General features: G+C 39.0%; 61 protein-coding genes and 1 tRNA gene (1 of these 62 running past the window's edge). 52 read left to right on the forward strand and 10 right to left on the reverse strand.

The genetic code is table 11. From position 1 onward, the window contains the following. Nucleotides 1-94: 94 nt before the first annotated feature. The 14 genes from NFR51_RS06715 to NFR51_RS10850 all read left to right on the forward strand — a co-directional run bounded on the left by NFR51_RS06715 (nucleotide 95) and on the right by NFR51_RS10850 (nucleotide 10,264). Nucleotides 95-355, forward strand: a complete 261-nt coding sequence (locus tag NFR51_RS06715) for a hypothetical protein (RefSeq protein ID WP_251712957.1) — start codon at nucleotides 95-97, stop codon at nucleotides 353-355. 2 nt (nucleotides 356-357) lie between these two features. Further along, on the forward strand, nucleotides 358-1,005 hold the full coding sequence (locus NFR51_RS06720; protein WP_251712958.1) for a hypothetical protein: 648 nt from the start codon (nucleotides 358-360) through the stop codon (nucleotides 1,003-1,005). Between the two features lie 60 nt (nucleotides 1,006-1,065). After that, a complete protein-coding gene (locus NFR51_RS06725) occupies nucleotides 1,066-1,740 on the forward strand; it encodes a DUF443 family protein (RefSeq protein WP_251712959.1) in 675 nt (224 codons plus the stop codon). A gap of 60 nt (nucleotides 1,741-1,800) precedes the next feature. After that, the gene (locus tag NFR51_RS06730) at nucleotides 1,801-2,154 is read left to right on the forward strand and encodes a DUF4176 domain-containing protein (RefSeq protein ID WP_251712960.1); all 354 of its coding nucleotides are present in this window, start codon (nucleotides 1,801-1,803) and stop codon (nucleotides 2,152-2,154) included. Between the two features lie 104 nt (nucleotides 2,155-2,258). Beyond that, entirely contained in the window at nucleotides 2,259-2,444 is a 186-nt protein-coding gene (locus NFR51_RS06735; protein ID WP_251712961.1) for a hypothetical protein, read from the forward strand. A gap of 225 nt (nucleotides 2,445-2,669) precedes the next feature. Further along, nucleotides 2,670-3,011 carry a hypothetical protein gene (locus NFR51_RS06740; RefSeq protein WP_251712962.1) on the forward strand — a complete coding sequence of 114 codons (342 nt, stop codon included), beginning with the start codon at nucleotides 2,670-2,672 and terminating at the stop codon, nucleotides 3,009-3,011. After that, complete coding sequence (locus NFR51_RS06745; RefSeq protein ID WP_251712963.1) at nucleotides 3,002-3,604, forward strand: hypothetical protein; 603 nt, start codon at nucleotides 3,002-3,004, stop codon at nucleotides 3,602-3,604. Before NFR51_RS06740 ends, NFR51_RS06745 begins: the two co-directional genes overlap by 10 nt. Before the next feature lie 183 nt (nucleotides 3,605-3,787). Continuing rightward, nucleotides 3,788-4,192 carry a hypothetical protein gene (locus NFR51_RS06750; protein WP_251712964.1) on the forward strand — a complete coding sequence of 135 codons (405 nt, stop codon included), beginning with the start codon at nucleotides 3,788-3,790 and terminating at the stop codon, nucleotides 4,190-4,192. 75 nt (nucleotides 4,193-4,267) lie between these two features. Continuing rightward, nucleotides 4,268-5,248, forward strand: a complete 981-nt coding sequence (locus NFR51_RS06755; RefSeq protein ID WP_251712965.1) for a TNT domain-containing protein — start codon at nucleotides 4,268-4,270, stop codon at nucleotides 5,246-5,248. Continuing rightward, nucleotides 5,245-5,574, forward strand: a complete 330-nt coding sequence (locus NFR51_RS06760; protein ID WP_251712966.1) for an Imm59 family immunity protein — start codon at nucleotides 5,245-5,247, stop codon at nucleotides 5,572-5,574. Before NFR51_RS06755 ends, NFR51_RS06760 begins: the two co-directional genes overlap by 4 nt. A gap of 514 nt (nucleotides 5,575-6,088) precedes the next feature. Beyond that, a complete protein-coding gene (locus NFR51_RS06765; protein ID WP_251712967.1) occupies nucleotides 6,089-6,304 on the forward strand; it encodes a hypothetical protein in 216 nt (71 codons plus the stop codon). Further along, the gene (locus NFR51_RS06770; protein ID WP_251712968.1) at nucleotides 6,301-6,612 is read left to right on the forward strand and encodes a hypothetical protein; all 312 of its coding nucleotides are present in this window, start codon (nucleotides 6,301-6,303) and stop codon (nucleotides 6,610-6,612) included. Before NFR51_RS06765 ends, NFR51_RS06770 begins: the two co-directional genes overlap by 4 nt. A gap of 140 nt (nucleotides 6,613-6,752) precedes the next feature. Beyond that, on the forward strand, nucleotides 6,753-9,719 hold the full coding sequence (esaA, locus tag NFR51_RS06775; RefSeq protein WP_251712969.1) for a type VII secretion protein EsaA: 2,967 nt from the start codon (nucleotides 6,753-6,755) through the stop codon (nucleotides 9,717-9,719). A gap of 236 nt (nucleotides 9,720-9,955) precedes the next feature. Next, complete coding sequence (locus NFR51_RS10850; protein WP_369127878.1) at nucleotides 9,956-10,264, forward strand: transposase; 309 nt, start codon at nucleotides 9,956-9,958, stop codon at nucleotides 10,262-10,264. A gap of 68 nt (nucleotides 10,265-10,332) precedes the next feature. On the opposite strand, the gene NFR51_RS06780 is transcribed toward NFR51_RS10850, so the two are convergent. Next, entirely contained in the window at nucleotides 10,333-11,211 is an 879-nt protein-coding gene (locus NFR51_RS06780) for an Rgg family transcriptional regulator (protein ID WP_251712970.1), read from the reverse strand. Between the two features lie 1,782 nt (nucleotides 11,212-12,993). Between NFR51_RS06780 and NFR51_RS06785 the strand changes: the two genes are divergently transcribed. Next, nucleotides 12,994-13,098, forward strand: a complete 105-nt coding sequence (locus NFR51_RS06785) for a type I toxin-antitoxin system Fst family toxin (RefSeq protein WP_251712971.1) — start codon at nucleotides 12,994-12,996, stop codon at nucleotides 13,096-13,098. 416 nt (nucleotides 13,099-13,514) lie between these two features. Here the strand turns inward: NFR51_RS06785 and rpmG are convergent, their stop codons facing one another. Together rpmG and rpmF are read right to left on the reverse strand one after the other, a co-directional pair. Next, nucleotides 13,515-13,664, reverse strand: coding sequence for a 50S ribosomal protein L33 (gene rpmG, locus NFR51_RS06790; protein ID WP_003135293.1), 150 nt, complete (start codon nucleotides 13,662-13,664; stop codon nucleotides 13,515-13,517). Between the two features lie 30 nt (nucleotides 13,665-13,694). Next, a complete protein-coding gene (gene rpmF / locus NFR51_RS06795; RefSeq protein WP_202230060.1) occupies nucleotides 13,695-13,868 on the reverse strand; it encodes a 50S ribosomal protein L32 in 174 nt (57 codons plus the stop codon). 372 nt (nucleotides 13,869-14,240) lie between these two features. Between rpmF and NFR51_RS06800 the strand changes: the two genes are divergently transcribed. Then, nucleotides 14,241-16,034, forward strand: a complete 1,794-nt coding sequence (locus tag NFR51_RS06800; RefSeq protein WP_251712972.1) for a heavy metal translocating P-type ATPase — start codon at nucleotides 14,241-14,243, stop codon at nucleotides 16,032-16,034. A 19-nt stretch (nucleotides 16,035-16,053) separates the two neighbouring features. On the opposite strand, the gene NFR51_RS06805 is transcribed toward NFR51_RS06800, so the two are convergent. Both NFR51_RS06805 and NFR51_RS06810 read right to left on the reverse strand, forming a co-directional pair. Then, nucleotides 16,054-17,316: a replication-associated recombination protein A gene (locus NFR51_RS06805; RefSeq protein WP_251712973.1), complete on the reverse strand. Its 1,263-nt coding sequence runs from the start codon at nucleotides 17,314-17,316 to the stop codon at nucleotides 16,054-16,056. A gap of 23 nt (nucleotides 17,317-17,339) precedes the next feature. After that, nucleotides 17,340-17,813, reverse strand: a complete 474-nt coding sequence (locus NFR51_RS06810) for a GNAT family N-acetyltransferase (RefSeq protein ID WP_251712974.1) — start codon at nucleotides 17,811-17,813, stop codon at nucleotides 17,340-17,342. A 164-nt stretch (nucleotides 17,814-17,977) separates the two neighbouring features. On the opposite strand from NFR51_RS06810, the gene NFR51_RS06815 reads away from it, so the two are divergent. From NFR51_RS06815 to ptsP, 11 genes are all read left to right on the forward strand, one after another. After that, nucleotides 17,978-18,442, forward strand: a complete 465-nt coding sequence (locus NFR51_RS06815; RefSeq protein ID WP_251712975.1) for a DUF3013 family protein — start codon at nucleotides 17,978-17,980, stop codon at nucleotides 18,440-18,442. Between the two features lie 30 nt (nucleotides 18,443-18,472). Further along, nucleotides 18,473-19,426, forward strand: a complete 954-nt coding sequence (prmA, locus tag NFR51_RS06820) for a 50S ribosomal protein L11 methyltransferase (RefSeq protein ID WP_251712976.1) — start codon at nucleotides 18,473-18,475, stop codon at nucleotides 19,424-19,426. 3 nt (nucleotides 19,427-19,429) lie between these two features. After that, nucleotides 19,430-20,185: a 16S rRNA (uracil(1498)-N(3))-methyltransferase gene (locus tag NFR51_RS06825; RefSeq protein ID WP_251712977.1), complete on the forward strand. Its 756-nt coding sequence runs from the start codon at nucleotides 19,430-19,432 to the stop codon at nucleotides 20,183-20,185. 124 nt (nucleotides 20,186-20,309) lie between these two features. Beyond that, a complete protein-coding gene (locus NFR51_RS06830; RefSeq protein WP_251712978.1) occupies nucleotides 20,310-22,535 on the forward strand; it encodes a RelA/SpoT family protein in 2,226 nt (741 codons plus the stop codon). A gap of 61 nt (nucleotides 22,536-22,596) precedes the next feature. After that, nucleotides 22,597-23,046: a D-aminoacyl-tRNA deacylase gene (dtd, locus tag NFR51_RS06835; RefSeq protein ID WP_251712979.1), complete on the forward strand. Its 450-nt coding sequence runs from the start codon at nucleotides 22,597-22,599 to the stop codon at nucleotides 23,044-23,046. A gap of 14 nt (nucleotides 23,047-23,060) precedes the next feature. Further along, nucleotides 23,061-23,675, forward strand: a complete 615-nt coding sequence (locus NFR51_RS06840; RefSeq protein ID WP_251712980.1) for an HAD family hydrolase — start codon at nucleotides 23,061-23,063, stop codon at nucleotides 23,673-23,675. Nucleotides 23,676-23,798: 123 nt separating this feature from the next. Then, nucleotides 23,799-24,419, forward strand: a complete 621-nt coding sequence (locus NFR51_RS06845; RefSeq protein WP_251712981.1) for a lysophospholipid acyltransferase family protein — start codon at nucleotides 23,799-23,801, stop codon at nucleotides 24,417-24,419. Between the two features lie 97 nt (nucleotides 24,420-24,516). Further along, nucleotides 24,517-27,093 carry a preprotein translocase subunit SecA gene (gene secA, locus NFR51_RS06850; RefSeq protein ID WP_251712982.1) on the forward strand — a complete coding sequence of 859 codons (2,577 nt, stop codon included), beginning with the start codon at nucleotides 24,517-24,519 and terminating at the stop codon, nucleotides 27,091-27,093. A gap of 96 nt (nucleotides 27,094-27,189) precedes the next feature. Further along, entirely contained in the window at nucleotides 27,190-28,227 is a 1,038-nt protein-coding gene (locus NFR51_RS06855) for a 3-deoxy-7-phosphoheptulonate synthase (RefSeq protein ID WP_251712983.1), read from the forward strand. A gap of 147 nt (nucleotides 28,228-28,374) precedes the next feature. Then, the gene (locus NFR51_RS06860; protein ID WP_202231267.1) at nucleotides 28,375-28,641 is read left to right on the forward strand and encodes a phosphocarrier protein HPr; all 267 of its coding nucleotides are present in this window, start codon (nucleotides 28,375-28,377) and stop codon (nucleotides 28,639-28,641) included. Next, the gene (gene ptsP / locus NFR51_RS06865) at nucleotides 28,641-30,368 is read left to right on the forward strand and encodes a phosphoenolpyruvate--protein phosphotransferase (protein WP_251712984.1); all 1,728 of its coding nucleotides are present in this window, start codon (nucleotides 28,641-28,643) and stop codon (nucleotides 30,366-30,368) included. Before NFR51_RS06860 ends, ptsP begins: the two co-directional genes overlap by 1 nt. A 163-nt stretch (nucleotides 30,369-30,531) precedes the next feature. Here ptsP and NFR51_RS06870 read toward each other — a convergent pair whose 3' ends face one another. From NFR51_RS06870 to NFR51_RS06880, 3 genes are all read right to left on the reverse strand, one after another. Beyond that, on the reverse strand, nucleotides 30,532-30,831 hold the full coding sequence (locus tag NFR51_RS06870; protein ID WP_251712985.1) for a YbaB/EbfC family nucleoid-associated protein: 300 nt from the start codon (nucleotides 30,829-30,831) through the stop codon (nucleotides 30,532-30,534). A gap of 171 nt (nucleotides 30,832-31,002) precedes the next feature. After that, nucleotides 31,003-31,088 (reverse strand) — tRNA-Leu (locus NFR51_RS06875). A 208-nt stretch (nucleotides 31,089-31,296) separates the two neighbouring features. Then, nucleotides 31,297-32,235 (reverse strand): alpha/beta hydrolase, encoded by a 939-nt coding sequence (locus NFR51_RS06880; RefSeq protein ID WP_251712986.1) that lies wholly within the window; start codon nucleotides 32,233-32,235, stop codon nucleotides 31,297-31,299. Between the two features lie 393 nt (nucleotides 32,236-32,628). On the opposite strand from NFR51_RS06880, the gene rnpA reads away from it, so the two are divergent. The 13 genes from rnpA (at nucleotide 32,629) to gatB (ending at nucleotide 43,578) form a co-directional block, all read left to right on the forward strand. After that, a complete protein-coding gene (gene rnpA, locus NFR51_RS06885; protein ID WP_251712987.1) occupies nucleotides 32,629-32,982 on the forward strand; it encodes a ribonuclease P protein component in 354 nt (117 codons plus the stop codon). Next, the gene (locus tag NFR51_RS06890) at nucleotides 32,979-33,794 is read left to right on the forward strand and encodes a YidC/Oxa1 family membrane protein insertase (RefSeq protein WP_251712988.1); all 816 of its coding nucleotides are present in this window, start codon (nucleotides 32,979-32,981) and stop codon (nucleotides 33,792-33,794) included. The genes rnpA and NFR51_RS06890 overlap by 4 nt, the downstream gene beginning before the upstream one ends. A gap of 25 nt (nucleotides 33,795-33,819) precedes the next feature. Beyond that, complete coding sequence (jag, locus tag NFR51_RS06895) at nucleotides 33,820-34,731, forward strand: RNA-binding cell elongation regulator Jag/EloR (protein ID WP_251712989.1); 912 nt, start codon at nucleotides 33,820-33,822, stop codon at nucleotides 34,729-34,731. Nucleotides 34,732-34,851: 120 nt separating this feature from the next. Then, complete coding sequence (gene rpmH / locus NFR51_RS06900) at nucleotides 34,852-34,986, forward strand: 50S ribosomal protein L34 (RefSeq protein ID WP_003135255.1); 135 nt, start codon at nucleotides 34,852-34,854, stop codon at nucleotides 34,984-34,986. Between the two features lie 302 nt (nucleotides 34,987-35,288). Next, a complete protein-coding gene (locus NFR51_RS06905) occupies nucleotides 35,289-36,200 on the forward strand; it encodes an aldo/keto reductase (protein WP_251712990.1) in 912 nt (303 codons plus the stop codon). A gap of 200 nt (nucleotides 36,201-36,400) precedes the next feature. Continuing rightward, nucleotides 36,401-36,667 carry an IreB family regulatory phosphoprotein gene (locus NFR51_RS06910; protein WP_003133629.1) on the forward strand — a complete coding sequence of 89 codons (267 nt, stop codon included), beginning with the start codon at nucleotides 36,401-36,403 and terminating at the stop codon, nucleotides 36,665-36,667. Continuing rightward, nucleotides 36,667-37,095, forward strand: a complete 429-nt coding sequence (ruvX, locus tag NFR51_RS06915; protein WP_251712991.1) for a Holliday junction resolvase RuvX — start codon at nucleotides 36,667-36,669, stop codon at nucleotides 37,093-37,095. Before NFR51_RS06910 ends, ruvX begins: the two co-directional genes overlap by 1 nt. A 15-nt stretch (nucleotides 37,096-37,110) precedes the next feature. Beyond that, nucleotides 37,111-37,434, forward strand: a complete 324-nt coding sequence (locus NFR51_RS06920) for a DUF1292 domain-containing protein (protein WP_251712992.1) — start codon at nucleotides 37,111-37,113, stop codon at nucleotides 37,432-37,434. Between the two features lie 188 nt (nucleotides 37,435-37,622). Beyond that, nucleotides 37,623-39,170 carry a glycosyltransferase family protein gene (locus NFR51_RS06925; protein ID WP_439108858.1) on the forward strand — a complete coding sequence of 516 codons (1,548 nt, stop codon included), beginning with the start codon at nucleotides 37,623-37,625 and terminating at the stop codon, nucleotides 39,168-39,170. A gap of 135 nt (nucleotides 39,171-39,305) precedes the next feature. Beyond that, a complete protein-coding gene (gene codY / locus NFR51_RS06930; protein WP_251712994.1) occupies nucleotides 39,306-40,097 on the forward strand; it encodes a GTP-sensing pleiotropic transcriptional regulator CodY in 792 nt (263 codons plus the stop codon). A gap of 268 nt (nucleotides 40,098-40,365) precedes the next feature. Continuing rightward, on the forward strand, nucleotides 40,366-40,671 hold the full coding sequence (gene gatC / locus NFR51_RS06935; RefSeq protein WP_251712995.1) for an Asp-tRNA(Asn)/Glu-tRNA(Gln) amidotransferase subunit GatC: 306 nt from the start codon (nucleotides 40,366-40,368) through the stop codon (nucleotides 40,669-40,671). Continuing rightward, nucleotides 40,671-42,143 carry an Asp-tRNA(Asn)/Glu-tRNA(Gln) amidotransferase subunit GatA gene (gene gatA, locus NFR51_RS06940; protein ID WP_251712996.1) on the forward strand — a complete coding sequence of 491 codons (1,473 nt, stop codon included), beginning with the start codon at nucleotides 40,671-40,673 and terminating at the stop codon, nucleotides 42,141-42,143. Before gatC ends, gatA begins: the two co-directional genes overlap by 1 nt. Before the next feature lies 1 nt (nucleotide 42,144). Then, the gene (gene gatB, locus NFR51_RS06945) at nucleotides 42,145-43,578 is read left to right on the forward strand and encodes an Asp-tRNA(Asn)/Glu-tRNA(Gln) amidotransferase subunit GatB (RefSeq protein WP_251712997.1); all 1,434 of its coding nucleotides are present in this window, start codon (nucleotides 42,145-42,147) and stop codon (nucleotides 43,576-43,578) included. A gap of 29 nt (nucleotides 43,579-43,607) precedes the next feature. On the opposite strand, the gene NFR51_RS06950 is transcribed toward gatB, so the two are convergent. Continuing rightward, the gene (locus tag NFR51_RS06950) at nucleotides 43,608-44,945 is read right to left on the reverse strand and encodes an MATE family efflux transporter (RefSeq protein WP_251712998.1); all 1,338 of its coding nucleotides are present in this window, start codon (nucleotides 44,943-44,945) and stop codon (nucleotides 43,608-43,610) included. Nucleotides 44,946-45,073: 128 nt separating this feature from the next. Next, nucleotides 45,074-45,271, reverse strand: coding sequence for a cold-shock protein (locus tag NFR51_RS06955; protein WP_003135240.1), 198 nt, complete (start codon nucleotides 45,269-45,271; stop codon nucleotides 45,074-45,076). Nucleotides 45,272-45,382: 111 nt separating this feature from the next. Here NFR51_RS06955 and NFR51_RS06960 point away from each other — a divergent pair, with 111 nt between their 5' ends. From NFR51_RS06960 to NFR51_RS07015, 12 genes are all read left to right on the forward strand, one after another. Beyond that, the gene (locus NFR51_RS06960; protein ID WP_251712999.1) at nucleotides 45,383-45,901 is read left to right on the forward strand and encodes a 5-formyltetrahydrofolate cyclo-ligase; all 519 of its coding nucleotides are present in this window, start codon (nucleotides 45,383-45,385) and stop codon (nucleotides 45,899-45,901) included. Beyond that, complete coding sequence (locus NFR51_RS06965) at nucleotides 45,891-46,583, forward strand: rhomboid family intramembrane serine protease (protein ID WP_251713000.1); 693 nt, start codon at nucleotides 45,891-45,893, stop codon at nucleotides 46,581-46,583. The genes NFR51_RS06960 and NFR51_RS06965 overlap by 11 nt, the downstream gene beginning before the upstream one ends. Before the next feature lie 35 nt (nucleotides 46,584-46,618). Beyond that, nucleotides 46,619-47,071, forward strand: a complete 453-nt coding sequence (locus tag NFR51_RS06970) for a dUTP diphosphatase (RefSeq protein WP_251713001.1) — start codon at nucleotides 46,619-46,621, stop codon at nucleotides 47,069-47,071. Between the two features lie 414 nt (nucleotides 47,072-47,485). Next, nucleotides 47,486-48,094, forward strand: coding sequence for a YutD family protein (locus NFR51_RS06975; RefSeq protein ID WP_251713002.1), 609 nt, complete (start codon nucleotides 47,486-47,488; stop codon nucleotides 48,092-48,094). A gap of 90 nt (nucleotides 48,095-48,184) precedes the next feature. Beyond that, on the forward strand, nucleotides 48,185-49,255 hold the full coding sequence (gene rlmN, locus NFR51_RS06980) for a dual-specificity RNA methyltransferase RlmN (RefSeq protein ID WP_251713003.1): 1,071 nt from the start codon (nucleotides 48,185-48,187) through the stop codon (nucleotides 49,253-49,255). A 212-nt stretch (nucleotides 49,256-49,467) separates the two neighbouring features. Next, nucleotides 49,468-50,697: an arginine deiminase gene (gene arcA / locus NFR51_RS06985; protein ID WP_202229624.1), complete on the forward strand. Its 1,230-nt coding sequence runs from the start codon at nucleotides 49,468-49,470 to the stop codon at nucleotides 50,695-50,697. Nucleotides 50,698-50,837: 140 nt separating this feature from the next. Continuing rightward, nucleotides 50,838-51,881 (forward strand): ornithine carbamoyltransferase, encoded by a 1,044-nt coding sequence (gene argF, locus NFR51_RS06990; protein ID WP_251713004.1) that lies wholly within the window; start codon nucleotides 50,838-50,840, stop codon nucleotides 51,879-51,881. A gap of 201 nt (nucleotides 51,882-52,082) precedes the next feature. Then, the gene (locus NFR51_RS06995; RefSeq protein ID WP_251713005.1) at nucleotides 52,083-53,546 is read left to right on the forward strand and encodes a basic amino acid/polyamine antiporter; all 1,464 of its coding nucleotides are present in this window, start codon (nucleotides 52,083-52,085) and stop codon (nucleotides 53,544-53,546) included. 97 nt (nucleotides 53,547-53,643) lie between these two features. Then, nucleotides 53,644-54,594, forward strand: coding sequence for a carbamate kinase (gene arcC / locus NFR51_RS07000; protein ID WP_251713006.1), 951 nt, complete (start codon nucleotides 53,644-53,646; stop codon nucleotides 54,592-54,594). Nucleotides 54,595-54,646: 52 nt separating this feature from the next. Continuing rightward, nucleotides 54,647-55,138 carry a prolyl-tRNA synthetase associated domain-containing protein gene (locus NFR51_RS07005; RefSeq protein WP_251713007.1) on the forward strand — a complete coding sequence of 164 codons (492 nt, stop codon included), beginning with the start codon at nucleotides 54,647-54,649 and terminating at the stop codon, nucleotides 55,136-55,138. A gap of 18 nt (nucleotides 55,139-55,156) precedes the next feature. After that, entirely contained in the window at nucleotides 55,157-56,287 is a 1,131-nt protein-coding gene (locus NFR51_RS07010) for an aminotransferase (protein WP_251713008.1), read from the forward strand. Nucleotides 56,288-56,364: 77 nt separating this feature from the next. Then, on the forward strand, nucleotides 56,365-56,702 hold the 5' portion of the coding sequence (locus tag NFR51_RS07015; RefSeq protein WP_251713009.1) for a nitroreductase family protein. It continues 274 nt past the right edge of the window; 338 of the gene's 612 nt are visible here — the first part of the coding sequence; it begins with the start codon at nucleotides 56,365-56,367; its stop codon lies off the right edge, out of view.

The raw sequence follows: 56,702 nt of genomic DNA on the forward strand, positions 1-56,702 counted from the left end.
AAAGTCCTTTCTTTTTTGTGTCTTCTTAGACAGATTATAACACACTAATTTGTGTCTACTTTTATAGTATAGCTCCAGCCTTACAGCAGGAGGAATGGTAGCGATTGAAGTAGGATTAACAACTGCAGCTTTTTCAGGTATTGGGGGTGGTAGTACAATGTTTTTAACATCTTTCTTAGCTGCACATCCGATAGGTTGGGGTATCCTAGGAGGAGCTACCGTTGGAACTGCTGTTTCATTTGCATATGATCAAAATTGGTTCAATATTCAAGATGGTGTAGCTCAACTTGGAGAAGGATTTGAAGAACAACTTAAAAATCTTAAATCTATTTTTAGTGGGAAAGGCGGACAATAGTTATGCTTGAGATGATAACCTCCAACATTGGGAGATATAAACTATACGAAGATACTGATACTAAACAAAATTATTTGATTGATAGCAAATTTTCAAATGTATTTGGCATACTAGCTTTACCTATAGAGTGTGCTACTTTTTTAGCTGTTAGTATTAGTGAGGAAGAAAAAGAGAGGTTTACAAGTACTAGAACAGTAAAGGGACACGATAATAAAAATTATTTGTGGGTAGCTATTATCATTCAGCCTTTAGTTGCAATGATGTATAAGTTCATTGATTTTATCTTTAGTGGGGTTGCTAATAATAATGCTTTCAAAGTAATTAGTGTTCTTACTATCATAGCTCTAGTTTTAGGAAGCTATGAGAAAATATTGGGAAGAGAGGAACGTGATATGCTACAAAAGCTTGGAAGAACCCCTGTCGCTAAAACAATGGTTGTAATGCAAGAAAAAAAGACATCAATTTTAAATATAGAGAATTTGATTACCTTTTCAATTTTGTTTGGATTACTTATCTTATTTTTTAGAACAAATGATGGAGGAGCCTTTGCTATTTTGATGATATTTTCTGTACTTCTATTAGGTGTTTTACTCATAAAGAGGTATGCGACACCATCTGGTAGCGGATTAATTGAAAAGAAAGCCCTATAGCGAGTGATTTGAAGCAGGGTTAGATAATTTAAAATCAACATTTAGTGGTCAAGGTGGACAATGATGAAATTAAAAAAGACCGAAAGTCTTAGATATAGAATATGCGACATTGAAGAAAAACATTATTTAATTGATCTGGATACCGAACGCTACAGTTGGTTGTTGCCATTTCATATTTGGAATAGAACATATAGAGCAGCTGAAATAACAGACGAGCAAATTAAGAGCCTTAGTAAAAATTGGAGTAAAAAATCGAATGACAGATCACTGAAGTTTGGTTTTCCGTTTGTATCAGTAACAGGTGCGGTAGTAGGAGGGAGTTTTTACCGATTGATTGGTGGTGCTGAGGTTTTTGACTCAATTTTCTGGCTTGGTAAAGGACACACAGAGCTGCTATTGACAATATTATTACTAATCATGATTTCAATGTTCTTGATTCGATATATTTTATCAATGAAATCTAAAAAGAGTTTAGATGGAAAATATTTCTTTACCAAGAAAGTAATATTTAAAGTAAATGAATCATCTAAACAAGTATTATTTTCAAGATTTTCACTAATGCTCATTGCAATATTTATAGGTATTATAATCATGTATCTAAATGCGGTTGTTATTGTTATAACCTTGCCCATATTGACTTACATTATATACTTTTATTTGTTTGCTACAACGATTGTTGATACAACTCCGATAGGGCAACATGTTGAGGTATTTGTTGAAGAAATAATAAATTAGATACTTCTTGTAAATCACTATTAACTCATAATATAAATTTAAAGTAAAGGAAAAAATAAAATGAACAAAGAAATATTACCAATCGGCACAATTATTTATCTCAAAGAAGGTAGTCAAAAGCTTATGATATTAAATCGAGGAGCAATAACTGAGCAGAATAATAAAACAGTTACCTTTGATTACTCAGCAGCAATGTACCCAGTTGGTCTTAATCCAGAACAGATGTTTTATTTCAATCAAGAAAACATCGATCAAGTAGTTCACATGGGATATTCAGATAGTGAAGAAGAACGCTTCCAAGAGCTTTATCAAGAATGGTTAGAAAAAAATCCCAATCTTGTCAAAGGGAATGTTAATCAAGAAGAACAAATACCTAATGCTGAGGAAGAGACTTCTCAAACATTTGGTTTCTGAGGGATTAGAGTTTTTAATAATTAAGCGGAGCAAATTTACGCTTATTATCAGAGGGCAAAACGACTTTACCTTGTGCTAGTTAGCGGAAATATGGTAAGAAAATAATGGCAAAATATGAGATATTAGCAGATACTCAGAACAAGATAAGCTTATGGCAAAAGTTCAATGCTCGTACCCAAAACTTATTCCAAATCGGTGGAATTTTGGCCCAAGGTACGTTGACACAAGAAGCTTTCACGAAACATGGTAAAAGTGGTGCTAAAGCCTTTGATGCTCTGATGGGAGACTGAAGGACTTCAAAGGTATTGGAAAATATACCAAACCACTAGGAGAAGTTGTAGAGTGGTTTGGTAATCCAGGCAAGAAATTTGTTAATGCATATGGTGCTAAAGCAGTAGAAAAATTAGCGCCAAAACTGGGTAAGCAAGGTACGAAGTTAGCAGGTAAAGTCGTTTCTAAAGCTGGATGGGTCGGCGTAGTTGTTGGAGTAGGTATTGATGGTACTTTTGCTTATAATGATAAATCGAATAAAGAGACTTATCACAATGTTGGAAAATCTAGGGATCAAAACAGGTATTGGAACAGGTGGCAAATCAGATACTGGCTCATTAACACTGAATAAGACTATCGATAAATTGACAGGAAAGGCTGTCAGTCAAGTAGATAAAAAAGTTATTAAATCAAGTAAAGTAACGGATGCTTTTGCTCGGACGATAATGAGCAAAGATATCAAGAACCGAATAATGGCTAATTACGAAGAAATGGAAGCAAATGGTTACAAAATGAGTTTTGTGGATCGTGCTCAAAACGTTTGGAAGAGCTCCATTCGAGAAAGTAGCGGGGTAGTATGGAAATGAGTGAGACCACATACAAAATAGCCGACCTTCCTTTAATCCTTTTAATACTAGCTGCAATAGCAACTATTATAGTTTCAATCATTCAAGCAAAATACAGGGATAAATATTCCAGAATTCCATTTCTTGTTTTAGGCGTCCTTGGAGCGCCACTGCCCTTCGCCATTGCGGCTTTTTCAGGTGCTGTTCGTATCGCTTACGGGACATATTTGGGCGAAAAATCTTCTGCATTCGGCCTGTTTATTTTTTCACTATTCCCTATGATTTATGGCTTGGTTTTAGGCATCGTCATAACGTTTATTGTAGCCAAAAGCATATCAAAGCAATATACAACAGTATCGAAACAAAACATTGAAACTGTCTTTGTTGAGACAGGCCTAATGGGAGTCGGCATGGTTTTTGTATTGTTAGGCAGCATTGGCTTTATCGCGTTTGGGATGACAGGGTATCAATATTTTCTTTTTGGCACACCAAAAGGTCCATGGCATCTCCTGGGCTTTTCACCCATTGTACTAGGATTTATAATGATTGCAAAGTGGTATAAAATAGTTGGCAAACTTACTCTTCAATTGACTAGAGTTAAAATAAGAGAATAATTCAGAGATGTAGCGTATTAATCAGCAGTATTTAGATGATAGAATAGCTGCAGGTAGTTCATTCGAATTTACGTCTAATCCCTCAAATTTTAAAAGGGGGTCATATGGGTATATGGAAGTAGTGCATTTAATGAGCAAAGGTTTTCAATTAGTTGAAGATAATGGTGTATGGAGGATGATAAGATGACAGGGAATATGTGTAAAAGGATTGAAGAATCAATTGGTTATCAGAATATGATAGAAGGAATGAATGAAGTGTTTGGTGACAGTTACAAAATTGAAAAACTTATTTCCTCTGATGATGAAACAAGTTTTGATTTTAGTACTGTTACTAATATTGGAAGTATGAGTGGAATTGACATTGGGGTAGAGGGTAGTGGAGACAGTCACCAGTTTCAAACAGGTTTTGGAACAATAAGTGCAGGAATTCCGATAGAAGATGCTTTCTTTATACTTCCTTCTGGCAAAAAAGGGGCATCTTTATCAGAAATAATTCAAGACAAGGACATTAAATTTGGAGCCTCTGCTGATAAATTGGAACAGATTATAGAATATCTTGAGAAACTAAGAAAATATTTAAACAGGTAAGAACAGGCAGTATTAAGTTTATCATCATATTTCAATAAAGGTTTTTTCAACGGTGTACTCAAGGGAGCCGGAGCCATGGTTTCAGGTGCTTTTCAAACCAGAATTTACGACATTGGCAAAAGTGTCCACACCCTAGCGACCAACTCTCAAGCTCAATCCGCTTTTATGAGTGGCCTAGGGAACTGGTGGCAACAAATCAAAAGCGGCAACGCCGAAGTTTGGGGCGAGACAGTTTTCAATGTAGCTAGCATGTTTACGCCGACAGGTATTGCTAAGCTCAATAAAATCAATGCCAGTAAGAGTTTGTTTTCAAAAGCTGGTAAGGTGAGTCACTTTGCCAAAGGCAAGGCGACAGGCTTGGCAGGCAAAGCTGATGATTGGGCAAATGCTGGTCGCATGCCTGCATTTGCGGGTAATGGCAAGTCCATCTTCAAGGTTGAGGATAAGTTGCCTGATTTGAATGTGCAGCAGAAGCAGTTTAATAAGGTGACGGGTTCGGGTTCGAAATTTATTCCAGAAAAGGTAAGGCTTAAAAATGGAGAAATAGCTTATAAATCAGTAAATGGTGAATATGTACGTTCTCTTGAGTATCTTAAACCTGACGGGACCATAAAATGGCCAGAAGCCAATGGTTTCGTCGTAGATGCTAATGGAAAAGCGATTACATTTGATGCTAACTTGAAAGCAGGTCAGATTATTGATAGATATGGTGATCCAGGAGGACGATTTACAAGTCCTGTCACTGATGGAAATATATTCAAATATGATGAAAGAGGCTTACCGTATCCTGAAACTTCTCAAACATATCATAGGTATAAATTTATCAAAGATATTAATAAGCAAACTGTCCAAGAAGCATATAATAGTTTATCAGATTTTGATAGAAAATTATTTGATTTGGCCATGAAGGAGCATGATTTCAATTTAGAAAAAATTGCTACTCTACAAATGGGGAGTATCGCTGAAGTATTTGGGGCAGGTGGGGGAACACAAATTCAATTAGGAACTTCGATTAGTTGGTACGAAAAACTAGGTTTGCTGGAGGAAATACAATGAAGTCTGAAAATTTAGAAGATAAAAAATTAGGATTAGAAAAAGATATTCAAAGATTAGGATTTACATCTTTACGCTATTCTTTGCTGAATAAGTCCAAAGATGATAAAAATGAATGGCAACGCAGAATTGATTTTGAAGATGGGAAGTATTATGTGTATGCTTTAGCAGATAGAGAGAGCTTATTAGGTAACAAAAAAGAGTTTGAAAATTTTGATGAAGCAAAGAGAGAATTTCTATCTCGATTAAAAGGAGCAGTTGATCTGAACCGAATGTATGTTGAAGCTGGAATGTCTCCAGAATACTCTTCCCCACTTTGGGATAAATGACTTTCCTGAATTTTGTACAAACAGCTGAAAGTTTGAGCTCTCGTCTAGGTTGTCAAAAGAATTTTGTAGCAGTTCTAAGACAGAATTATGCCTAAAGAACGGTGTTCCTTACGTTTTACGTGCTCTTCCTAATAGACAGACAAAATAAATTCTTATTAAAAATCAGTAAATTATCTGAGGATACAATGGAGATTTCTAAGAAGGAAAGAAAGTATTTACTGAGATGCAAAAAAAATATTTTAAGTGCAAATATGAAATTTTCAGATTGTATCAACTCGCTAAACTTATCATTGAGCGCGCTAGATAAATTAACTCCAAAAGTACAAAAATTGAGTGAAGAGTTAATTGAAGTTTACGGTCGACCGGACTACAGAGAATTGTCAAATATTGGAAAAAAAGTATCTTATAAATTGATAGCTTTTCGATGAGTCTAGATAAAAAAATATATCATCTCGTTATCAATAAAACATCATACTGAGTCACAACTCATATGTTCTTGAAGAAAGAGTGGAAAATGAAAAATATCATACAAGAGGAAGACAGCTTAAGCGTTAAAGGAGATGCAAAGGGCTCTGTACTGACGGCCTTTGCCATAATCTGTTTGATTAGTCTGCCCTATATGTACATCGTTGGAGGAACTATGGTATTAAGTTTAACCATTGTTTTAGCAGTAATATTGTTGCTTTTAAGTGGTCTCAAGATGATTAAAGACAGAAAAAACTTTACTTGAAACTGGATAAGAAAACACTCATTGTTTATCCTTATGGAAGTGAAAAACAAAGCTATATAGTCCCTGTAGAACGCATCCTCTATCTCACCACAAAGGACTTTCGCAAGAGTACGAACAATTCAATCTTTACTCTTGTCTTGACCGCTGAAAATAAACCAGAAGTTCAATGGATTAACGAAGATTGGGTACAAACTCTGAATAAACATGAAATCAAGTTGGATTATCTCCCTGTAAAAAAGAAGGATTTTCCTCAGTTTGTTGAAATTCTAGAAAAAACTTACGCACTCTCTTATAGGAAAAATGGATAAAAATTTCCCTGACAATTTCAAAAAAATTTGAACACACTGGAAGGCGAAGATGAAAGGAAAAAACGAGTGGCTGGCAGCTATGGAACGGATACCTCTTCCCTATTCCTATATCAACGATGCAGCCCTTAGGAAGTTAAAAAATGGTTCATAAAAAAATAAATTCAGTATTTAAGCGCATAGAAATCATGAGTTTGGTCCTGTTTTCAGTTGCGCTCTTGCTCTTGACTGGACTTTTCGTTTTCATGACGGTCACAAGAGAGGAGAAGCAGGAAAACCTAGACAAACCCACTATTGCTTTGGTTAATGAAGACGAGTCAGGCAGTTTTAACAAGAGGGCTTATACTTTTGGCAAGGACTTTGTCAACCGGGTGTCACGCGATACAGCCTACAACTGGCAGGTGGTGTCACGCTCGGTAGCTGACCGAGCTTATAGTGAACATTCGGTAGATGCAGTAATCTATATCCCACAGTCCTTTTCAAAGAATATACTGACCTTGCAAGCCATGACACCAACGAAGGCGCGGATGGATTATAAGGTACAGACCGATCATTCTGCCCTCAATAGACAGACCTTGCAAAATAAAGTTTCTGAGGTTTTAGGGGATTTCAATCGCTCCATTGTCAAGATGTACTATGCCTCAGTAGCCGGAAATATTGCTGAGGCTCAGAATAATATGAATGGTGTGGTGGATCATCAAACACAAATCTTGGGCGCCTTGTCTGGAACAATACTGCCTGATTTCACGCAAACTCACCAAGGTTATGACTCGGTTTTGAGCTTTTCTAACATGCTCCAAGGTCAGAACTCCTCATGGATAAGTAGTCAAAATGCCTTTACAGAGTCAACGAAAGCCGGTCTAAAAGCGACATCTGAGGCCTTAAGCAGGCAAGAAAAACCTCTGGCTGATTATTTTGAAAGCCAAAAAGAGATTCTGTATACCAATATCTACAATGGCAATCAAGCTTTGACTCATCAAGGTGCGCAGGATAAGAAGTTTTATGATGATAACTTTGACAGTTATATCTATCAATTATCTAAGGGAGACGCCGCCACTTGGCGGGGATTCGCCGGTCTATCTTCTGTGGATGGTAATGGGGATTTGGATCAGTTTAACCACCGTGAATCAGAGTACAAAGACTTGGCAGACAAGTATAATAGGGCCATCGCAGTGACCAAGGCCGACTTTGAAACACAACTTCAAAACATGGGCGCTTCAAGAACCGAACTATTAACACTTGAAAGTAAGTTACTCCAAGAATACTTTGCCCTCCACCAAGACATCAGTCTTGAAAATTTTGATTTGCCTCATAATAGCTTTAAGAAATCAGACAGCAAATTAGCCTTGGCGAAGAAAATTGGTGAAACTTTTGACCATAATGACATTTTGAAAGATGGACCAATAAAGGATTATCAAGATAAAATTCTCTCGCTCTTGCGGCACCTTCCTCATAACCAAGAAGCAGTCACGTCTCTTTTTGACCACTTGGAGAAAAATACTGATTTTGATCGACAGGGTTACGACAATAAGCTCAAGCTTATCGCAGAATATAGCCAAGCCCTTAATCATGATGAAAATCAAGAAAATAACATTGGAGATACTCCTGATTTAGACCTTATATTTCCCGAAGAAGTGACCCAACAAACCGTGAAGAAAACACTTCGTGTCAAAGTTCCTGCGGATGCCGTTTACACAGTAAAGGCAGAGTTAAATGGCCAACCACTTGTTCCAAACGAGGACTTCCCTACTTTTAGTCCAAAACCGCTTTATACCAGTTTTAAGGCTGAGCAAGCTCCTGGGCATAAAGGGAGCTATCATATTTACAACAAGCAGGACTATAAGGGAGAAGAACCACAGATTACAGCTCCTGAAGTTGATACGAATCCTCCAATGATACCTCAACCCCGTGCCTCTGTTACATTGCCTGCGGATATTACTAAACCTGCTATTCCCGCTCTCGATACTGTTGTCAGCTTTGAATACAGCATTGACTTAGGAAAATCTGAAGAAGCACACTTTGATTTTATTGTGACAAATGATGAGGAAGAAAACAAAGTTGTTTTTGAGCAGTCAGAGCATCTGGTATTAATGCCTCGTGATGTGACACAGGAGTACATCGGTTCAAAAGGATTTGGACCTATATCCAACTACCTCAGTAAGCTGGATACGATAAGTCAGCTTTTGCTTTTCCTTTATGGGCGACCGGATGAACAGCTTGAAGAGTATGCCAAAAATCCACCGGCAAATTTTTTTGAAGAAGACACGTCAGTTTATAAGTCTTATGGCGCAATCCATCCCGCACTTATCCTCGATTATCTGGATGAAAGTGGAGAGGAAGTAGGTAATTATCATGATTTGGGTAGAAATAATATCACAAGTATTATCACTCAAATCAAAGCCATATCAGCTGTCATGTACAACATTCAAAAAGACCATGAACGCTTGAATCAGGTTAATGTACCCGTAGATTATTTCAGTCAAAGCAAGGAGGAATTAAATAATTGGTACAGTCAAGCCATGATGCTTATTGATGGTTCAACGGACATCTGGCAATCCAAGCAATCAGACCTTGTTCAGCTCAAAGCCGAAAAATGGGCAGGTCAAGCGCAAGGAAAGGCAGAACTTTATGGCGATGAAGCGGCCAATGCAAACCTGTATGCATCAATTTCTCGTCTGATTAAAAGTTCGAGTGAGACAGCGGATAAAACTTTTGAAAGTGCGCAGACTATTAAGGATAACAAGCAAGACTTTGAGGAGCTGATGGCGCAAGTAGACAAGACCAAACACGATGCGGAGAAGACCATGGCTGATACAGATCAGACCATTAAAGTTGGATCCAGTGCGCTTGCCTCAAGCCAAGCTTATAAGGAGCAGTTTGGGACTGTGTTCAAGAACACACGTACCGAAGGCAATGATAAAGAAGGGATATTTGACTTCTTTGCACAACCTATCCAAGCTGAGGATACTACACCACAAGTCTCTGCCATGACTGTAAGTTACTTTGACTGGCGCTGGGTCATAGTTTTTGGAGGAGGTTTGATATCTGGCTTGATAAGTATGCTTGTTTTCAATCTGAGACGTAGAAAAAAAGGGGATAATAGAGTTTAGGAGTAAGCTGAGGGTTATGAGTAGACCGACTGCTGTTGAGAGTATGTGGCACATCTAGACTCCTGACAAAAAACTCTGATCTAAGCAAGTACTCATCAATTTTATTTACAGATATTGTGAGATGATTTTAGAAAATTGATTACATCAGAAACAGCACAAAACGTGAAAGTTATCAAGCTAGATAAGTATATTGAAAAGAGTTTTCTTTTTTCGCGGTTAATGGCGGACAGAAGAACATTGATTATCTTTTGGCTTATAGTCAGCAGCCTCAAGAGGCTTATGAGGCCTATCAAAGCGCTTTGGACACCATTCAAACAAGTTTGTTTCTGGCTTTTTTCAAGTCATTAAAAGCATGCCTGAAAGTTTGTCTGAGGACTTCAAAAAGAGCTGTCGCTATCTGCTTAAACATAAGCAGACTATTTCACGAGTTCTTGTTTCCCTCTATATCCAACAGCTCACTTGAAGCTAGGAACAATCTTTGTAAACTCATTAAGCGCATTGCCTTTGGCTTTGGGCTTTTTGACCACCTCAGAAAATGCAACTAAAAAAGCTAGAGCTGGTATTTTTGTTTGAAGGGTATCTTATTCAATAGCATATCGAAACATTCAATTATTTAATCAAGAGAATTTTTTAAAGCTTTAATCTCCACCATAAGAATTTTAGCGGTATCGAATGCTTCACTGAATTCAAAAATTTGCTGGCATTGTTGCATTTTTTCTAAAGCAGCAGTTTTATCACCAAATGCAAACTCAAAATGAGCTTTTTGATAGATAAATCGAATTTTTTCGTGCAGATCGTACTCAGAGATGCCACTATTTTCCAAATGGGTAATTAGGCCAAGTGCAAGATTTTCTTGCTTTTGGCTGATAAACAAATCAAGTATGTTTAAGCTGGCTTTGTAGGTCATTTTACACACCGATGGGTTATTTAATCCTCTTTGCTTAGGGGCTATCATTTTATAAGTGAGTTGAGAAAGGGTACCTAAATCTAATGCTTTCCCACTATGTCCAAGGAGACGTATTTCAAACTCTCCCCATTCCCTAGTATTTGAAAGATGATTTTTTATAAATTGAATATCATTTTTTGAAACATTATAATCTTCATCAATTAAACTGAGTAACGCTTCAACGCTAATTTTTTCAAGCAAAAGATTTTTTTTATTGGGAATATCCTCGCTGATTTTTTTATTATATTGGTCAATTAAATTTTTAAGTTGAACAGGATTTTGTGACAGAAAGGCCTGTTGTTTCGTAGAAAGATAATCCTTGTTTTCACGTACTGTAAGGTGATACACATATTGAAATTCAGATAAGGAGACAAAAATATTATCAAGCAAGGCTAGAAAAATATCTGTTGTCACCATGCTTTTGTTAAGCTCGAAGTTAGAAAGTTGAGTGATAGAAAGTGTATTAGAGGCTGCCTCTTTTTGAGTGAAGCCTTTTGCAATTCTGAAATCATGATAAATTTTTCCAAGAGGTGAATTTTTAGGCATTGGCTCTCCTTTGTTTCAACTATATTTGAAGTGAGATAATTTCTTAATTATTGCACGGAAGCCACATATAGCAGAATTTCATAAGACTTTACTGTAAAAAAATAAATGCAAATATATTTTAGAAAATAGCTAAGGTTCAAGAAATCGCATACGTAGAATGAATTGTATAATATCACTATAGCAAAATAAAAAAATTCAGATAATAGAGGAGGTAATTATGATGATTATATACATTTTGCGTTAGTGGTCTGCATTTTCTGTTTGATTGATGTTATCAAATCAGTGAAATTTAGCGAAAGGCAGTGTTCCAATGTATAACCCCCCCTGAATTGCTAGTTAAAAATTAGCCATGACTTGATATCCGATTGAACCGCACATTTCAAAGACAAAGAGTAGGCTAAAATCAACTGGCAATGTGGGTAAGTTTAAGTTCTTTAAATCTATGTTAGTATAAAACTATAGAAAATAAAATTTAATGATTTGGTGAAAGTCATTCTCTGATTTAGCAAATCATTATTGCTCGAAAGGGCTAGAAATAGAGAATGAGTATGAATAAAACTTTAAAAAAAGTAACTATTAGTTCCGTTGTGTCTCTCGCACCATTTTCAGCAGCTTCAGCGATTTATGCCATGGGCAATTTTCGTCTTTTCTATTAATCAGGCTTATGAATAAAAACGTACAAACTTATATTTATAGTTGTCTAATCTTTCTTGGGACTAGCTTCCTGATATTCATCTCAAAGCCTGTCAATTTCAAAGATTTTGGTAGTCTTTTAGGTCTCCTTGCAGTGATTCAGGTAAGTTTTATTTTGAGTAGTATCGGTATATTCCTTTTTCAAAACATAGCATTTATGAAAAAAGAAGAAGAGATTAACTTTTACAAAAAGAAGCTACCTAAACTTCAAATGATCTCCTATTTGATTGCTTTGATATTTTTCGCTATCGCTTCACCCGTGAATTTAACAGTAGTAGTGTCTACTGTATTATTAATACTGGTTAATTGTGCACTTTTGTCTTATCTTACTAGTGTTCGCATGATGAAGCTTATGGATATAAAGAGACAGCTGTACCACTATTTTTCTAGTAGTATTCTGGCAATATCTTTTGTTTTACTTACGATTATCTTTAATCCACTGACGGTAACATTTTTTGTAGTAATGCTCTTGAGTCAGACGATTTGGAATTGCAAGATGATTATATCTCATAACTCTAAGAGGATTAAACGAAAATAGTCGAATAGAACGTTGAGAACAGAAAATAATAAAAAGAATAAAAAATTTCTATAGAAGCTGGAGGTGAACAACAGGCTTTCTCGCTTTTCTTAGCGGATGTTGTAAGTTTATCAGGTGATGATCGTGCTTTTCCTGATGTTGCAAGTCGTGCACCTTCAAACAATCACTTCTGGTGGCTCCGTACTCCTGGAGGCCCCGGAACAGGTTGGAATTCACGTCATGGTGAACATGGACACGTTGCAGGAGATTTGTTTGGTACTGGAATGGCAAATTCTTTCTCCGCTTATAGAGGTATCCGCCCCGCCCTCATCATCCACCAGTAAAACTCTGATGAAAAGCAAGATAAAAACTCAGTATAGATAATTTTAAAAACAAGAAAACACAGATTTTTATAATAAGCTGTGTTTTCATTTTATAAGTTGTATTCATCCGCCATTGGGTAAACTTGGGGGAAATGCGGGTGTTTCTACCTAACCTTATCTTCCACGGTCATTGATTATGCGATAATAATTGAGGCGCACCTAACCAATGCAGAAATGCCTAAGGGGGAAATGCTTCTGCAAATCTTTGGAACAATAGCCGCACCTATAGTGGTGGGTGTAGTCTTTGAGCTGTTCAAGGACTGGTTGAAAGACCGGTCGAACAAGCGCCACTAATTTCACGCTTCAAGACGTCAGACTTACTCAATCTGACGGTTTTTTCATATAAAAAATGAGCCACAGCTCCCTGTGCCCCATAAATAGCTGTGAGAAACCCCTCCCACAAATCTTCGTTAATTTCATTATAGCATCAGTGCCAAGTTTGTCAAATTATACAGTTGGAAGAAAACAAGAGTATTTGAGTAAGTATTAAGTCTATTTTGATAGAGATTTAATGCTTAATTTTTTCCGCACGATAAGAAAAACCAGCACTAATACAGCGCTGGTCTTGATTACCCATTTGTTTTTATTTCTCAAAGGTAGAGAAAAAGGTAGAGTTTCAAGTGATTTATAACGCAATATACTGAAATTCAAAATTTCAACAATCCCATTAAACCAAGGTTTCGGACCTCTATTGAGGTGTATTGAAACCCTTACTTAACTTCCTTAAAAATAACGTGTTTACGAAGTTTTGGAGAGTATTTTTTCAATTCTAAACGGTCTGGGTTGTTACGTTTGTTCTTTTGAGTAAGGTAAAGACGTTCACCAGATTCTTTGTGTTCAAGTGTAATATTTACGCGCATAACTGTTCCTTTCTGACTTTTTTACTGTTTTTATTTAGCGTCTCTTACTTGGCGGCCTTTGTAGTAGCCTTTAAGTGAAACACGGTGTGAGTGACGATAGTCACCAGTAGTTTCGTCAAAAGTAACAGTCGGAGCTGTCATTTTGTAATGTGTACGACGTTTGTTTTTCTTAGATTTAGAAGTGCGACGTGCAGGTACTGCCATGGTTTGATTCCTCCGTAAATTTTTTCGTTTTGGATGCTCCCAAAAACGTACCTTACCATAATACACTAATCTTTTTCAAAAAGCAAGCTTTGTAAAGTATTTTTACTTGACATTTTTTCGTTGACGTTGTGAAAAAATTAGAGAAGCTTAAGGATGACAAATATGTTTGACAGTCATGAGGTTAGAATTATAGACCGTTTTTTGTTAGTATATAGTCAAGGATGTTGTAACTTATAAAATGAAAGCTCAGTTCTTCGGAATCAAAGTGCGACAAAGATTATTTTTCTATCCCGGGCAAATCAGTGTTCGATGAAAATTCTTCGGAGTCAAACAGGGCAAAGTTTCAGAAAATTTATTTTATAAGGAGAAAACATGAAAAACTGGCAAAAACTTGTTTTAGTATTTTTCATAGCTGCTGCGTCTCTTTTGGCTCAGTTTGCCTTTAATGCACCTCAGATTGCGCGTTTTATTATCACTATCGCAGGGGGCATTTTGGCCTTGTCGATGTTCATTGAGATGATAAAAACCTTGCGTAAAGGGAATTATGGTGTGGATTTATTGGCGATTACAGCCATCATTGCGACACTTTTAGTTGGTGAGTATTGGGCCTCATTAATTATCATTTTGATGTTAGTTGGAGGCGAGACACTAGAGGACTATGCGGCTGGTCGCGCTAACCGAGAGCTCTCAGCTTTGCTGAAAAAAACACCTGAGATAGCCCATGTCGTGCGAGAGGGTAAAGTTATCGACATGGAATTGGATGATGTAGAGATTGGAGCGCACCTCTTAATTAAGCCGATGGAAGTAATCCCCATTGATGGTGTACTTTTATCAGAAGCTGCTCTTCTGGATGAATCCTCTATTACTGGTGAAGCTAAACCGATGGAGCTTCAAAAAGGAGATGAAGTTCTTTCAGGAGCAATCAATGGCAGTTCAAGCATTGAAATCCAGACAAGCGTAGCCGCAAGCGAATCGCAATTTCAAAAAATTGTTGCCTTGGTTCGTGAAGCAGCGGAAACACCGGCTAATTTTGTGCGTTTAGCTGACCGCTATGCAGTGCCTTTTACGATCATGGCTTATATCATTGCGGCTGTTGCTTACTTCGTTTCAGGAGATCCTGTGCGTATTGCGGAGGTTCTTGTTGTAGCCAGCCCTTGTCCACTTATTTTAGCTGCACCAATTGCGTTTGTATCAGGGATGAGCCGTTCATCAAAAAATGGTTTTCTTATTAAAAATGGAACAATCATTGAAAAGTTAGCGACTGCTAAAGCCATTTTCTTTGATAAGACGGGGACCATTACCGATGGTAAAATAGAGGTGGATGAAGTTGTACCTGTGGAAGGTGTTTCTCGTGAAGAATTACTCGAAATTGTCTACACGATAGAAAGGTCTTCTAATCATATTTTGGCCAAAGCAGTATCAAGCTATGCAGAGTCGCATGGTGTTCATGCGCTAGAGTTGGAAAGCCTGAATGAAGTTGCGGGATTAGGTGTTACCGGACAAATAAAAGACCAGCTCATCAAAATTGGTCGGGCAAACTTCGTCGGAGCACCAGAGGGTTTAGATTTTGAGACAGCCTTTTATGTCTCGCGTGCGGGTCAATATATCGGGGCAATAACCTTTTCGGATAGCTTACGCAAAAATGCACCAGCAGTTATCAAAGACTTGCGTCAGGCTGGCTTTGATCATATTACCATGCTCACGGGTGACAATGCACGTGTAGCAAATAAAATCGCAGCACAGGTTGGAATTACCGAAGTCTATAGCAGCATGTTACCAGAAGAAAAGTTGGCAAAAATAGAGGCATCAAGTGTCCATCCAACCATTATGGTCGGTGATGGGGTGAACGATGCTCCAGCTTTGACACTCTCTGACGTTGGTATCTCTATCGGTACAGGAAATAATACCGTGGCAAGTGAGGCAGCGGATATTGTACTTTTAAAAAATGACTTATCCTCAGTAGTCAAGGCCGTGCATATCAGCCGTGATACCCTAAAAATTGCGAAACAATCTGTCTTGATTGGGATTATTATATGTGTCATCTTGATGCTTATTGCCGCAACAGGGCTTATACCAGCGATTGTTGGTGCACTTTTCCAGGAACTTATCGATGTAGTTTCGATTCTTTATGCTTTGAGAGCTTTGAAAGGATTTAAAAATAAATAATATAAAAAAATCGTTATTTCTAGCGATTTTTCTTTTGCTCTTCAATCCATTTTTTTCGCTCATTGAGCGCCCATTCATATTTTCCCATTGCATCCGGTTGAAAATAATCCGCGTTACGTAGCTTATCAGGAAGGTAATCCTGAGCTACCCAGTGTTCTGGGAAGTTATGAGGGTACTTGTATCCTTCGCTTCTTCCCAAGTCTTTAGCACCGGCATAATGTCCATCTTGTAAATGTGAGGGGACAGGTAGATTACCGTATTTTCCTAAGTCTTCTATGGCAGTATCAAGAGCTACATAAGCGGCGTTAGACTTGGGAGAAAGCGCCAAATCAATAACGATATTTGCTAGAGGAATTCTTGCCTCGGGGAAACCTAATTTTTCTGCAGCTTGTAAGCCAAGCATAGTGTGTACCGCAGCATCAGGATTGGCTAGACCAATATCCTCATAGGCTATAACAGTTAAACGACGTGCTAGACTTTGCAAATCTCCACCCTCAATTAGACGGGCAGCATAGTGTAAACTTGCGTTTACATCAGAGCCACGGATTGACTTTTGCAAAGCGCTGAGTAAATCATAGTGGACGTCTCCGTCTTTGTCAAAACTAAGCGCTTTACGCTGTAAAGAGTTTTCCATATCGTCTAAAGTAACGTGATGGTCTTCAGAGGATAAAACAGCCAGCTCTAAAGCGTTGTAAACGGCGCGTAAATCTCCATTCGTTGCGTGGACGAGGAAATAGAGCGCATCGTCATCCAAAGTGACTTGGAAATCAAAGCCCCGTTTTTTATCTTCAAGGGCAAGGTTTACAGCATTCTGTAAATCATCACTTTCCAAAGGCTTTAGCTCAAAAATCTGAACGCGGCTTCGAATTGCGGGAACAACACTAAAGTAAGGGTTTTCCGTGGTCGCACCAATAAGAATAATCTGTCCATTCTCAAGTAAAGGAAGGAGAAAATCTTGTTTGGGCTTGTCAAGACGGTGGATTTCATCAAGGAGCAGGACCAGTTGACCAGAAAATTCAGCTTCTGCTGCTATTTCCTGTAACTTTTTCTTACTGTCAGTTGTTGCATTAAAACTCCGAAAGGCGGTGTTCATTGTCCCTGCAATTGCTGAAGCGATTGAGGTTTTACCGATTCCTGGCGGTCCGTAAAGAATCATTGAGGTTAAAAGTTTTGTTTCCACCATTCGGCGAATAATTTTTTTAGGACCAACAAGGTGGGATTGACCAATGATTTCGTCAATATTTCGTGGTCGCATCCGTCGTGCTAGGTTTTGATGAGTCATAATAAATAGCTTCTCCTTAAGGATTAGAGATAGTAGGCGTAAATCAAACTGTCAACGTAGGTGCCATCGATGTAATATTCTTTTCTCAGTTGCCCTTCAAGTACAAAGCCAAGACGTTCATAGAGATGCAAGGCTTTGGGATTGCTTGACATCGCATTGATTGTGATTTTTTCATAATTCTCGGTACATGCCTCATGTATGAGGTGCTGGATAAGCTGAGTCGCAATGCCTTTTCCACGGGCTTCCTGAACAGTCATGACGCCAAAAGTGAGGACATGTGCACCAAACTCCGACTTGTTGCGTGGGCCGTAATCCAAGACACCTAAAATTTTTCCGTTTTCTTCAGCAAGGAGATAACGCGTACCTTTTAAGATTTTTTTCATAATTTTTTCTGCTGAACTGTTAATAATCAGCGGTGTGGATTTTAAAGTCCAGTTTTGATTTTCAAGACGTGCCACGGTAGCGAAATCATGGGGTTCGATAGGTCTGATTTTCATAAGGTTCTCTCTAGAGATAATTTTTATTTCTGGTATAATTATAACAGAAAAGTATTCCAAAGTTGTAAGAAACTCAGATAATTCCTAGGAAAGTTGTTGTCTCTCATGCGTAGCTTTAGTCGCAAAGGGAAGAGTAAACTATAACAGAAAAAAGAGGTGAAAAAATGGCAAAATATGGTTTTTTAGATGTTTTAGACGAAGAGATGAGCAAAAACTTTAGTTATGATTTTGAGATAAATTGGGACAAACGTAATTTTGCAGTAGAAGTTAGTTTTTTGTTGGAAGCTGCTAATCCAGAAGGTGTAGTTCTTTTGGATGCAGATGGTGTGGAGTCAGAAGAAAATGTTCTTTATGAAGACACAGTTATTTTTTATCATCCAAAAAAATCCAAGTTTTCAGAAGAAGACTATTTGGCAGGTGTGGCTTATTCAGATAAAGGCTTGTCACGTGAATATATTGCTTACTTTGTTGCGTTTTTACAAGAAACAGCAGATACAGGACTTGATGCCTTGATGGATTTCTTAAGCTCAGAAGAAGAAGAGTTTATGCTTGAGTTCAATCAAGAAAAATTTGAACAAGGCTTAGAGACTCTTGCTGAAACTACTTTTTTCAAGTACCCGCGTTATTAGTATAGAAATTCAAGAGCAGAGGAAAGTAAAATGAACAATTGGAACAGCATCACTGTGAGTATCGTCCGTGCAGCAGAGGAAGCTATCAGTAATATTTTGGTTGAGGCAGGCTCAGCAGGCGTTGAAATCAATGATAGCGCCGACTACCTTAATCACAAAAATCTTTTTGGTGAAGTACTCCCTGAAGTAGAGCAGTCAGAAATGATAGAAGTTACGGCTTACTACCCAGAAAACTTGCCCATCACAGAGTTGAAGTCAGATATTGAACAAAAGATAAAGGCTTTATCTGGAAGTTTTGATGTGACGAATGTGAAAGTGAAAACCAATAATCTTGCGGAGCAAGATTGGGCGGATGCATGGAAAAAATATTTTGAACCCGCGCGCATCACCCATGATTTGACGATTGTTCCAAGTTGGACAGATTATACCCCTCATTCATCAGCAGAGAAGTTGATTCGTCTTGATCCAGGCATGGCTTTCGGTACGGGGACACACCCTACAACAAAAATGAGTCTCTATGCCTTGGAGCAAATTATTAGAGGTGGGGAAACGGTATTGGATGTGGGTACAGGGTCTGGCGTACTCTCTGTTGCCAGTGCTTATCTGGGAGCGGATGACATTTATGCTTACGATATTGATGAGATTGCAGTCCGCGTGGCACGTGAAAATATCGCACTTAATCCCAATACGGAGAAGATTTCTGTTTCGGCTAACAACCTGTTGGAAGGGGTTAATCACCAAGCAGATATTATTGTGGCTAACATCTTGGCTGATATTCTTGTCTTGATGATTGAAGATGCGTTTCACTTAGTTAAAGACGAAGGTTATCTAGTTATGAGTGGCATTATTGCGGATAAAGCAGATAAAGTTATTCAATTCGCAGAGAATGCTGGATTCTTCCTTGAAACACGTATGAGTCAAGGGGAGTGGAACTGTGTGATTTTCAAGAAAACAGAAAACCGTGAAGGGGTGATTGGCGGTTAAATCATGGCAAATCAGTATTTTATATTTAAAAAACAGCCAGAAATAGGTACAGTATTTACCATCGAAAATAAAGCAGCTGCACACCATATTTTTACAGTTATGCGTGCCAACGCTGGGGAAAAGCTACAGCTCGTCTTTGAAGAAGGGCGGGTAGGTTTGGCCGAGGTGGTTTCGAGTGGCGAAAAAACAGTTCGCCTTTTATACATCTGTGATGTACAAACGGAACTCCCGATTCAAGTAACAGTGGCTGTGGGTTTTCCGAAAGGAGATAAGCTAGAATTTATCAGTGAAAAGGCAACAGAGCTTGGCGTAAGCAGCATTTGGGCTGCGCCCTTTAAATGGTCTGTGGCGAGATGGGATGCTAAAAAACGCTCTAAGAAAAAAGAAAAGTTGGATAAAATTGTCCTAGGAGCTGCAGAACAATCTCAGCGTCAAATTCTCCCAGAGGTCCGTTTTTTTGAAAAATTCTCTGCGCTTGTTGCAGAGTTTTCTCAATTTGATCAAGTGCTGATTGCTTATGAAGAGGCAGCTAAAGCGGGGGAACAGTCGATGTTTGCCCAAAGCGTTGCTCAGCTGCAAGCCGGACAAAAAATTCTTTTGGTTTTTGGCCCAGAAGGTGGTATTGCACCGGAAGAAATAGCTTTGTTTGAACAAGCCGGAGCAAAACGCCTTGGATTAGGACCACGTATCATGCGGGCAGAAACAGCACCATTATATGCATTAGCTGCTCTATCAACTTATTTTGAACTTTTACAATAAACCGAACAAAAGGACAAAAATTCTTGTTTTAGGAACTAAAAGGTTAATTTTCTTACCTTAAATATGGTAAAATAGTAAAAATACATTAAGGAGGAAAGTGGAGCTACTTCACAGTAAATAAAATATGCCTTCAGAACCAAATTTTACAGGAGACCAAGTGGTTAAACTTGCCTCCACATATATGAATGAAAAAGATGTATTACTGGTGCGTAAGGCTTTAAAGTGTGCTTCTATAGCGCATGCGGAGCAATATCGTGCGAGTGGAGAACCTTATATCATTCATCCGATTCAAGTCGCAGGAATTTTGGCTAAGTTACAGCTTGATGCAGCCACTGTATCGGCAGGTTTTTTGCACGATGTTGTTGAGGACACAAACTTTATACAAGCAGACTTAGAGGAGTTGTTTGGCCCAGAAATAGCGAATATTGTTGATGGTGTAACCAAGCTTGGTAAAGTTGAATACAAGTCGCATGAAGAGCAGCTTGCAGAAAACCACCGTAAAATGCTCATGGCTATGAGCAAGGATATTCGTGTCATCTTGGTTAAACTTGCAGATAGACTTCACAATATGCGTACGCTGAAAAACCTCCGTCCTGATAAGCAGAAACGTATCTCGAGTGAAACGATGGCTATCTATGCGCCGCTTGCGCATCGTTTAGGTATCGGAAGCATTAAATGGGAACTTGAAGATTTATCTTTCCGCTACCTCAATGAAACAGAATTTTATCGTATCCGTGGTTTGATGAATGAAAAACGTGCGACACGTGAAAATTTAGTTGCTGAGGTCATTGAGAAGCTAAACGAGCGCATGGAGGGAGCACATGTCGATGCCGAAATTTACGGTCGTCCGAAACACATTTATTCAATTTATCGCAAAATGCATGATAAGAAGAAACGTTTCGATGAAATTTATGACTTAATTGCTATTCGATGCTTGACAGACTCGACAAGTGATGTTTACACCACTCTTGGTTACATTCACGACTTGTGGAAGCCGATGCCAGGACGCTTCAAGGATTATATAGCAAATCCCAAAGCCAACGGTTACCAGTCGGTTCACACAACAGTTTACGGTCCCAAGGGACCAATGGAGTTCCAAATTAGAACTCATGAAATGCATCAAATAGCGGAATATGGGGTGGCTGCGCACTGGGCTTATAAACAAGGGCGCAAGGCCAAAGTTGACGTTCATGAGATTTCTGAAACGCTGAACTGGATTAATGAGTTGGTGGAATTGCAAGAACAGTCAGGAGATTCAGCGGAAGAATTTGTAAAGGCTGTCCAAGAAGATATTCTAGGAGATAAGATTTACGTCTTTACTCCGACAGGTGCTGTCCAAGAACTGCCGGCAGGGTCCGGACCTATTGATTTTGCTTATGCTATCCATACACAAGTCGGTGATCATGCAGTAGGAGCAAAGATTAATGAGCGGATGCAGCCACTCAACTATGTACTGAAAACTGGCGATAAGGTCGAGATTATCACATCGAAAGCATCATTTGGTCCGAGCCGAGATTGGATTAAGCTTGTTAAAACGAATAAAGCCCGGAATAAGATAAAACAATTTTTCAAGAGTCAAGACAAAGAGCTCTCTATTCATAAGGGACGTGAAATGCTGCAAGCAGAGCTTGCAGAAAACGGCTTTACACCTAATCAATATTTAGATAAAAAGCATCTGGATGGGGTTCTTGAAAAGTTAAGCTATCGTGACAGCGAAGCACTATTTGCAGCAGTAGGTTTTGGTGAAATATCGGCAACTTCAGTTTTCAATCGGCTGACTGAAAATGAACGGCGGAAGGTTGAAAAAGAAAAACTTAAAGCTGAGTCAGAGCAACTGATGAAGGGTGAAGTTAAGCGCGAGAACAAAAATAAAAACGTCATGAAAATCCGCCATGACGGAGGTGTGAGTGTTTCCGGCGTTGACAGTATGTTGATTCATATCAGTAAATGTTGTAACCCTGTTCCTGGTGACAAGATTGTTGGCTATATTACTAAAGGACGAGGTGTTTCTGTACATAGAGAAGACTGTAAAAATGTTCGTGGTCAAGAAGATTATGAGAAACGTCTGATTGATGTTGAGTGGGATGACTCGCAGCATTTGACTAAAGAATATGTGGCAAATATTCATGTCTATGCTTTTAATCGTCCAAATTTACTCAATGACATTGTCCAAGTATTATCCAATACAACAAAGAGTCTAATATCAATAAACGCTCATCCAACAAAGGATCGCAAAATGGCTAACATTAACCTGTCGATTGGTATAAAAAATCTGTCGGATCTCACGTTAATCGTTGATAAAATTAAAATGACACCAGATGTTTACAGCGTAAAGCGGACAAATGGTTAATGAAATATAAAAAATAAAAGAAATCTATCCTTTGGATAGTTTTTTTTGATAAAATGAAATTATGAAAATAGTAATTCAAAGAGTGAAAGAAGCTTCAGTTAAAATAGAAGGTGAAATCAAAAATCAGATTAAGCAAGGGCTCTTGCTTCTTGTGGCAGTAGAGGATGCGGATACTGAATTTGACCTTGATTACGCTGTCCGTAAGATAAGCAAAATGCGCATCTTTTCAGATGAGGCCGGTAAGATGAATTTGTCTGTCCAAGATATTCATGGTGAGGTTCTATCCATCTCGCAATTCACGCTTTATGCAGACATACGCAAAGGAACCCGTCCAAGCTTTTCGCAGGCAGGGCATCCTGCTTACGCAGAAACCATGTACCTTAAGTTTAATAAAAAGCTTAACAGTATTGTACCTACCAAGTCGGGAGAATTTGGAGCAGATATGGATATAGCTCTCGTTAATGATGGACCTGTGACGATACTTGTAGATACAAAAAATGCGCGTAGGTAAGTTAGGGGGAAGTTGTGACTTTCAAAAATATAATTTTCGACCTTGGAGGAGTACTTCTCGATCTAGATTTTAAACGGATGAACAGACAATTTTATAGTCTTGGAATTCAAGACTTCGAGGGGTATTTTACTTTAAAAAAGCAGTCAGGCTTTTTTGAAGAGCTAGAGTTGGGCTTGCTTACACCAGCTGAGTTTTATGAACGCCTGAGACAAGAAAGTCAAATAGATTTAGAGGACGGAGTAATTGAAGAGGCTTGGAACTTGCTCTTAAAGGACTTCGATAAGGAGCGTATGCGTTATCTTGAGAGGCTCTCAAAAAAATATAACATTTTCTTGTTTTCAAATACGAATAGTATACACGCTCAATGCTTTGAGCAAAAATGCTTGGACCAAACAGGAAGAAGTTTAGAATCTTATTTTGAAAAAGTTTTTTACTCGCATGGTTTACACCTTAGGAAGCCCGATAAAGAGTCTTTCTTAGAAGTTTTGCGCTTGGCTGATTTACAGGCTTCGGAAACTCTGTTTATTGATGATAATGCTTCAAATATAGCCGGTGCTCAAGAGAGCGGCCTGCAAACCATCCACCTCCAAAGTCCTCGGACAGTCTTGGACCTAGAACTTGACGTGTAAAAAAGAAAAAAGTATAACGCCAAAACCTCCAAGGAATTTTTGGTTTTTTAGACTGGCTAAATCTCGTCAAATAGTATAAAATTTATAAAAGCTAAATATTTTGCTAGGAGTATCATATCGGTTATGTTTTATACATTTTTACGCGGTTTAGTTCGCTTTTTGCTTTTTATCTTCAATGGTAAAGCTCAATATCACCATACGGAACGTCTCCCAGACAAGTCCGAGAACTACATTTTAGTTGCGCCACATCGCATGGTCTTGGATCCTGTTTATTTGGCTTTTGCAACGCGCCCAAAGCAATTTATCTTCATGGCCAAAAAAGAACTTTTTAAAAATCCTTTTTTTGCTTGGTGGATAAAAAAATGTGGTGCTTTTCCTGTGGACCGTGAAAATCCAGGACGTGAAGTTATCCAATATCCGGTGAAAATGCTGAAAAAGTCGGACAAATCTCTCATTATGTTTCCAACTGGTTCACGTCATTCCAGCGAATTAAAAGGCGGGGTGACAATCATTGCTAAGATGGCTAAAGTTCGGATTGTTCCAGCGGTTTATCAAGGGCCTTTATCAATGAAAGGAATTTTCAAACGTGAGAAAGTACAGTTGAATTTTGGTGAGCCCATTGATATTTCAGATATAAAAAAAGCAAATGCCGAAGGGATTGAAGAAGTGAATCGTCGTTTAGAAGCTGCTTTTGCAAAGCTTGATAAAGAAATTGACCCGAATTACAAATACATTGCGAAATGATACAAACAGCATTTTGAAATTTATGTATCTATTGGAAAAAACCTTTAAAAATGCTAAAATAGGGGAAATATCCCTTTAGGATAGTAACGGAGAATACATGTCAAATATTATTAAAAAATTAGTGGAGAACGACAAAAAAGAGCTGAAAAAGCTACATAAAATGGCTCAAAAAGTCGAATCATACGAAGATGAGATGGCTGCCCTTCCAGATGAGCAGTTGCAAGCAAAAACAGAAGAATTTAGAAAACGTGCGGCAGCAGGCGAAAGCCTTGATGATATGTTGTACGAGGTTTTTGCTGTCTGTCGGGAAGCAGCTAAACGTGTCCTAGGACTTTTTCCTTTCCACGTGCAAATTATGGGGGGGATTGTCCTCCACAATGGGGACGTTCCTGAGATGCGTACCGGTGAAGGTAAAACCTTAACAGCAACTATGCCTGTTTACTTAAATGCTATTTCTGGTAAAGGGGTGCACGTTGTTACAGTCAACGAATATCTGACAACACGTGATGCTACTGAAATGGGTGAACTTTATAATTGGCTCGGTTTGACAGTGGGATTGAACCTTAACTCTAAATCCCCAGAAGAAAAACGTGAAGCTTATAATTGTGACATCACTTACTCAACATCCTCAGAGCTTGGTTTCGACTATTTGCGCGATAACATGGTAACTCGCTTTGAAGATATGGTACAACGTCCGCTTAATTACGCTTTGGTCGATGAAGTTGACTCCATCTTAATCGATGAAGCACGTACGCCGTTGATTATTTCAGGACAGGCGGAGGGGTCATCTGCACTTTACTACCGTGCAGACCAGTTTGCTAAAACTTTGATTGGTCGAGAAGCCTATGAAGAGGGAGATGATTACAAGATTGATTTGCAATCTAAAACCATTTCGCTTACAGATGAAGGCATAGATAAAGCGGAGCGTTTCTTTGATATTGAAAATCTCTATGACATGGAAAACGTTGCCTTGACTCACTTTGTGGACAATGCACTTCGCGCCAATTACATCATGCTTCATGATATTGACTATATGGTTGATGATCAGCAAGAAGTATTGATTATCGACCAGTTTACGGGGCGTACGATGCCAGGACGTCGTTATTCAGATGGTCTACACCAAGCGATTGAAGCAAAAGAAGGTGTGCCTATTCAAGATGAATCTAAGACGATGGCCTCTATCACTATTCAAAACTACTTCCGTATGTACAAAAAACTGGCAGGGATGACAGGTACGGCCAAAACAGAAGAAGAAGAATTTCGTGAGATTTATAATATTCAAATTATCCCGATTCCAACCAACCGTCCGATACGTCGTGTAGACCATCCAGACTTGCTTTATCCAACGATTGAGTCAAAATTAAATGCTGTTTTGAACGATGTAAAAAAACGTCATTCTGAAGGTCAGCCTATTTTGATTGGTACAGTTGCCGTAGAAACATCAGAAGTCATCTCAAAAAAATTGGTTGAAGCCAAAATTCCTCATGAGGTTTTGAATGCGAAAAATCACTTCCGTGAAGCACAAATCATTATGAATGCTGGACAGCAAGGCGCAGTAACGATTGCGACCAATATGGCCGGTCGTGGTACTGACATTAAACTTGGTCCAGGGGTTAAGGACCATCCAGATCCAGAATATCAAGGGCTCGCAGTTATCGGTACAGAGCGCCATGAGAGCCGACGTATTGATAACCAGCTCCGCGGTCGTTCTGGGCGTCAAGGGGATGCTGGTGTCTCTCAGTTTTATCTTTCGCTCGAAGATGACTTAATGAAACGTTTTGGTTCTGAACGTGTTTCGGCTTTCCTTGACCGTATGCGTATAAGTGGAGACGATGCTGTAATTAAATCAGGTTTGATTACACGTCAAATCGAAGGTTCACAGAAACGTGTCGAAGGAAACAACTACGATTCACGTAAGCAAGTTTTGCAATATGATGACGTTATACGTGAGCAACGTGAAGTTATTTATGCACAGCGTCACGAAGTAATTGTGGCGACTGAGGACATGACTCCTGCGCTATACGGTATGTTCAAGCGCACCATTGACCGTCAAGTCGATGGTCATGCTGCAACAGCTGATCTTAAAGAAGAAGCAAATTTACTTAATCTCTATGAAACAATTGAGAATACAATGCTTTCTGCGGATGCGTTTAGTCTGTCTGACCTTCAAGGGAAGAGCGTACAAGAAATTAAAGACTTCCTCTTTGAAAAAGTCAAAGAACATTATGCTAGCCAAATGGAGCGCTTGGGAGAAGAAGGACGTCAAATCGATTTCCAACGTGCAGTTATTCTTCGTGTGGTAGATAATAACTGGTCTGAGCATATTGATCACCTTGATCAAATGCGTCAATCAGTAGGTCTTCGCGGATATGCACAAAACAATCCGATTGTCGAGTACCAAGAAGAGTCTTACAAGATGTTTAACAACATGATTGGTGCGATTGAATTTGAAGTGACACGTTTGATGATGAAAGCTCAAATTCATCCACAGACAGCAGTTCAAGAGCAAACACCACGTGTAACTGTAACTGCTTCACAAGCAAACATGACTAATGTGAATCAGGCTTCAGCAGCAGAAGAAATTGACTTTAGCAAGGTAGGACGTAACGACAAGTGTCCTTGTGGTTCAGGAAAGAAATATAAAAATTGTCACGGTCGCGTTTACACCGCTTAGTCAAAAAAGTGATAAAATAGATGAACACCCTGATTTAGGGTGTTTGTTTTTGTAGGTTTGCAACGCATAAAAGATTAATAAGTTGAAAGGAGAAAGATGTCTTTCAAAATAATAAGCCCAGAGATAAATGTTGATGCGGTCAAAATGTTGAGCCACCTTGATAACGATCAACATAGGCGAAAGGAAGCGAGAGATAGGGAATTAGAATCAATCATCAAAGGTGATGACCAAAGGCTTTTATTAATCATTGGTCCCTGCTCTTCTGACAATGAAGAGGCAGTCCTCGAATATGCGCATCGTTTGGCAAAGCTCCAAGAAAAAGTAAAAGATAAAATATTTATGGTTATGCGTGTGTATACAGCAAAGCCACGGACAAATGGAGAGGGCTATAAAGGGCTTATTCATCAGCCTAATGCTTTAGGGAAGGCAGATTTGATTAATGGCATACGTATGGTCCGAGATTTGCACTATAAAGTGATTACACAAACGGGTTTGACAACTGCAGATGAAATGCTTTATCCGGAAAACCTTCCTTTAGTAGATGACTTGGTTTCTTATTATGCAGTGGGCGCACGCTCTGTTGAAAATCAACAGCACCGGTTTGTAGCTTCGGGCATAGATGCCCCAACAGGCATGAAAAATCCAACATCTGGAAATATTAAAGTGATGCTTAATGGAATATATGCCGCACAACATGAGCAAGATTTTCTTTTTGGTCGTGCAGAGGTACAAACTCAGGGGAATCCATTAGCACATGCTATTTTACGTGGCGGACAAGATGAGTATGGTAAGAATATCCCCAATTACTATACAGATAATCTGCAAGAAGTTATCGGAAACTATGAAAAAATGGGCTTGAAACATCCGTTTATCATTGTGGATACGAATCATGATAACTCTGGAAAAAAATATATGGAGCAGATTAGGATTGTTCGGCAAACTTTAGTTAATCGTGATTGGGATGAAAAGATCCGGCGTTATGTCCGCGGCTTTATGATTGAATCTTATCTAGAAGATGGGCGTCAAGATATTCCTGAAGTATTTGGGAAGTCTATCACTGACGCTTGTCTAGGCTGGGAAAAAACAGAAAAGTTAATCCATGAAATTTATGCGGCAGAAAAGCGCGAAGTTTAGAATTAAAATGAAAAAGACCAAAGGATAAAGATAATTTAATGGAATAATCATTGCAAACCTTTTCACTTTATAGTATAATGTAGTAGTATAGATTATGCTGAACAAAGCGGCATTATCGAATAAAATTTGAAATAAGGAGATTCCAAAATGGCATCTAAAGAATTCCACATCGTTGCAGAAACTGGTATCCACGCACGTCCAGCTACACTGCTCGTTCAAACAGCTTCTAAATTCACTTCAGAAATTAACCTTGAATACAAAGGTAAATCTGTAAACCTTAAGTCAATCATGGGTGTTATGTCACTCGGTGTTGGTCAAGGTGCTGATGTAACTATCACTGCTGAAGGTGCTGATGCTGATGATGCATTGAACACAATCGCTGAAACAATGGTTAAGGAAGGTCTTGCTGAATAATGACAACTATGCTTAAAGGTATCGCTGCATCATCAGGTGTAGCCGTAGCAAAGGCATACTTGCTTGTTCAACCTGACTTGTCATTTGAGACAGTTACTGTTGAGAATATCGAAAATGAAGAAGCTCGTCTTGAAGCAGCTCTTTCTGCTGCTCAAAGCGAGCTTCAAATTATTAAAGATAAAGCAGTAGATAGCCTCGGAGAAGAAGCCGCAGCCGTATTTGATGCACACATGATGGTTCTTGCAGATCCAGATATGACAGCTCAAATCAAAGCTACTATTGAATCTAAAAAAGTTAATGCTGAAGCAGCCCTTAAAGAAATCACTGACATGTTCATTGCGATCTTTGAAGGGATGGAAGACAATGCTTACATGCAAGAACGTGCTGCCGATATTAGAGACGTTACAAAACGCGTAATGGCAAACCTTCTTGGTGTTAAATTGCCAAGCCCAGCTTTGATTAACGAAGAAGTAATCATTGTTGCGGAAGACTTGACACCATCAGATACTGCACAGCTTGACAAGAGATACGTTAAAGCCTTTGTTACAAACATTGGTGGGCGTACATCTCACTCAGCAATCATGGCCCGTACACTGGAAATCCCAGCTGTATTGGGTACAAACAACATTACTGAACTTGTTTCTGAAGGCCAACTTATGGCTGTATCAGGCTTAACAGGTGAAGTTGTTCTCGATCCTACTCCAGAACAACAAAGCGAATTCCACGCAGCTGGTGAAGCTTACGCTGCACAAAAAGCTGAATGGGCTGCACTTAAAGATGCTGAAACAGTTACAGCTGATGGCAAACACTTTGAGTTGGCTGCCAACATCGGTACACCTAAGGATGTTGAAGGTGTTAACGACAATGGCGCAGAAGCTATTGGTCTTTACCGTACAGAGTTCCTCTATATGGATGCTCAAGACTTCCCAACTGAAGAAGATCAGTACGAAGCCTACAAAGCAGTTCTTGAAGGTATGGATGGTAAACCAGTCGTTGTCCGTACAATGGACATCGGTGGCGACAAGACATTGCCATACTTTGACTTGCCAGAAGAAATGAACCCATTCTTGGGTTGGCGTGCTTTGCGTATCTCACTTTCTAATAGTGGTGATGCAATGTTCCGTACACAGCTTCGCGCACTTCTCCGTGCTTCAGTTCACGGAACACTCCGTATCATGTTCCCAATGGTGGCATTGGTTACAGAATTCCGTGCTGCTAAGAAAATCTACGATGAAGAAAAAGCTAAATTGATCGCCGAAGGTGTTCCGGTAGCTGAAAATATCGAAGTGGGTATCATGATTGAGATTCCAGCAGCAGCAATGTTGGCTGACCAATTTGCAAAAGAAGTTGATTTCTTCTCCATTGGTACAAACGATTTAATCCAATACACAATGGCAGCAGACCGCATGAATGAACAAGTTTCATACCTTTACCAACCTTATAACCCATCTATCCTTCGCCTTATCAACAATGTTGTTAAAGCAGCGCATGCAGAAGGAAAATGGGCTGGTATGTGTGGTGAAATGGCCGGCGATCAAACTGCTGTTCCACTTCTCATGGGTATCGGACTTGACGAATTCTCAATGTCAGCAACATCCGTTCTTCAAACACGTGCATTGATGAAACGTTTGGACTCGAAGAAAATGGAAGAACTTTCAAACAAAGCGCTTACTGAATGTGCAACAATGGAAGAAGTCGTAGCTTTGGTTGAAGAATATACAAAATAATAACAAGATAAAAGATAGGGCAAAAGTCAAAATCTAACTGATTTTAACCAGCTCTACGAAAAAACGCTCAAATGGCATTTTCCAGTTCCATTTTGAGCGTTTTTTGTTTTAAACTTCAACCACTATACAACATAAAATAAAAAGCCTTAAAAGGCTTTTAAAATTAGAAAGGAAGCCCTTTAGAGAACTTACCAAGCTTTTGTTCAGTTGTCTTTTCGATTTGAGTCAGGGCATCATTTACAGCATCTGTAACAAGGTCCTGTAAAGTTTCAGGGTCTTCGGGATCAATAACATCAGGTTTGATTGTTAGATTAGTCAATTTACGATCGCCAGAAAATTCAGCAATTACTAAATCTTGCGCCGATTTCCCTAAAAAAGTGGTATTAGCAATTTCTTCTTGAGCAGCCTGCATTTGCTTTTGTAACTTTTGAGCCTGCTTCATCATATTTTTCATATTCATCATGGTAGTTCTAATCTCCTTACTCCAGACATGTAGAGGTATTGTTTTCAGATGTCATTAATTATACCATTTTTATGACTGATTTTGAAGTTGAATGTGGCTGTGCTTCAAGAAATGCTAGCCTTAATTTTTTGGAGTACAAAAAAACGTCTAGACAATAGACGTTTAATGAGATGCGGAAGGCGGGACTTGAACCCGCACAGCCAAGATAGGCCACAGGATCCTTAATCCTGCGCGTCTGCCAATTCCGCCACTTCCGCGAATTGGTACTTTAATATAGTACCATTTTGCTAAAGAGAATGCAAGAATAAACTGTAATTCGTCATATTAAAGGCATGAACATCATTTTTTGAAGGAAAGTAGGTTAAGTGATTTTGCACAGTTTTAGAACGAAATAGCATGTGAGTACTCTTATAATTTTTTAAGAATTTATCGTGATAGCTTACCTTTTCCCTCCTATCGCAAAGGTTATAGATTGTTATATTTTTTTAGAAATTTTTCAATTGTTTGCCGATAAAGAGACGGGTTTGTCTCGAAAGCTTTAGCATGAGCTGCCCCCTTTATGAGGAGCATTTCCTTTGGTGTACCTGCTTTGACGGCTTTATAATTATCATAGAGCATAGACGTTGGTACATAAGTGTCAGAATCTCCGTGGATGAGGAGGATAGGACGTTTATTTTCAGAAAGAGCTTGAGTCGCGCTGGCTTCTTTTAAGAACCAACCCTGACGTACTTTATTCATGGCTGAGAGGCTGTAAACAAGAGGGAACGGTGGGATATTATATGTAGATTTAGCCTGATAGGTTATTTCAGACCAAGCATCGCTATACCCACAATCTTCGATGATGCTATTGACAGAGTCTGGGAGTTCTTCCTGATTGGAGGCCATCATGACAGTTGCTGCTCCCATGGAAAGTCCGAACAAAGTAATGTTAGTTTGAGGATTTTCATCAGTCAATTTCTTGGCCCAGGCTATAACATCTTTTTTATCATGGAAACCGTAGGTAATGAGTTGCCCTTCTGAGTCTCCTGCGGCTCGATTATCCGGCAGGAGTACATTGTACCCTAGTTCATGGAAAAGCTGTCCATATTGGCGCATAGTTTCCTTGCTTTGCCGAAAACCATGAACAACGATAACGGTTTTATTTGTTTTTTGCGCCGCAGGGACATACCAGGCTTTGAGTTTGAGTCCGTCATTTTTTATTGTAAGGTCTGTTTTTTCCAGTTGATCAAATTTTGTGACAAGAGGAAAGTTTTTACTTGAAGATTCGACTTGGCTGGTCGGGACATCATTTCGAACATATGCAATGTTATAAAAATAAAAAGTAGCCCCCAAGTCAATAAGGAGCAATAGAGTTACAATACTGGAGCTCCAAATGATTAGTTTTTTCTTTGTACTTTTTTTCATCGCATTATTATACCAAATTTTGAGTGAAAAAATCACCATATGGTTTGATTTATTATAGCTTGATTTGAATAGAGAGGAATCACAGGGTGAGGTGTGTATCAAAAAACTCCCTGCAAGAACCAATAAGTGTGCAGGGAGGAAAGGCAGCAGTTGGGAATCAAAGGGGATTGATTCAGGGAGCCCTTGTATTTAGGGAAGCAAAATGAGGTACATTTTATTGGCTCTCTGCTTAAGGCTGTCTTTTATTACTTCTATTCTAGCATGACTTGTTTTCTCTTAGTAGCGATATGCAAGAATACTTGATTTTGAAAAGCGCTTTCATAAAGAGGGGTGACTTTTCCGTTAGTTTGTGTTAAAATAATGGAGATAATTTTTAGTACGGGGGAGAGTGGCTTGGCTATAAAAAAGACCTATCGTGTGAAACGCTCGAAAGACTTTGAACAAATATTTTTAGCGAAAAATAGCTTTGCCAACAAGAAATTTATTGTATATAAACTCTATACTGAGCAACAGCATTTTCGTATAGGAATCTCAGTAAGTAAAAAAATCGGAAATGCTGTGACAAGGAATCGTGTGAAACGCTTAATAAGGCATGCAGTTGCTGAATTTTCATCACATTTAGAAGATGAAGATTTTGTTGTCATTGCACGCCCAGGTGTAGAAGAACTCAGTTTTAAAGAAGTAAAAAAGAATCTCAAACATGTATTGAAATTATCTAAAATTTATAAAGATGGAGAAAAGGATTGAAAAAGAAAATAACTTTGCTTTCAATAGCAAGTACTTCTTTACTCTTATTGGCTGCCTGTGGACGCTCTGAAGTTACACAACATTCAACAAGCTTTTGGGAACAAATAGTTTATGGATTTGCTCAGGTCATTCGTTTCTTGTCATTTGGTGGCATGACAGCCGTTGGCATTATTTTATTCACCTTGATTATTCGTGTGGCGCTTCTGCCTTTAATGAATATTCAAATTAAGTCAAGCCAAAAAATGCAGGAAATTCAGCCTGAAATTAAAAAAATACAAGCAAAATATCCAGGTAAAGACGTGGATTCTCGACGTAAGGTTCAGGAAGAAACTCAGGAACTTTATGCTAAAAACAAAGTTAATCCTTACGCAGGGTGTCTGCCTCTTTTGATTCAAATGCCAATATTATGGGCTTTGTATCAAGCGTTGACACGGGTTGATTTCCTAAAACATGGTACTTTCCTCTGGTTTAATATTGGGGACAAAGATCCGACTTACATTTTGCCAATTTTGGCGGCGCTATTCACCTTTGCTAGCTCATGGTTGACCATGAAAGCAGCACCTGAAAAAAATGCAATGACAAGCACGATGACATTTCTTATGCCAGTGATGATTTTTGTTTTTGCGATCAATGTTGCAAGTGGTGTTGCGCTCTATTGGGTAGTGTCAAATGGTTTCCAAGTGTTACAAACGCTGCTCATTGCTAATCCTTTTAAGATAATCGCGGCACGAGAGGCTAAGGTGAAAGCAGAAAAGGATAAGATAAAAGCGCGTGAGAAAGCATTGAAGAAAGCTTTGAAAAATAAGAAGTAAAATCAGGAGATAGGAGTTTTAAATCATGACTATTTTTACTGGAAGAACAGTTGAAGAGGCAATAGAGCGCGGTTTATACCGATTGGGTGTAAAACGTGAAAATGTGCATATTCATGTGAAACAAAAAGAAAAACGTGGTTTTCTAGGGTTTGGAAAAAAACGAGCACTCGTAGATATAGAAGAAATCAAGGAAGAAACTATTCGCAAAGCAGATCGTTTGGCTGAACGCGGGATGGAGGATGTTGACCTCGGTGTCCCTAAGGCCCAATCAGCCATGGAAGCCACTCTTGAGTTGAGTCAGATTGTAAAGGCTGTACGTGCAGCTGAGAAGGAACAGAAGGGTGAGCTTACAGCTGAGGAGCGTGAAGTCATCATTGAAGAGGTCAAGGCAGATCTTGCGCAAAGTAAAGAAGCTGTTGCAGAAGTTGAAATTCCAGAAAAAGTGAGACAAAAAGCAAAAGATTTGCCCTTAGAGTTGACAGATGAAGAGTCAGACTTTGCAGATAAAATTTCCACCTATCTGACAAATATCACATCTGAGATGGGGATTGCTATTACTGTAAACGTTGTAAAGGAAAGTTCACTTATCGTTTTCAATCTTAATTCCAATCAAGATGCGCTACTCATTGGCAAACATGGCAAGATTTTACAAAGTTTACAAACCTTGGCTAAAGCTTATGCAAACAGTATCTTAAGTACACGTGTAAACATCGCTGTAAACGTTGGTGATTATCATGAAAAGCGTAAAGCATATATTACAAGCTTGGCGCATCGTGCCGCAGAACGTGCACGTGCTGGGGAAACGGTGTATATTAACGACTTGCAATCTAACGAACGCAAGATTGTGCATACCATCATTTCGAAAGAAGCTGGTGTTTCCAGTCACTCTGACGGTAGCGAGTACAATCGTTATATTACAGTGACAAAAGAAATTTGACATTTGAGAGCATTTAGTGTAGAATATTTTAGTATGCTTTAAGCACAGAAATGAAAGAAAGGAACACCGCAAGAACGGTGGAGCTACTTTCCCAAGTGAAGTAGCCCAGGGATTTAATAAATGAAACGTACTTACCAACCGCATAAAAAACCTCGTAAGACTACTCACGGATTCCGTGCACGCATGGCAACTAAAAACGGACGTCGTGTACTTGCAGCTCGTCGTCGTAAAGGACGTGCTTCACTTACAGTTTAATTGTAAAAAAAATATTCCTGCCTGATGGCAGGTTTTTTTAGTTCTTCCAACTCAATTCTGCAGTAGTGTTGGCTAAAAAAAGAGTCACAACAAAGTGTATAAAAGTTGTCCTTGACGGATTTCTTATTTTTCATCTGAAAACGTGGTTTGTAGAAAGAGGGAGAAGTTATGATTTGCTGCACTTCTGTGTACCCTCCCTTTGCTCAATCAAAAGGTGTGGCAATAAAAACAACTTAAAGTTAAGCGTTTACTTTTATTGTGCTATAATGAATCTATTGTAAAATAAAGAGGAGCTTTTGTTGATGAAAAAAATTCAAATTGCGGCTATGCAAGCATCGCAGGTTATCTTGGGGTGTATGCGTATCATAGAGCAAGGAAAGAACCCTGTAAAAGTCATTGAGACAGCGTATGAAAATGGTATTAACTTTTTTGATCACGCAGATATTTACGGAGCAGGTCAGTGCGAGACAGTGTTTGCAGAAGCTTTAGCACAAACATCGATTCGACGTGAGGACATCTATCTTCAATCCAAATGTTCGATTCGTCCAGGAGTGGCTTATGATTTTTCAAAAGAGCATATTCTTAGATCTGTAGAAGGCTCGCTGCAGCGCCTTAAGACAGATTATTTGGATACATTACTTCTGCATCGTCCGGATACTCTAATGGAGCCAGAAGAAGTTGCAGCGGCTTTTTATGAGCTAGAAAAATCAGGAAAAGTACGTTATTTTGGCGTTTCCAATCAAAACCCGATGCAGATTGAACTTCTTAAAACGGCAGTTAAGCAGCCCCTATATTTCAACCAGCTGCAATTTGGTTTGAAGCATACGGAAATGATTGACGCAGGATTGAATGTAAATATTCCAAATCAGGCCAGCCATATGCAAGATGGCTCAGTACTAGAATATTCGCGTATAAATAAAATGACCATTCAAGCATGGTCGCCTTTCCAATACGGTTTCTTTGACGGTCCGTTTGTAGACAATGAAAAATTTCCCGAATTAAACCAAAAACTAAAATTTTATGCTGAAAAATATGACGTGACACCGTCAGGAATTGCCATCGCTTGGATTAATCGTCATCCGGCAAATATGCAAACAATAATTGGAACGATGACGGAGAGTCGTATTAAAGAAGTCACGGAAGCAAGCGACATTGTTTTAAGCCATGATGAGTGGTATGATTTGTACATGGCTGCAGGGAATAGTTTACCGTGACGGCCTGTCACATAAGAATCTTCTATCTTGCAGTAAATTGATAAAAAACTAAAGATATTAGTGTTCCAGACAAGTAAGGAGTTGAAATAGATTGAATTCGCGCTGGAAATGGTGTATAATTAAGGAGCATTATTAGGAAAAGTTAATTAAAAGGATTTTTAAGCAATTTGCTTGAACCTATCCCAAAGGAGGTACATACCATGAGTTTTACAGATGAAACAGTCCGCTTTGAATTTGATGATTCAAGTAAAAAAGAAATCGGCGAAACACTTGTAAATGTCTATCGTGCACTTGACGCTAAAGGTTACAATCCTATCAATCAGATGGTAGGTTATGTTTTGTCAGGAGATCCAGCTTATATTCCACGTCACGACGATGCGCGTAACAAGATTCGTCGTTTTGACCGTGATGATATTGTCGAAGAATTGATTAAAGAATACCTAAAAGCACACGGTGTACAACTCTAATGTACAGCAGAATTTTAGGGCTTGATGTTGGTACAAAAACCGTTGGTGTTGCAGTCAGCGATTTACTTGGGATGACAGCTCAACCTGTTGAGACAATAAAGATTGATAGTGAATCAGAGGAATTTGGTTTTGAGCGCTTAGCAGAACTGGTTAAGGAGTACAAACCTTCGAAATTTGTCCTTGGCTTACCCAAGCATATGAATAATGATGAAGGTGTTCGAGCTGAAGCATCCAGAACTTATGGCGAAAAAATTGCTTCAAAGTTTGGTGTACCCGTAGAGTACCAAGACGAGCGTTTGACAACTATGCAGGCAGAAAAAGTATTGATTGATGGTGGTGTCCGTCGTAAGGACCGTAAAAAATCAATTGATAAACTTGCGGCAGTCTTGATATTGCAAAACTATCTTGATGCCCATAAATTATTTTAAAAGATAGGAAGTATTATGTCAGAACATACACATGACCACGAAAACGAAGAACGTTTCATCACTCTTATTGATGATAATGGGAATGAAAGTCTTTTTGAAATCTTGATTACTATCGATGGTCAAGAAGAGTTTGGAAAGAATTACGTTCTCGTTATGCCTGTTGATGGCGCAGAGGATGACAATGGTGAAGTTGAAATTCAAGCCTATTCATTTACACAAAATGAAGACGGTACTGAAGGAGATTTACAGCCTATTGCTGAAGAATCTGATGCTGAATGGGATATGATTGAAGAAGTGTTCAATAATTTCATGGAAAATCAAGACGACGAAGTTTATTGATAAAAAGGGAGGGAAGCCCTTTTTTTCTTGTATTGCTACATTAATATCATGGATTTTGATTTTGTTCCTCCAAGGAAGATTGAGTAGTTTGGGAAAATTTGTTATAATTTAGTAATTACGCGTTGAAGGAAATAATCATGAAAAAAAGATATGGTTCACGCACATTGAGGCATGAACAAACAAAAGTAATGGCGCACTCCGAAGAACTCGAAGGATTTGAGAGTGAGGAGGCGTTTGATGACTCTGTTGAAACCACTGGTTCATATTCACGGCGTGACAAGGCAGAAGGAGGTCTTACACGAACAAGAGAAAAGGCACCGAGAATTTTAGCGGCTGACTGGTTTTTTATTGCCTTAGTTTCTTTTGCTCTCAGCTTGACCTTTTATGCCCTACCGCTTTTTAATTTCCAACCTGTTGGAGTACAATCTCAATACCTTTATTCAGGAATGGCTATGCAGTCAGGCCTGGTTCCTTATAATGATTTCTGGGGTGCTGGAGGTTTGGTCTTTTACGTGATTAATTGGATTGGGCATTTCGGTCAAACCACGTGGTTGCTCTACTTTTTTCAACTCTTCGCTCTATTTGTAAGTGGTGTGCAAGTTTATCGTTTGATTTTACAGCGGACCCACAGTCGTTTGGCTGCGCGTATTACCGCAGGGTTTACCTTGGTTTCAATTGCAGGTTTGGCTCAGGGGGGGACATCACCAACCTTGTTGGCTCTGCCTTTTGCTTTGTGGGCCTTACAGTTTTTAGACCGCTATCTGCGTCAAGATGTTCGTGATGAGGCTTTTATCTTTTTTGGGATGAGCGGTGCCTTCGCTCTGGTTATATCACCAGTTATGACCGTTCTGTGGTTGCTTTCAGCATTGGCTTTATTCATCTTTAATATTAAGAACAAGAGAATCGGGCGTGGCTTCTATCAGCTGCTGGCAACTTTATTTGGTGTCTTGTTGGTAGGATATACGGTAGCTTTCTATGCTTTAAATGCGCAAGTTCTTTACACCTCAATTGAGCAGTCCATCATCATTCCTCTTACCAGCTTAGGTTTTACAGCGAATCTATGGATGTCTCTTTTAAAATCAATTGTCTTTCTGTTGGTATTTGGTTTAGCAGCTAATTTTGTTCATGGTATATTAAATATTAAAAAATCAGGCCAAACCTTTGTTTGGCAAGTTTTACAGCTGATTGGTTCAGTTGCCGTCTTGTTTTTTGTGCTTTTCTCCCCGGTGTTCGAAAGTTCAAATCTTCTGGCTCTCTTGCCTTTACTCCTGCTCTTTGTCAGTGACACACTACAGGATGCTGTAAACCAACGTCGAAATGTTTTGCAACAATACATGAAAGCAAAACTCTTTGCCCCAATTTTGGCTCTATTCTTTGTCATAGGTGCACCTTTTGTTTCACAATGGATGAATCGTCAAGTCTTCTCCGAAGAACAACAAGTTGCCCAACATGTGAAGGCCGATACTACAAGGGATGATAGGGTTTTAGCTATAGCAGCGGATAAGAATATTAATCTGCGGGCACAGCGTGTCGCAAGTCTAGGTGTTTCCCCAAGTTACTACCCTATAGGCTTTCATCAGAATTTTGATTTAGTCTTTGCAAATGCGGAGAATAAGTATGTTATTGTTCAAAGTGGGCAAGAACTCTCAGATTCAGTGCAGAGAACGCTTCAAGATTTATATGAAAAAGTAGAAATTAGTAATGTTAGTCAATTTTCTGTATATAAAAAGAAATAAGATGTACATATTGTATGTCTTCTTTTATTATAATGAAAAAAGCGAATTTTCTGACTATTGCTATTGTTTTTTGAATTTTTTTGTGCTATAATCTGTTAAGAGTTTATATAGAAAATAATATAATAGGAGAAAACCGTGGCTACATTATTAGAAAAAACCCGCAAAATTACGTCAGTTCTGCAAGATGGTGTGACTGACCTAAAGCAGGATTTACCTTATGACAACATGACGGAGCGTTTAGCCAACGTTATCGACTGTAATGCTTGTATTATTGACACAAAAGGAAAACTTTTGGGCTTTTCACTACCCTATGAAGTTAACAATGACCGTGTTAATGAACTTTTCTATGCAGAAAAGCGTTTGCCAGAAGATTATGCACGTGCGGCTATTCGTATTTATGATACATTAGCAAACATCACAATCAATGAGCCATTGTCGATATTTCCTGCAGAACTTTTAGGAGAATACCCTAATGGATTGACAACATGTGCCCCTATCTACGGTAGTGGTATGCGCTTGGGAACATTTATCCTTTGGCGTACAGACGGAAAATTTGATGACGATGACCTTGTTCTTGCAGAACTTGCAACAACAGTTATCGGCGTTCAACTTTCTAACCTTAAGCTTGAACAAATGGAAGAGAATATTCGTAAAGATACTATGGCGAATATGGCTGTTAACACCCTTTCTTATTCAGAGATGAAAGCGGTTAAAGCGATCCTTGAAGAACTTGATGGTGAAGAAGGGCATGTTATTGCATCAGTAATTGCTGATAAGATTGGTATCACTCGTTCAGTTATTGTTAACGCACTCCGTAAGCTTGAATCTGCAGGTGTTATTGAAAGTCGTTCGTTAGGTATGAAAGGAACTTATCTTAAAGTTCTGAATCAAGGACTCTTTACAAAACTTGAAGGTCGTAATTTCTAAAGACAGTTTACAGTTAGAGAAAATTTGGGGAAGAAGCTTATCCCAAATATCTGAAAAGGAACCGCAGGAAAGCGGTTCCTTTTTTTACAATTTATTGCCCATCAGTACAGTCTTTTTTATCATGGCTTGCTTTTTAACAGGGCAGCTGTGAAGTGAAAATTATTTTATAAAGTATTGTGAAAATGGGCAGTAAAGCCTAGCTGTATCAGTTTTTTTAGAATTTTGCTATAATTGAGAATGAAAATCTTTAATAGTTAGGGAAAATAACATGAGCAAGATTACAAAAGAGCAAGTGGAGCATGTGGCAGCATTGTCAAAGCTCAAATTTGAGGAAGATGAAATTGATGCCGTAACAAATCAGTTGGGTAAAATCATTGACATGGTTGAACAGTTAGAGGAAGTAGATACGGAAAATGTAGAGTTTACGATGAGCGTTGCGGATAATTTAAACCGTATGCGTGAAGATATTGCTGTACCAGGTGATGATCGTGAGGAGTTAATGCGCAATGTGCCTATGAAGCAAGATGGTTATATTAAGGTACCTGCGATGTTGACTGATGGAGGTGATGCATAATGATATTGAATGATAAAACAATTAAAGAATTGCATGACCTCTTGGTCAAAAAGGAAATATCTGCTGTGGATTTGACACGCGCGACATTGGATGATGTGCATGCACGTGAAGCAGCAATGGGCAGTTTTATTTCTGTCTTAGATGAAGAAGCACTAGCACAAGCCGCAGCCATTGATGCGCGTGGGATTGATGCAGCAAAACTCACAGACGGTATTCCATTAGCGGTTAAAGACAATATTGTGACTAAAAATATTGAAACGACTGCAGCAAGCAAGATTTTATCAGGATTTATTCCACCTTATGATGCGACTGTTGTCGAAAAGCTTTATGATAATGGCATGGTTATTATTGGTAAAGCAAACATGGATGAATTTGCAATGGGGGGCTCAGGGGAAACATCCTTTGTAAAACCGACGCGTAATGCGTGGGACCAGACAAAGGTTCCAGGAGGCTCATCTTCAGGATCAGCCAGCGCTGTTGCGAGTGGACAGGTCCGTCTGTCGTTAGGTTCAGATACAGGCGGTTCGATTCGTCAGCCGGCTTCTTTCAGTGGTATTGTGGGTCTGAAACCAACTTACGGACGCGTTTCTCGCTATGGCTTGATTGCTTTTTCTAGCTCACTTGACCAAATTGGACCATTTTCAGCTACTGTGGAAGAAAATGCACAGCTTTTAAATGTTATCTCAGGTAGTGATGCCAAGGATGCTACAAGTTCAGAGCTTGCTGTACCTGATTTCACCTCAAAAATTGGGAAAGACATCAAGGGAATGAAGATTGCTCTGCCTAAAGAATACTTTGGCGAAGGCATTGATCCAGCGGTCAAAGAACAGATTATGGCTGCAGCGAAACACTTGGAATCTCTAGGCGCTATCGTTGAAGAGGTAAGTTTGCCACATAGCAAGTATGGGGTAGCTGTTTATTATATTATCGCTTCTTCAGAAGCCAGCTCAAACCTCCAACGTTTTGATGGTATTCGCTACGGTTATCGTGCAGAAAATATTGAAAATCTTGAAGACCTCTATGTGAAATCACGTTCAGAAGGCTTTGGTGATGAGGTCAAACGCCGTATCATGCTGGGAACATTTAGTCTTTCTGCCGGTGCCTATGATAAGCACTTTAAAAAGGCTGGACAAGTGCGTACACTGATTATTGAAGACTTTAATAAAGTATTTGCCGATTATGACTTGATTCTTGGTCCAACAGCACCAACAGTTGCCTTTGGCTTTGATGAAAAATCAAAAGATCCTGTTCAAATGTATCTCTCCGATATCCTAACAATTCCAGTCAACCTTGCGGGTTTGCCAGGGATTTCGATTCCGGCGGGCTATGTTGAAGGTCTACCTGTGGGGATGCAATTAATCGGTAAACGCTACGATGAAGAAACAATTTATCAAGTCGCGGCAGCTTTTGAAGCAACGACAGATCATCACAAGAAAAAACCAATGATTTTTACAGAAGGAGGGGGAAAATAAGATGAACTTTGAAGCAGTCATTGGACTTGAAGTCCACGTTGAGTTAAACACAAACTCAAAAATTTACAGCCCAACTCCAGCTGAATTTGGCTCTGAACCAAATGTGAATACCAATGTTATTGATTGGGCCATGCCAGGTGTTTTACCGACTTTGAATAAAGGCGTTGTCGTTGCAGGGATGAAGGCTTCTCTTGCGATGAATATGTCAATTCAAAAGAGTATGCATTTTGATCGTAAAAATTATTTTTACCCTGATAATCCTAAAGCTTACCAAATTTCACAAGCAGATGAACCTATTGGCTACAATGGCTCTATTGAAATTGAACTTGAAGACGGTACGAAATCCACTGTTCGTATTGAGCGGGCACATATTGAAGAAGATGCGGGTAAAAATATGCACGGAACAGACGGTTACTCTTATGTGGACTTGAACCGTCAAGGAGTGCCATTGATTGAGATCGTCTCTGAGCCAGATATGCGCAGCGCAGACGAAGCTTATGCTTATTTGACCGCCCTACGTGAATTGATTCTTTACACAGGTATTTCTGACGTGAAGATGGAAGAAGGCTCCATGCGTTGTGATGCCAATATTTCATTGCGTCCTTATGGTCAAGAAGAGTTTGGTGTTAAAACAGAAGTGAAGAACATGAACTCTTTCAGTAATGTGAAGAAAGCCCTAGCCTTTGAAATTGAACGTCAAGCGAAGATTCTTCGTGCTGGCGGTGAAATTCGTCAAGAAACACGCCGTTTTGATGATAAAACAGGTGAAACGATCTTGATGCGTGTGAAAGAAGGGGCTTCTGATTATCGTTATTTCCCTGAGCCAGATTTGCCACGTATTGAAATTTCTGAAGCTTGGATTGACGAAGTCCGTGCAGAACTTCCTGAGTTTGCAGCAGCGCGTCGTGTGCGTTATGTAGAGGAAATGGGCCTCAGTGAATATGATGCACGCCAGTTGACAACTTCAAAAGAGGTTTCTGACTTCTTTGAAGCAGCTGTTAAATGTGGTGGTGATGCCAAATTGGTGTCCAACTGGCTTCAAGGAGAAGTTGCACAATACTTGAACACCGCACATCTGGAACTTAAAGATATTCAATTAACCCCAGAAAATCTTACAGAAATGTTGCGTTTGATTGCAGATGGGACTATTTCATCGAAAATTGCGAAGAAAGTCTTCCTCGAATTAGCTAAAAATGGTGGTTCAGCAGAAGCTTTTGTTAAAAAAGCCGGTTTGGTTCAAATCTCTGATCCAGCTGTACTCTTGCCAATCATTCATGAAGTCTTTGCTAAAAATGAACAATCTGTTGCGGATTACCGTGGCGGTAAGCAAAATGCAGCTAAGGCTTTGGTTGGTCAGTTAATGAAAGCAACCAAAGGACAGGCCAATCCGACAGTCGCGCAAAAACTGCTTTATCAAGAATTAGATAAAGACTAATAAAAAATCGTTCAAGGAAGAACGATTTTTTATTGTGTATTTTCGCGGTTAAAGCGGCGAACCATGCGAAGGGTTGTAGGAATCAAAATAGCAGTTGATCCCATCCAAGCAGCAGGATTGGATGAAATAATCACGGTGTAATTTAAGAGATGAACACCGATGATAGCCACCGCGGCACGCATAACTAGCTCTGCCACACCACAAATCGTTGGAATGCGCGCATTGCCCAAACCTTGTAGTGTGGAGCGCGTGACAAAGAGAATGGCAAGTAGCCAATAGAAGCCACCATTCACAACATAGTAATGTCTAGCCATATCGATAACAGCCGTTTGGCTCGGTGCGATAAAGGCAGTCGTGAAGTAGTAGTTCAAGCTTACTAAAAGAATGGCGAAGCCGATTGCCCAGGAAACAGCTATGAGGAGAGCTTGGAAAAGCCCTTGATTTATTCGGCGATATTGCTTTGCCCCATAGTTTTGCGCTCCAAAGGTAGCCATAGCTAGTCCGATTGACATCATCGGCAACATGGCGATTTGATCAATCTTAGAGACAATAGCTTGAGTGGCGACCGCATTTGTTCCCATAGTATTAAGCGCCACTTGAAGCGTAATAGAGCCGATAGCGATAATACTAGACTGAAAGCCCATGGGGATACTCAGGCGCGCGTGTGTACGTATTTCTTGTGCATCGTAAGCAAGGAGTTTTCGATTAAGGTGTAACTCAGGCACTTTGCGTTTAATGTGTAAAACCAGATAGAGCACAGAGATACATTGGGCCAAAATGGTGGCTGCACTTGCTCCAGCTAAACCTAAATGGAGAACGAGGATAGCGAAATACTCAAAGCCGATATTTAAAATACTGGCAACGATAAGTGCATAGAGTGGTGTTTTTGAGTCGCCTAAGGCACGAAGCGCATTTGAATAGTAAGCATACAACGTGGTCGCTGTAAGCCCACCTAACATAATGCTCAAAAAAGTATGGGCGCCTTCGTAAATCTCAGCCGGAGTCTGCATGACTTGGAGCAGTTGCCCCACAAAAAGGACGGACAAGATACTGAGAAGCAGTGAGAGGACTATAGTAAAATAAAGTCCCGTCGCAAAAGACTTTTTAACAGCATGGGCATTTTTGGCCCCAAAGCGTTGCGCAGTAATAATCGTGAGTCCTGCCGTCATCCCCTGAGCAAAACCAACGATTAAAAAGTTAATGGAGCCCGTAGCCCCCACTGAAGCCAGCGCGTTTTTTCCTAACGTTTGACCGACAATCAGCGTGTCTGCGGTATTATAGAGCACTTGAAAAAAGTTCCCTAAAAGCAGGGGAAGAGTGAAGGTAATTAAACCCTTGAGAATGTTTCCTTTTGTTAAATCTTTCATAATATTCCTAAATTCTTTGCTTTATACATTGTAAACTTTTTATATGTATTAAACAATAGTTTATCTGTCTTTTTTAGAATATCTTTTTAGAATGAAAGAAAAGCACCTCAAGGGTGCAAGAATTAAATTTATTTAGTAACGTTGATTGCTTGAGGTCCACGTGGGCCTTCTTCAAGATCAAAGTTCACTTTTTGGCCTTCATCAAGAGTTTTGAAGCCATCAGTTTGGATAGCTGAGAAGTGTACAAATACATCGTTGCCTTCTTCAGTTGTAATGAAGCCAAAACCTTTAGTAGCGTTAAACCATTTTACAGTTCCTTGTGCCATTTGAATACATCCTTTCTTTAGTTTGGTAAATCTTATCGTCGGAAAGCGTGTAACAAAAAGCACAAACGTTAACTTGAAAAAAACTTACAGCTTTATGATACCATATAAAGTATGGAAAAGAAAGCGCTAATTCGCAAAGAGATGATAAATTTACTGAAAAGTTTTGATTCTGCCGACAAAAGCCACCAAAGTCAGAAAATTATTGAAAAATTTCTTAGCTCTGAACAATGGAGGACAGCAAAAGTCGTTGCGCTCTACATGCCTCAGGAATTTGAATTTGATTTGACTCCCCTTTTTGGGCAAGGAGAGAAGCAAATAGTTATACCCAAAACCTTACCCAATCGTCACATGATTTTTGTAAAATACGATAAAAATAACTTAGAACGCACAAAATTTGGTATACTAGAACCTAAGTCTGAAAATGCAATTGTTCCTGATCTGATTTTAGTCCCAGGTTTGGCTTGGAACAAGGAGGGATATCGTATTGGCTTCGGAGCAGGCTATTATGACCGTTATCTGGCGCATTTTTCTGGTCAAACGGCAAGTCTATGTTACGATTTTCAGCAGAAAGACTTCAACCCAGAAACTCATGATATAAGCGTAGGAGAAATATTTACTTATGAACATTGATAGAATAAAAAAAGATTTTATGAAGCATAAAGCAACCTATATTTTATCACTTTTAACAACGATGGTTTGGCTTTATCAATTCTTGCGATATGGTTTAGCAGCAACTTCAGCCATCAATCTTTTTAATACTGGTGCCTTATTTCCGCCAGCGATTTTAGCTGATCCGACTCAATTATGGCGACTGGTTACACCAATCTTTATTCATATTGGATGGACGCACTTTCTGATGAATACTCTGACGCTCTTTTTTATCGGCCGTCAGGTTGAAGCTGTATTTGGCAGCCTTAATTTTAGTTTGATATATCTTCTTTCAGGAATTTTTGGGAATGCGGCAACCTTCATTTTCGCGCCAAACTCTTTATCTGCGGGCGCTTCAACCTCTATCTTTGGTCTTTTTGCAGCGATTGCAGGAATTGGCTTTTTTACTGGACATCCTCTGCTTAAACAGATTGGGAAGACTTTTACTGTTCTCATTGCCATCAATCTCTTTTTCAACTTGTTTAATTTGAGCACAGTAAACATTTGGTCACATGTTGGTGGTGCAGTAGGAGGACTGCTTTTAGCGCCTGTGTTTCCACCTAAGTATTTTAAAAATTCTGTACCGATGCAGAATCGTATTTTATCGGGGATAACAGTTGTGATTCTTTTTATGGTATTTCTTATTTTACCATTCATAAAATAGGGCCCCAAAATTGAAAAAAGGAATGAGGAAGAGTTATGAAAACACGCGGATTTGAAATTGTAAGCAAATATGAAAATGCCGGACTTGAATTGCCAGTACGCGCAACAAAACAAGCTGCAGGTTACGACCTGTCTGTAGCCGAAAAGCTTGTTATACAGCCGGGGGAAATCAAGTTAGTGTCAACAGGACTGAAAGCTTATATGCAAGCTGGAGAGGTGCTCTATCTTTACGATCGTTCATCAAATCCACGCAAAAAAGGTTTGATTCTGATTAACTCCGTTGGTGTTATTGACGGCGATTATTATAATAATCCAAGTAATGAGGGCGAGATATTTGCCCAAATGAAAAATATCTCTGAGTCAGAAGTTGTTTTGGAAAAGGGAGAAAGAATTGTCCAAGCGGTCTTTATGCCTTTCTTGGTTGCTGATGGTGATGAAGAAACAGTTAAGACTACACGTACAGGTGGCTTTGGTTCTACAGGGCACTAATGAAGCATCTCAAAAACTACCGATTTGAGAGAGATTTTTTGTGTTATAATAGTAAAATGGATTCATTGTGTATTATTTGCTCGAAAGATTTACACTCGTAACTGGAAAAATTTTCAGCAATCGAGCGTTTTTTTGCGAAAAAAATCAAAAAGTTGTCCTGTGCCAAATCTTGATTCATTGTTCAAATATAAGCTAGCTCCTCTTGCTAAAGGTTAAATATTATAAGAGCCAGTTGCTGGTCATAGTTTAACCAATGATTGGAGACAGTGAGTCAGAGACCGGATAAAAAGAGAGACAAACAGAAGTATTGAAGGTGCTTTTGCTAGACTATCCGTAAGGGGTGGTGTCAAGCAAATTTGCTTTTACTATGTTTAAAATAAAACGAGATAATAAAAAAACAGAAAGGAAGACAGCGTGCCAAAAGAAGTTGATGAATCAAAATTAAGTTATAATCGTTTTCCCGGTGAGCATGTGATTTCCAATGGTGATATTGTAAAAATAGGCGGGAAGACTTTTCATTTGGTCTACAATTACCGTGAAGGGTTTGATGCTGAAAAGTTGGAACAGCGTTTCAGTGATATTTTTGATAAATATGATTATATTGTTGGCGATTGGGGCTTCGAACAGCTGCGACTAAAAGGTTTCTTTTCAGCCAGTAGAAAAAAAATGCAGTCTGAGAATAAAATAGATCGATTAGAAGACTATATTAACGAATACTGTAACTATGGTTGTGCCTATTTTGTTTTGCGCCGTGTACGTTCACAAGATGAAGCATATACATCTGAACGTGTGTTTGAAGATAAGCCGCGCCACCCAAAGTTTGATAAGCTTCGTCAGCGGAATAATCGAAGTAAGGATCGAAACAGTCAGAAAAAACAAAAGAAAAATGAGAAAAAACAATTTGAGATTCGCGATAAATCAGCGAAAATCAATAGTAAAGTGAGTGAAAATGAGAAAAATGGCAAAATTTCTCATTCTAAATCTAATTTTATAATACGCGAACGCTCAAAAACAACAAAATAGACAGATGTTTAATATATGTCTAAAAAACTATTGAATAATATGCATAAAAAATGGAATAAGGATTGATTTGCTAAAAATATCGGAGATATAATGGAAAAACAAACAATTTATGGCTTAACACGTGATCAGCTGATTGACTGGGCGATTGAAAATGGTGAAAAAAAATTTCGGGCTACACAAGTGTGGGATTGGCTTTATAGAAAACGTGTTCAAACTTTTGAGGAAATGACAAACTTATCAAAGGATTTTATTGCGAAGCTAAAAGCGCACTTTATCATGAATCCTTTGGAACAAGTGGTCGTACAAGAGTCAGAAGATGGAACAGTCAAATACCTTTTCATGTTACCAGACAAAATGATGATTGAAACTGTCTTGATGCGCCAATCTTATGGTTTATCTGTATGTGTAACTACACAAGTTGGCTGCAATATGGGCTGTACTTTTTGCGCCTCTGGTATTCTGAAAAAAGAGCGTGATGTAACAGCTGGAGAGATAGTTGCTCAAATTATGCTGGTTCAAAAATATTTTGATGAAAAAGGCCAAGATGAACGCGTATCCCATGTTGTTGTTATGGGAATTGGTGAACCTTTTGACAACTATGTAAACTTGATGAACTTTTTGCGTATAATCAATGACGACAATGGTTTGGCTATCGGGGCTCGCCATATTACAGTGTCAACTTGTGGTTTCATGCCTGCTAAGATTAAAGAATTTGCTAATGAAAATTTACAAGTGAACTTGGCTATTTCTTTACATGCACCAAATAATGCATTACGTACAAGTTTTATGCGTATTACACGTAATGCCCCTTTAGAGAAGCTTTTTGAGGCTATTGATTACTATACTGAGACGACCAATCGTCGTGTGACTTATGAGTATATCATGCTTTCAGGAGAAAATGACACGCCAGAAATTGCTCAAGAATTGGCTGATTTGCTAAAACCAAGGAAGAAACTTGCTTATGTCAACTTGATTCCTTATAATCCAGTTGCAGAACACATCAGATATGAACGCTCAACACAGAGTGATACGGCGCGATTTTATGATGTTCTCAAGAAAAATGGAATTAACTGTGTAGTCCGTCAAGAGCACGGTACAGACATTGATGCTGCTTGTGGACAACTCAGAAGTAAACAGATTAGAAAAAAAGAAGAAAATTAAATAAAAAATAAAAGAAACCGCTTGCTGCCCTTAACCGCGCCATTGCTGGTTTCTTTTTGTATATTTATTATTAATTATAAAATGAAAGCGCATTATTATACTAATCTTCGATTTGCATTTAAAAAAAGATTAAACTATAATAAAGGTGTTGGAAGCGCTTTTACAATTTTTAATTTAATAATAGATTTACTATAAGAAAGGATGCTTATCTCATGGAAAAAGCAATCAATGTCAACTCAGAAATCGGGAAACTTAAATCAGTTCTCCTTCATCGTCCAGGTGCTGAAGTAGAAAACATCACACCAGACACAATGCATCAGCTTTTGTTTGATGATATCCCTTACCTAAAGATTGCACAGAAGGAACACGATTTCTTTGCACAAACATTGCGTGATAATGGTGCGGAAACAGTTTATATCGAAGATCTTGCAGCAGATGTTTTCCAAACGGAAAGTGTTAAAAAAGACTTCTTGGCACGTCTCTTACATGAGGCTGGCTATCGTCCAGGACGTACACTTGATGGCTTGACAGAGTATTTGACAAGCATGGATACAAAAGCAATGGTTGATAAAATCTATGCAGGTGTTCGGAAAAACGAATTGGATCTCCAACGGACAGTGCTCAGTGACATGGCTGGTTCTGATGCTGAAAATCATTTTTACCTCAATCCATTGCCAAACGCATACTTTACACGTGATCCGCAAGCATCTATGGGTGTAGGGATGACCATCAATAAAATGACTTTCCCAGCACGTCAACCTGAATCTTTGATTACAGAGTACGTTATGGCACATCACCCACGCTTTAAAGACACTCCAATCTGGCGTGATCGTAACCATACAACACGTATCGAAGGTGGGGATGAACTCGTATTAAACAAACATACAGTAGCTATTGGTGTTTCTGAACGTACTTCATCTAAGACAATTCAAGCATTAGCAAAAGAATTGTTTGCAAACCCGTTGTCAACCTTTGACACTGTACTTGCAGTTGAAATTCCACATAACCACGCAATGATGCACTTGGATACTGTGTTTACAATGATTAATCATGATCAGTTTACAGTATTCCCAGGAATCTTTGACGGTTCAGGAAATATCAATGCTTTCATCTTGCGTCCAGGTAAAGATGGTGAGGTTGAAATTGAACATTTAACAGATCTCAAAGCTGCACTTAAGAAAGTGTTAGACTTGTCAGAACTTGACTTGATTGAATGCGGCAATGGTGACCCTATTGTTGCGCCACGTGAACAATGGAATGACGGTTCAAACACATTAGCAATCGCTCCAGGTGAAATTGTCACTTATGACCGTAACTATGTCACTATCGAATTGCTCAAAGAACATGGTGTCAAAGTTCATGAAATTCTTTCAAGTGAGTTAGCACGTGGACGTGGTGGAGCACGTTGTATGTCTCAACCGTTGTGGCGTGAAGACATCTAAAACAGTTCACTTAAAACTGCTTGGTTTACAGGGACTGTCAATAAGCTTGACACTCACTCCATCTCGAGATTCCAAGCAGCTGCCATTATAATCTTATTTCAAAAAAACAAAAAATAATATTTAATTGAGGAGAAAAATAAATGCAAACACCAAAAATCAATTCAGTTTTCCAAGGCCGTTCATTTTTAGCAGAAAAAGATTTTACACCTGCAGAAATTCAATACCTTATTGACTTCGCTATCCATTTGAAAGCCTTGAAAAAAAATAACATTCCGCACCACTACTTAGAAGGAAAAAATATCGCATTGCTTTTTGCTAAAACTTCTACACGTACACGTGCAGCTTTCACAACTGCAGCGATTGACCTTGGTGCGCACCCTGAATATCTTGGTAAGGACGATATCCAACTTGGTATTAAAGAATCCACTGAAGATACAGCACGTGTTCTGGGCTCAATGTTTGATGCGATTGAACGTCGCGGTTTCTCACAACAAGAAGTGGAAGACCTCGCAAAATACTCAGGTGTTCCAGTATGGAATGGTTTGACTGACGAATGGCATCCAACTCAAATGATTGCCGACTATATGACAATCAAGGAAGAATTTGGCTACCTTAAAGGTCTTAAACTTGCTTATGTCGGTGATGGACGTAACAACATGGCCAATTCTCTCATCGTAACAGGTGCAATGCTTGGCGTTAGTGTAACTATCGTTGCACCAGAATCACTCCAACCATCAGAAGAAGTTATGGAAATCGCGCGCAAATTTGCAGCTGAATCAGGTGCAAAACCAGAAACAACTGCAGATATTGAAGCAGGTGTTAAAGGCGCAAACATTATCTACTCTGACGTATGGGTATCTATGGGTGAGTCAAACTGGGAAGAACGTGTTGAGCTCCTCACTCCATACCGTGTTACAATGGATATGATGAAATTGACTGGAACTCCAGATGAAGAACTTATCTTCATGCACTGCTTGCCAGCTTTCCACGATACTGAAACTGAGTATGGTAAAGAAATCAAAGAAGAATATGGCTTGACTGAAATGGAAGTCACTGATGAAGTGTTCCGCTCTAAATATGCACGTCAATTTGAGGAAGCTGAAAACCGTATGCACTCAATTAAAGCAATCATGGCAGCAACTTTGGGTAATCTCTTCATTCCAGATGTGCCAAGTATCAAATAATTGGTTTTGAATTTGATTTTTTCCGGATTTGACAGACTTTCCACTTCCGCTGATGCCAGTGGGAAGTTTGCACAAATCTGGAAAAAATATTTTAAGCTCCCTCTATAACTCTTGTTTTGAAAAGGTCAGATCTCAAATATATTTTCATCGTGTTGAAGACTTTTTTAAAGCATATGACTTTATGAAAAAATAGGTAGTAATATGGAAGTAGAAAATAAAAAAGGAATTGGGCTCATGGCCCTCGTAGCCATTATCGTTTCAGGAGCTATTGGTGGTGGGGTATTCAACCTCTCAAACGACTTAGCAAGTGGCGCTACACCAGGTGGTGTTGTTATTTCATGGCTTTTTATCGGTTTTGGTATTTTGATGCTCGTTTTGAGCTTGAACTATCTTGTAGTAAATAAACCTGAACTTTCAGGTGTTTCGGACTATGCTCGCGCAGGATTTGGTGACTTTGCCGGCTTCTTATCGGGTTGGGGGTATTGGTTGTCTGCTTGGGCAGGTAACGTTGCCTTTGCTGTATTGATGATGACCTCGGTTAACTATTTCTTTCCTGGGGTCTTTGCCAATGATGATGGTTCTTTAACTGTCTTATCAGTAATTGTTGTTTCGGTTGTCTCATGGGCTTTAACAGCACTTGTTATTCGTGGTGTTGAAGGGGCAGCAGTTATTAATGCTATCGTCCTCATTGCAAAACTAATCCCAATCGTAATTTTTGCAATTGTTGCTATTGTCATGTTTAGAGCGGGAATTTTTACAGAGCATTTTTGGCAAAATGTAGCGATTAATGCAGATGGTTCAGCATCCTTTACAAATATGACATCATCGGGCTTGGTGGAACAAATTCAAAATTCTTTGATGGTTATGATTTGGGTCTTTGTTGGTATTGAAGGTGCTGCAATGATGGGTGACCGTGCTAAGAAAAAATCAGATGCAGGTAAAGCCTCCATCATTGGTTTACTTACTCTGTTAGTTATCTACATCTTGCTCTCACTCTTGCCATATGGTTATTTGGATCAAGCAACATTGGCGAGCATACCACAACCGGGTATGGTTGGAATCTTACGTGAAATGGTTGGCCCTTGGGGCGGGAATTTGATGGCTATTGGCTTGATTATCTCACTTCTCGGTGCTTGGTTGTCTTGGACAATGCTGCCAGTAGAGGCAACTTCTCAACTGGCTTCACAAAAACTTTTACCGGCATGGTTTGGGAAAGAAAATAAGGCTGGTGCACCTGTCAATTCATTATTGTTGACTCAAGGTTTTGTACAACTCTTTATTATCATTACCTACTTTGCTTCAGATGCTTATAATGTATTTGTGTATCTTTGTACTGCTGTAATCATGGTCTGCTACGCTTTAGTAGGTGCTTACATGCTTAAAGTTGGTTTAGTGGAAAAATCACCAAGAAATATTTTAATAGGTTTCTTCGCTATGGCCTTCCAAATCGTTGCCCTTTATCTGAGCGGTTGGGAATTTGTATGGATGTCCGCTATCCTCTACGTTGTTGGCTTTGTTCTCTATATTCGTGCGAAACGAGAAAATAATAGAAGTATTTCTTCAAGAGAATGGTTTGCCATCATTGTATTCACACTTGCAGCTTTACTTGCCCTTTATGGACTTCTTGCCAATCAATTTGGTTTAAGAGAGTTGCTCGGTATTTAAGAATAAAAAGGATGAAATTTTTGATTAATCAGAAATTTTATTCTTTGGTGCGCAAAGTAAGCGCTTAAATAATATAAGAAATAGGAGAAAATATTTTATGGTTAGACGTATTGTAGTTGCTCTTGGTGGTAATGCTATTTTGACAAATGATCCAACAGCAAAAGCACAACAAGAAGCCTTGGAAGTCACAGCAAGCCAACTGATTCCACTTATTAAAGACAATGATGTGGAAATCATTGTCACTCATGGCAATGGACCACAGGTTGGAAACTTGCTCTTACAACAATTAGGATCAGACAGTGAAAAAAATCCAGCTATGCCTTTAGACACAGCAGTTGCTATGACTCAAGGACAAATTGGTTACTGGATGAGTCAGGCTTTCACTAAGGCGCTACTTAAGGAAGGTTTGGGGCATATCCCAGTGGCCTCAGTGGTAACACGCGTTGTTGTTGATGGCAATGACCCAGCCTTTGAAAATCCAACAAAACCTATTGGACCGTTTTATGATGAAGTGCAGATGAATAAGATGCAGGAACAATATCCAGATTGGAAATTTGTTGAAGATTCAGGCCGTGGCTATCGCCGCGTTGTAGCAAGTCCAAAACCTGAGCGTATCGTGGAAGCAGAAGCGATCAAGCCTCTATTAGATGCTGCAGTTTTAACAACTGTATCAGGCGGCGGTGGTATTCCTGTAGTTGCTAATGAAGATGGCACATATACAGGTGTAGAAGCTGTTATCGACAAAGACTTTTCAGCAGCTAAGCTTGCAGAACTCGTTGACGGTGACGAGCTAGTTATCTTGACAGGTGTTGACAATGTTTTCGTCAATTACAACAAACCAGATCAAAAGAAATTGGAAAAGGTTACTTTATCTGAAATTGGCGCATACTTGAAAGAAGGACAATTTGCTGCAGGTTCAATGAAGCCAAAAGTAGAAGCAGCCATGGCTTTTGTAGAACGTACAGGACGTGCTGCAACAATTACCTCACTTGAAAACCTTGAAGATTTCTTGGCAAACGGTTCAGGAACAACAATTGTTGCGGATTAAAATGTAAAAGGCTGCGTTTACGTAGCCTTTTTCCTATGATTCGGAGGAGTCAATGAGAAATTTTAGAGAAGTAGAAGAGCTGATGACCAAACTAAAAATTCCATATCAAATAGTTGAACATCCAGCAAGTCATTCTACAGAGGAATCAGATAAGTATATCGAAGGACATGAAGGGTGTAGGTCGAAAACTTTAGTTTTGGCTAATAAAAAATCCACGCAATTCTATATGGTTATTATGGATGACAGTAAGCGAGTTGAAATGGACAAACTTGGGGAGATACTTGGAGTAAATCGCCTGCATTTTGCATCAGAAGAACGCTTGGAAAGCATGTTGGGACTCCAATCAGGTATTGTTTCTATTTATGGTTTGGTTGATAATAAAATGGATAATATGCACGTTTACTTTGACCGAGAAATGCTTGAGGAGCATGACATCATGACTTTTCATCCAAATGACAATACAAAGACAATCTTCTTTCCGATGGAAGACTGCTTTAAAATACTAGAGTCGCAAGGTTATACTTATGCTATAATTGATTTTTGAGATATGGAGGAATAGCTTATGAAAATAAATGGTTTTGGAGTTGAAGAATGGCTTAATGTGTGGGAAAAATCAGCAGTATATGATATTGCACAGTCAACGATTTCGTCCATGACCCTGCAAGAGATATTAGATTTAGAAGCAGATAAGGGACAAAACTTCATGTCGACTCTTATGCAGGAGAAATTCAATTATGGCTGGATTGAGGGCTCTCCTGAATTTAAAAAAGAAGTGGCAAAGCTTTATGCTGATGTTCCCGCAGAAAATATTTTAGCAACAAATGGAGCAACTGGTGCAAATCATCTCGTATTGTATAGTCTGATTGAGCCAGGGGATCATGTTATTGCAGAATACCCAAGCTACCAGCAGCTCTATGATATTCCTCGGTCTTTGGGAGCAGAAGTTGATTTCTGGCAGATCTATGAGCGTGAAAATTGGTACCCTCGTCTAGAAGAGTTACGGCAGATGATGCGACCAAACACCAAGATGATTTGTCTGAATAATGCCAACAACCCCACAGGAACGACATTAAACCGTGCATTTTTGCAAGAAGTAGTAGACTTGGCTAAGACGGTTGGTGCTTATGTATTAGTTGATGAAGTTTATTTACCATTAGATGACTCAGAGGATTATGTACCTATTGCTGACTTGTATGAGAAAGGGATTTCCACCAATTCTTTGTCTAAAACTTACTCTGTTCCAGGTGTGCGCTTGGGCTGGGTAGCAACTCAGGACGAAAAACTGACCGATGTGTTTCGGAAATATAGGGATTATACAATGATTTGCTGTGGCATTTTTGATGATGCCTTAGGAACTTTGGTTTTAAAGCATCGGGACAAAGTTCTTGCGCGTAATAAAGCAATTGTAAATAAGAATCTAGAAATCTTGCGTGAATGGGTTGAAAATGAACCTTTGGTTTCAATGATATATCCAAAGTCTGTTTCAACAAGCTTTGTAAAATTTGAAGAATTGGATCCAGAAAAAACGGAAGAATTTTGCATAGAATTACTAAAGAGCAAGGGTGTTCTTTTAGTCCCCGGCAATAGGTTTGACTTGCCAGGCTATGCAAGAGTAGGGTACTGTACAAATGAAGCGACTTTGCGCGAGGGCTTAGCTGCTTTATCTCAATTTTTGCGGGAATATGACAAATAAGAGAATAAGGGGCTTGGGACCTCTTTTTCTATACTAAAAATTTCCAAATTTGGTACAATAATGAAAGGAGGATTTCCATGGATTTTGTAAAAATTAATAAAGAACGCCACGCTGTAAAAACATTTGACGGTAAAAAAATACCGACAGTAGATGTGAAACAGATTATCTCTGCTGCGAGCTTAGCACCTTCTGCGCATAACATCCAACCTTGGCATTTTGTGATTATAGAAAGTCAGCAGAAGCGTCAAGCGCTTTTATCAGAAGTTAAGGGAAAGAATGGGCAGCAGGTTAAAGAAGCGGGAGCTGTTATTGCTATTTTTAGTGATACAAATCTTTCAGAACGCTCAAGCGAAATTGCCCGTATAGGAGCCGCAGAACTGGACAGCGAGCAACTGCAACGTTTTAATAGCCGTTA

This window comes from Lactococcus ileimucosae (assembly GCF_943193185.1).
GTDB classification, from domain to species: Bacteria; Bacillota; Bacilli; order Lactobacillales; family Streptococcaceae; genus Lactococcus; species Lactococcus ileimucosae.

What these genes read in the sequence shown, in the direction of transcription:
- NFR51_RS06715 (WP_251712957.1), top strand. Translation starts at nt 95, where the DNA reads ATGGTAGCGATTGAAGTAGGATTAACAACTGCAGCTTTTTCAGGTATT.
- NFR51_RS06720 (WP_251712958.1), top strand. Translation starts at nt 358, where the DNA reads ATGCTTGAGATGATAACCTCCAACATTGGGAGATATAAACTATACGAA.
- NFR51_RS06725 (WP_251712959.1), top strand. Translation starts at nt 1,066, where the DNA reads ATGATGAAATTAAAAAAGACCGAAAGTCTTAGATATAGAATATGCGAC.
- NFR51_RS06730 (WP_251712960.1), top strand. Translation starts at nt 1,801, where the DNA reads ATGAACAAAGAAATATTACCAATCGGCACAATTATTTATCTCAAAGAA.
- NFR51_RS06735 (WP_251712961.1), top strand. Translation starts at nt 2,259, where the DNA reads ATGGCAAAATATGAGATATTAGCAGATACTCAGAACAAGATAAGCTTA.
- NFR51_RS06740 (WP_251712962.1), top strand. Translation starts at nt 2,670, where the DNA reads ATGATAAATCGAATAAAGAGACTTATCACAATGTTGGAAAATCTAGGG.
- NFR51_RS06745 (WP_251712963.1), top strand. Translation starts at nt 3,002, where the DNA reads ATGGAAATGAGTGAGACCACATACAAAATAGCCGACCTTCCTTTAATC.
- NFR51_RS06750 (WP_251712964.1), top strand. Translation starts at nt 3,788, where the DNA reads ATGACAGGGAATATGTGTAAAAGGATTGAAGAATCAATTGGTTATCAG.
- NFR51_RS06755 (WP_251712965.1), top strand. Translation starts at nt 4,268, where the DNA reads ATGGTTTCAGGTGCTTTTCAAACCAGAATTTACGACATTGGCAAAAGT.
- NFR51_RS06760 (WP_251712966.1), top strand. Translation starts at nt 5,245, where the DNA reads ATGAAGTCTGAAAATTTAGAAGATAAAAAATTAGGATTAGAAAAAGAT.
- NFR51_RS06765 (WP_251712967.1), top strand. Translation starts at nt 6,089, where the DNA reads ATGAAAAATATCATACAAGAGGAAGACAGCTTAAGCGTTAAAGGAGAT.
- esaA (WP_251712969.1), top strand. Translation starts at nt 6,753, where the DNA reads ATGGTTCATAAAAAAATAAATTCAGTATTTAAGCGCATAGAAATCATG.
- NFR51_RS06780 (WP_251712970.1), bottom strand. Translation starts at nt 11,211, where the DNA reads ATGCCTAAAAATTCACCTCTTGGAAAAATTTATCATGATTTCAGAATT.
- NFR51_RS06785 (WP_251712971.1), top strand. Translation starts at nt 12,994, where the DNA reads ATGCTTCTGCAAATCTTTGGAACAATAGCCGCACCTATAGTGGTGGGT.
- rpmG (WP_003135293.1), bottom strand. Translation starts at nt 13,664, where the DNA reads ATGCGCGTAAATATTACACTTGAACACAAAGAATCTGGTGAACGTCTT.
- rpmF (WP_202230060.1), bottom strand. Translation starts at nt 13,868, where the DNA reads ATGGCAGTACCTGCACGTCGCACTTCTAAATCTAAGAAAAACAAACGT.
- NFR51_RS06800 (WP_251712972.1), top strand. Translation starts at nt 14,241, where the DNA reads ATGAAAAACTGGCAAAAACTTGTTTTAGTATTTTTCATAGCTGCTGCG.
- NFR51_RS06805 (WP_251712973.1), bottom strand. Translation starts at nt 17,316, where the DNA reads ATGACTCATCAAAACCTAGCACGACGGATGCGACCACGAAATATTGAC.
- NFR51_RS06810 (WP_251712974.1), bottom strand. Translation starts at nt 17,813, where the DNA reads ATGAAAATCAGACCTATCGAACCCCATGATTTCGCTACCGTGGCACGT.
- NFR51_RS06815 (WP_251712975.1), top strand. Translation starts at nt 17,978, where the DNA reads ATGGCAAAATATGGTTTTTTAGATGTTTTAGACGAAGAGATGAGCAAA.
- prmA (WP_251712976.1), top strand. Translation starts at nt 18,473, where the DNA reads ATGAACAATTGGAACAGCATCACTGTGAGTATCGTCCGTGCAGCAGAG.
- NFR51_RS06825 (WP_251712977.1), top strand. Translation starts at nt 19,430, where the DNA reads ATGGCAAATCAGTATTTTATATTTAAAAAACAGCCAGAAATAGGTACA.
- NFR51_RS06830 (WP_251712978.1), top strand. Translation starts at nt 20,310, where the DNA reads ATGCCTTCAGAACCAAATTTTACAGGAGACCAAGTGGTTAAACTTGCC.
- dtd (WP_251712979.1), top strand. Translation starts at nt 22,597, where the DNA reads ATGAAAATAGTAATTCAAAGAGTGAAAGAAGCTTCAGTTAAAATAGAA.
- NFR51_RS06845 (WP_251712981.1), top strand. Translation starts at nt 23,799, where the DNA reads ATGTTTTATACATTTTTACGCGGTTTAGTTCGCTTTTTGCTTTTTATC.
- secA (WP_251712982.1), top strand. Translation starts at nt 24,517, where the DNA reads ATGTCAAATATTATTAAAAAATTAGTGGAGAACGACAAAAAAGAGCTG.
- NFR51_RS06855 (WP_251712983.1), top strand. Translation starts at nt 27,190, where the DNA reads ATGTCTTTCAAAATAATAAGCCCAGAGATAAATGTTGATGCGGTCAAA.
- NFR51_RS06860 (WP_202231267.1), top strand. Translation starts at nt 28,375, where the DNA reads ATGGCATCTAAAGAATTCCACATCGTTGCAGAAACTGGTATCCACGCA.
- ptsP (WP_251712984.1), top strand. Translation starts at nt 28,641, where the DNA reads ATGACAACTATGCTTAAAGGTATCGCTGCATCATCAGGTGTAGCCGTA.
- NFR51_RS06870 (WP_251712985.1), bottom strand. Translation starts at nt 30,831, where the DNA reads ATGATGAATATGAAAAATATGATGAAGCAGGCTCAAAAGTTACAAAAG.
- NFR51_RS06880 (WP_251712986.1), bottom strand. Translation starts at nt 32,235, where the DNA reads ATGAAAAAAAGTACAAAGAAAAAACTAATCATTTGGAGCTCCAGTATT.
- jag (WP_251712989.1), top strand. Translation starts at nt 33,820, where the DNA reads ATGACTATTTTTACTGGAAGAACAGTTGAAGAGGCAATAGAGCGCGGT.
- rpmH (WP_003135255.1), top strand. Translation starts at nt 34,852, where the DNA reads ATGAAACGTACTTACCAACCGCATAAAAAACCTCGTAAGACTACTCAC.
- NFR51_RS06905 (WP_251712990.1), top strand. Translation starts at nt 35,289, where the DNA reads ATGAAAAAAATTCAAATTGCGGCTATGCAAGCATCGCAGGTTATCTTG.
- NFR51_RS06910 (WP_003133629.1), top strand. Translation starts at nt 36,401, where the DNA reads ATGAGTTTTACAGATGAAACAGTCCGCTTTGAATTTGATGATTCAAGT.
- ruvX (WP_251712991.1), top strand. Translation starts at nt 36,667, where the DNA reads ATGTACAGCAGAATTTTAGGGCTTGATGTTGGTACAAAAACCGTTGGT.
- NFR51_RS06920 (WP_251712992.1), top strand. Translation starts at nt 37,111, where the DNA reads ATGTCAGAACATACACATGACCACGAAAACGAAGAACGTTTCATCACT.
- NFR51_RS06925 (WP_439108858.1), top strand. Translation starts at nt 37,623, where the DNA reads ATGGCGCACTCCGAAGAACTCGAAGGATTTGAGAGTGAGGAGGCGTTT.
- gatC (WP_251712995.1), top strand. Translation starts at nt 40,366, where the DNA reads ATGAGCAAGATTACAAAAGAGCAAGTGGAGCATGTGGCAGCATTGTCA.
- gatA (WP_251712996.1), top strand. Translation starts at nt 40,671, where the DNA reads ATGATATTGAATGATAAAACAATTAAAGAATTGCATGACCTCTTGGTC.
- gatB (WP_251712997.1), top strand. Translation starts at nt 42,145, where the DNA reads ATGAACTTTGAAGCAGTCATTGGACTTGAAGTCCACGTTGAGTTAAAC.
- NFR51_RS06950 (WP_251712998.1), bottom strand. Translation starts at nt 44,945, where the DNA reads ATGAAAGATTTAACAAAAGGAAACATTCTCAAGGGTTTAATTACCTTC.
- NFR51_RS06955 (WP_003135240.1), bottom strand. Translation starts at nt 45,271, where the DNA reads ATGGCACAAGGAACTGTAAAATGGTTTAACGCTACTAAAGGTTTTGGC.
- NFR51_RS06960 (WP_251712999.1), top strand. Translation starts at nt 45,383, where the DNA reads ATGGAAAAGAAAGCGCTAATTCGCAAAGAGATGATAAATTTACTGAAA.
- NFR51_RS06965 (WP_251713000.1), top strand. Translation starts at nt 45,891, where the DNA reads ATGAACATTGATAGAATAAAAAAAGATTTTATGAAGCATAAAGCAACC.
- NFR51_RS06970 (WP_251713001.1), top strand. Translation starts at nt 46,619, where the DNA reads ATGAAAACACGCGGATTTGAAATTGTAAGCAAATATGAAAATGCCGGA.
- rlmN (WP_251713003.1), top strand. Translation starts at nt 48,185, where the DNA reads ATGGAAAAACAAACAATTTATGGCTTAACACGTGATCAGCTGATTGAC.
- arcA (WP_202229624.1), top strand. Translation starts at nt 49,468, where the DNA reads ATGGAAAAAGCAATCAATGTCAACTCAGAAATCGGGAAACTTAAATCA.
- argF (WP_251713004.1), top strand. Translation starts at nt 50,838, where the DNA reads ATGCAAACACCAAAAATCAATTCAGTTTTCCAAGGCCGTTCATTTTTA.
- NFR51_RS06995 (WP_251713005.1), top strand. Translation starts at nt 52,083, where the DNA reads ATGGAAGTAGAAAATAAAAAAGGAATTGGGCTCATGGCCCTCGTAGCC.
- arcC (WP_251713006.1), top strand. Translation starts at nt 53,644, where the DNA reads ATGGTTAGACGTATTGTAGTTGCTCTTGGTGGTAATGCTATTTTGACA.
- NFR51_RS07005 (WP_251713007.1), top strand. Translation starts at nt 54,647, where the DNA reads ATGAGAAATTTTAGAGAAGTAGAAGAGCTGATGACCAAACTAAAAATT.
- NFR51_RS07010 (WP_251713008.1), top strand. Translation starts at nt 55,157, where the DNA reads ATGAAAATAAATGGTTTTGGAGTTGAAGAATGGCTTAATGTGTGGGAA.